The sequence below is a fragment of the Winogradskyella sediminis genome (genome assembly GCF_003387355.1).
Lineage (GTDB): Bacteria > Bacteroidota > Bacteroidia > Flavobacteriales > Flavobacteriaceae > Winogradskyella > Winogradskyella sediminis.
In genome coordinates this window covers 1296111-1353781 of record NZ_QUNH01000001.1, presented here as the reverse complement: position 1 = coordinate 1353781, position 57671 = coordinate 1296111, and the positions used below count along the sequence as shown (strand labels likewise).

The window sequence follows — 57671 nt, the reverse complement described above, 5'->3', positions numbered from 1 at the left end:
AACTTCACCAAGATCATATTTAGATGCAAAGTGCTCTCTACTTTGATCGTACAAAAGCATTAAATCTTTAATGTGGGCTACTTTTTCTTCACCAGCAGTAGTTTCAATTTTATGATTTAAAATCTTCTCACCATGCACATAAATTGCTCTATTAAATTTAGGACACTTTTCTCTTACTATTTTCCATGGCTCATAAGCGTCGTCATATTTTTTACTCTTAACGTAACTATCAAAAATTGATAGGTTGTTCATACACTCTTCATCTTGCTGTGCGAACCCTATATTAACACTCGCAAATAGTGCTAAAAATAGTATGGTAATTTTCGTCTTCATCGTTATTTAATTTTGTTAGTTATACTTTTTTTGTTCAAACCATCTCGAGTTCAAAGATAAACTTACATTGAAATTTATAAAATTCTCTTGAATTAAGTTTTGATTCGTTGTTCCACGTTTTCCAAATTCTAATCCAACATTGGCATTAGAGAAAAGGTTTCGGCGCCCAACTGGTAAACCTAAACCAAAAGATATGCCAAACTCTTTTATAGATTCATCTTTTATAACTAAACCTGTATTTGCAAAGTTAAATCCTGCTCTATATACCATACGTTTATGATATCCTGAAAATGCATTATAATCTGGGATATAAAAACCACCAACGGCTATTTGCGATGAATTTTCGAACGTTGAAATTTCATTTGAAAATACCGGATTAGAAAAATCACTAGCATTCTGGTAAGTATATTCAGCACCAACAAACCATGACTTTGGCTGACCAATTCCTAGCCCTAAAGCCAAGGTTCCTGGTAGGGTTAATTTTGTTTTTTTAAGATTCTGAGCTTCAAGGTTAGCATCAATAGTACTCGATGTCGCTGTTGTCTCTAAAGTTGTCCCATCCACGGTAACTGTAGAGAAGGTTCTTTCATTTTTGGAATTTAGTTTACTTCCTGGCGCATACGTTGTTGTTGCAGACAATTCTAATTTATCTGTAACCATGGTTTTGTAGTTTAGTCCAAAATTAAGATTTAATCCGCTTAGATCCGATCTGTTATACTCATCCGTTTGGTATTGCACAACATCACCTTCTGGTGTATATTCAACTTCAAGTGCATTATTCTGGATATTTCCAAAGTTATAGTTAAAGTCAACACCAACACTTAGTTTTTCTGTAATTTGATAACCTACACCAGCAAACACTCTGTTTAAACCACCTTCTCCACTAAAACGATTTACGATAACGCCATCGTCATTAATGTCATCTAACTTATAGCCTACAGATGTAAATGGTAAAAGCCCAAATCCAAATCCTAATTTACCTACAGGCACAGATATGGCTAAATAATCGAATATTGCAGTATTGGCATCACCTTCTGCTGTGTTGCTTTTTAATGTGGTATTAGACATTGTTCCTGCCACAGTGAACTTTACAGGCCTGCTTTCTCCATTAAAATAAGTGCCATTAAGAGGATTCCCTGCATAAGAAGCCGGATTTTTTAAATTAACGTGTATACTATCTAAGTAAACACCAATTCCTCCCATACTTCGGTTTTCTACAGTACCTTTAAACTTAAGGCTTCCAATACCATAAAAAGAATATGGAGAACCTGTACCTTGTTGTGCAAAAGCTGCAGAACCTATAATTGTAATACATATTACAATGAATCGTTTTATCATTATTTTGAATTATATTCTAGAATGAAATTCAAACCGTCCAAAAGAAAATTTGATTTCGCAAATATGGTATTTTTTAATTGGTTTGACAAAAATTTGCTATCTCCACCTGTTAAAATAACTGTTAAATCTGAGTAATCTCTTTGATATTGATCGATTACTCCATCAATTTCTTTAATTACGCCATAAACCACACCAGAATGAATTGATGATTCCGTAGAATCACCAATCAACTTCTGAGGCTGTTTAGTTTCTAATAACGGAAGATTTGCTGTTAAATTATTTAAGCTTAAGTATCGTAACCTCAGTCCAGGTGAAATAGCACCTCCGAGATAATGGTTCTCCACGGTTACAAAATCGTAAGTAATACAGGTACCAGCATCTATTATTAAAACATTTTTATTAGAAAATTGATTAACCGACGCACAGACCAATGCAATTCTATCTACTCCCAACGTTTCTGGTGTTTGATACGTATTCTTAAAAGGAAATTTTAAAGCTGACGTTAGTTCTATAACATTTAAATCTGCTTTTATTAATTCTATTTGCTCAATCGTTAAGTGACCCACAGAAGAAATAATTGCTTTTTTAAGCTTTGGAAAGTCTTTTTTAAGAGATTTATACTGATTTTTAAACGCATTAAGCTTAAAACTCAATTTGTATATTAAATCTGCGTCATTAAAAACTGCAAATTTCACATACGTATTCCCCACATCTACAATAAGATTCATAATGAAATATTAGATTGCAAATTTATAAAATCAAATTTTATCAAATTCTTTTTGCTAATAATAAAAATGCTTCTATATTTGCATCCGCTTAATCAAGCAACTGGTGCCTTAGCTCAGTTGGTAGAGCAAAGGACTGAAAATCCTTGTGTCCCTGGTTCGATTCCTGGAGGCACCACCATCAAAAACCCTTAACACACTTAAAAACAAGTGATTAAGGGTTTTTTTATTTCCATATTCCCGATATAATTATCGAAAACTGTAAATTTTTAACTATTAATTCTAAGATTATGGAAACTCAAAACAAAGAAAAAAACAATTCAACTACATTAAGCGTCGAACCAATTGGTAAAACGGTTAATAAAAACCTTTTTAACACTATCCATGGTGATACAAATGATAGACATATTAAAATACCCGTTGATGATTACGAAGATTTAGGGATAATAAAAGCTGATTTAATTGAGGCCTTAAATATTATTAATCATTCAAAAAACTGGATGCCATCAGATACAAGTATAACAGGAGCGTCTGATTCTATTATTAGGCTACTTAAATCTATGAGTATAATTGAAGAATTGAGTGGTTTAGATAAGTTTCTTAAGATTACTTAAAAATAAATTAATGTAAAAACCGTAAATAAAACCGTAACACACATTTGCGGTTTTTTATTTACGGTTTTTCGGTTTTTACATGGATAAACGTCACTACAATTCAGAGCACAATACAATTACAGATATTACAACCTTTAAAACTGGTAAGGATTTAGACAAGTATTCAAACTTAACATATGAAACGACCAATTAACAAAAAAGAGAGAATTATACTTGCGGTTTTACTAAGTATTATAATTATAAATTTTCTTTTTATCGCAATTAATCGGAGTTGATTTTTTTAATCTCAGCTTGTGGTAAATTGTATATAGATACCAAATAAATTAATGCAAAAACCGTAAATAAAACCGTGACACACATTTACGGTTTTTTATTTACGATTTTTCTGTTTTTACTTGAATAACCGACTTAAAAAGACACCAATACTAATACCTAAAAGAGCTTTAGTTCCATTTTTCATTCCTTTTTCTTGTGATTGTGGTTTTACATCTGGAGATTCATTTATAACAGGAGGGGTATAAGTGATTTCCTCTTCATCAGTAATAGAAATATTTGTACCAGTTTCTACTACGGAATTACCAATTAATTCTTTTTTTTGAATAAAAACATATTCTTCTACAACAAAATCTAACGTTTGATATTTATTTGTGTAAAGATTAAAAGGGGTTTCCTTAACGTTAAAATTAAGATTAGAAGACTCAATATACCCTTTAATATCAGCTTCTAATAATTCCATTTGGATAGATAAAAATCTATTTCTCGCAGTAATTACATTGTTGCTTAAAAATAAATGAGAATTGTGAGAAACAACATTATTAATTGACCAATTAATATATCCTATAAATTCATAAACATTGTTGTAAAATATTTTGAACTCATTAAGCTTAGGAGGTGTTATACTAAATTGTTTCATTTGTGTAAAATAAGAAAGAAAAAGCGGTTTAAATCTTGATTCTACCCAGAGATCAAGCAATGCTTCTTCCGCTTCTTTAAGCTCTACCTCTTGACTATTTAGATCACTTAATTGTTCGCTCCCACTATTTCTCCGAACCAATCCTGTATTAAATTGACCCGGATTTGAATTTCCAATATTAAACCCACCACCGTCAAACGCATCTCTTATTACTGTAAAAGCGAAAAAAGGATTGTGTGAGACTTCAGATACTGCATTAAGAACATTGTTTACCGTCCGTTTTAACCATCCAAAAAAACCGTTTAATCCGGGTTCTTTAAAATGATTTGATGTTACTAAATTTTTCATAATTTTTATACTTTAATGATGATACATGAAAGCTCTTAAAAAATTATGGTTGGTTTGATAGGAAAGAATACACAAATATAATAAAAATCCCCTTGTTTATTCCTTAAAAATGATTGCTTTAAATTTAAAAACCACCATTACCACATGGTGGATCTTACAAGGTGGACTAGCAATCATATAATTATTATCTTTGTCGTATGAAAAAACGCCAATGCTATGAACATTGACGTTTTCCGACTTCAAGTTAAAAGCCCTATCCTAATGAGAGATGGCACACTTTTAACCGTTAGTCTAATGCTTCCTAATGATGGAAGTCTTGAAGTTTATAAGCTCTCTTAACGAGGGCTTTTTCTATTATAAAACAAATCTAAGGAATTAATATTTACAGTTAAAAAACAGTCTGTATTTTTAAATTAAAAACTATTTACAAATATATAACACTCATTTTCTCGGTTTTACTTTCGGACATTCAGACATTGTTGATAATCAGCATATTAAATGTAGATATGTGTGTTATTATGACAGAAAGTGTCCGAAACTCAAAATACCCTCTGTCACTTTCTGTCACTTTCTGTCACGCTTTCTGTCTATATATTTACATATAAAACACTATATATCAATATGTTAACAATGTGTCCGAAATGACAGAAAGTATTTTGAATCATTTTAAAATTTATTTTAATAAAATTTAAGATTGGATTGCCACTAAATTTAACCCCATAATTCGTTATTACCCTTATTTAAAGGACTTTTAGAGGTGTATGGTTCAATATCATTTTCAAATTCTTGACGGTTCACTTCACTTTTAATTCTAACTCTTACATCATTAGGCATTTTGGATATATCTACAATCATAGCCGATGACCTAATTCTGTTTAAACCTCCAGTATTATATTGTATGCTATCCTTATAATTTGAATATGAAGGATCTTTTTCTAAAGCTTCTTTCATGGTGTTTTTTACAGGTGCATTATCTGAATATTGTCGTGACCATTGTCTATAAATTTTAGTGTAACAATTACTATATTGAAAATAAAGCATACTGCCGTCAAGTTTTATATCTCTCCCAACTTTTATAATATCATGATCTACCCCTCGCATAGATGCCACAAAACAATCCCACCATCTAGTAACAATACTGCTACTTGAAAGTTTACGCATTTGAGCCTTCGTAATTACTGTAAAATGTTCTAATATTTGAGATTGTGTAAAAGGAAAATCTATGTTTTCTTTTAGTACATTGTAAAAAGCCGTAAGCGTACTTATGTTTTTAAGCATACGTTTATTACAGTCGGGCAATCTACGCTGATAAACATCCATTAATAAACGGTATTGCTCGTTAAAGTTGTCCTCTACTAATTTACGTTGGTTAAGTATCTTAATTGTGATATGGGTTAAACCTTCCTCAATAATATCATTAAGCTCATTAAAATTTTTCTCATCATTTTCGGTAAATTCGGTTTTATTCATGTCATTCCAAATAATACGTGTAATAATTGCTGGATTATCTGGATATGCGTTTCCTGTCAACGCTACTCCGCTTAAAATTGGAACATTATCTGTAGCAATTCTACTTTCAAACTTACCTATTTTTTTACCTCTTAAATCCCAAACCGATTTTAGCGTACCATCTAATTCATTATCTCCTCTTGCATATTCTGACCACTCAATAAGACCATTGGTAAACTGTGCTAGTTCTCTAATAGTAGCTGTTTTTGTAGAGTTTTTAGCCTCTAAGTTGGTTGCTACTTGTGGAATACCCCAAAGCGATTTTACTGCGTGATTCAATTGATCTTTACCAGTGCCAGGTGGTCCATAGTTAAAGTTTATTGGAAAACCTTTCAGGTTCTTTGCCACAATATCATGAAACATACAGGCTATTGCATGAAAAATAGTAGATATAGCATGGTTGCCATGCACTTGATGTACTTTGTCAAAATAGTCGAGTGAAGAAATAGTACCTGAAATATGTCTAAAATTTTTCTGTGGTATATATTTATAGTGATTATTTGCGTAAATTTCATTTGCTGAAGGTACATAGTAACTAATATCTTTATATTTAAAGCATCCGTTTTTGTCAAGATCTATATTATCTTCATTGGGTACAACAACTAAATTATTGAATAGAAAAAAGCCTTCGGGTTGCCAACCTAAAACATCTAAACTTCTACCATTACCCATTTTATCAAACAATAAAGCTTGCAGTCTAACTAAATCTTCACTTCGTCCGTGCCAACGGAAGTTACCGAAGTTGGTCATTGCTTTTTGAAAAGCAGCTGAAACATTAAAGGTTTCACTAGGTACATCAAAAACAAAAGATTCATTAAAAGTGTTTTCTGCGGAAACTAATTTTTTCGGAAAATCTTCATCTCTCATGTGTTGAATAATATTTACCGAAAAATTACTACATACACGAAACTTAATAGGATATTCAGAACCAATCTGCGAATAAATTTTATTGTTACTCTGAAACATTTGGTAACGTTTTATGTCATCCGATAAATCTTCATTCATTACCACATCTTTAGGTAATTCATATTCATTATTTGCAATAAAACGTTCTTTCTCTTTAATTATTCGTTCATTTTGATACTCTTTAATCCATTTTCTAATATTTAGAATATTAACACCACTAGCCTTTTTAAGCCATGTACTATATAGCGAAACAATACTATCATCTTTTATTTTACTAATTATTTCACATAGAGCTTTAGCTATAATACCTTTCTTTAATTCATCCTTATTATTTAACTCCTCGAGTAATAATCTAAAACCCTCAACTTTCTCGGTTTCTTTATTTAGAGTTTCAATTAATGATTTGGTTTTTAGCGTATTTGAATTAACTCTAACAAATTCGTCTGGATCACATTCTTTAAACTTAATAACATAACATATAAAGCCAGCTTCGATAAATCGAGGTATGTTTTTTAATGTAGATTTTTTACCTGCATCATCATCATCCATACAGAAATAAACAGTATCTGCATATTTTTTTATAACTTTAATCTGGTTATCGTGTATAGATGTACCACAAGGAGCAACCGCATTTAGTAAACCATTGGTTTGCCATGCAATAACATCATTATACCCCTCCATTATGTAAACTTCTTTATTTTGTCGGATTTCTTGCTTTGCAAAGTTTAAACCATACCATATTAATTGCTTATTGTAAAGATCAGTAGTTCTACTGTTTAGCCATTTAATCTTAGGTTCGGTTTTTAGCTCTCTACCCGCAATACCAATTACCTCTCCGTTTTTATCAAAAATGGGATAGGTAACTCTATCATTATAAAAATCGAGATAACCGTCTTGCTTCTTGTTTAGCAAGCTTGTTTTTACACCACCATCTACATTACCACTTTCTTTTAAATTTTTATATATGAACCTTTTACCTGGTGCATAGCCAATTTGATAAGTATCAATAATCTCTTGCTTGTATTTACGTTTATCAAAAACTTCTATTTTTGCAGGATGCTCTTTTGGTAAATTGAAAAATTCATTTTGATAAATAGCAATAGCCTTATTTAATATAGGTCTAAGATCATTAATTTTCTTTAATCTTTCTTGGTAAGCTTTAGCTTCTTTACTGTTATCATATTGTACAGTTAAACCTTGCTTTTTTGCTATATAATGAATAGCATCCAAATAAGTATAATCCATTGCCATTAGAAAACTAACGGCATTATTACCGCCTTTACCAGACGAAAAATCTTTCCAGATCTGTTTTGATGGACTTACAATAAAGCTTGGCGTGTTTTCGCTTCCAAACGGAGTAAGTCCTTTTAGATTAGCACCTTCTTTTTTTAGTGTTACAAAATCTTGAATAATATCTTCGACATTTGTGTTATCTAATAAATTATCGATAAATTGTTTAGATATAAACTTAGAATTATTGGTGTTATTTATCATTTCATCATTTTTTTAAGTAAAATGATGTATATTTGAGCGTGCCTATTAAGAGTGGGTTATTTTAACGAGAAACACATCAAACACACAACATTGACTTAGGTTGTGTGTTTTTTTATTGAAATTGATTCATTTTTTCTAAAGCAGTAAGAATCTGAGATTTTTTATACCTTACCTTAGAACCAATACGAAAAGCTGGTATAACGTCGGTTTTCGTCCATTTCCAGAGCGTAACCAGAGAAATTGAGAGTATTTCTGCTGTCTCCTCTCTTGTCAGAAGTCTCTCTTCTTTATCATCCTGATTTTTGAAGTTAGATAGGATATCTCTTACACCTTCTAAAATTTCATTCTTGAAATCTTCATTATTGGTGTTATCAATTTGTAGAATTTGTTTTGTCATAACCTTATAATTGTTTTATAAGGCAAACTTATCTTGATTAACTTTTTTTAATTGGGTTGGCCATACCCAACACTTACCCAATAGCATTAATAAACTCAAGTATATCAACTGTTTCGGACGGATAGTTTTTAAAATCGACCTTTTGCATTGGAGTAAACTTTTCGTTCTTTTTCGGTTTTGTTATATATGCAGATTCCTTCCTTAATCTATCAAAATCACCTCCAGTAATATCACTAATTTTTCTCGCTAAATCAGATGCGTTAAAAGAATTATAGATAAAATCCTTTAAGAATATAATTTCCTTAAACAAATTTAGTCGTTCTTCATAATTACTAATATTACCACCTACTAAGTATAAAAAATAATTTGGTATTTTTTCTTCAGTAAATTGCTTTTCATATCTAATTTTCCTTAAACAATCTATAATTAACACTTGTTTATGTAAATTGGTTGAAGCGGATTTTTTTATACTAGTATATGCTTGTTTATCCAGTTTTATAATCCTATCTATCTCACTTATTTCATCTAAAATAAAATCATGTAACTTATTAAAACGATAATATTTTGTGAATTGAATATTGAACGGATGTTTTTTACAAAAAAGTGTCTGATCTCTAACGTAGTTAGAGTCTTGACTATAATAGTTAATTGTTTTTGTGGCTTTAGATTGCAAATAATATTTAATTGTTCCAACATTTAAATCATCATAAATTTCTAGTCTAAAAAGCGACTTCCATCTATCTCCTTTCCTAAATTTCTTATAGTCTTCGTAATCTAAATCGCTCGAGTAATCTTCAAATAACTTTTTGAGGGCTTCATTCAAAAAATCTTTTTTAGACTGACTGTCGAATAAACTCATTAATTTAAAAGAAATCTCTGACTTTTTCTTTCTAATAATTTCATAAGAAAACCGCTTAATATTTTTTTCAATTATAAAGTAAATATCATCTAAGATTACTTCATTGACAGTATACTCTTTATAATCAAATATTAAAAAACACTTAAAATTTAAACTATTAACACCGAGTTCCTCTTCGTAAGCATCTTCATCTGGCTCATAATTTTCGGTACTATCAATAATTACATTATTTTCAGATAAGTACTCAATGGTTTCTTTATTGATGTTCTCTAAATAATTCCATTCTAAAAACCCTCTATATTTAGTGATATTATTCATTCTCTATTTTTTTAGAATCTTGATTACCCCAATATTCATTCAATTTTTTTATATGCTCTTTAGGTGTAGTTTTTAAATATTTAAAAAACTCTTTTTCTGATTTATGCCCAGTTACAGCCATAATTGTAGTATTATCAATTTTACCATAAAGGTTAGAGACGAACGACCTCCTGCAAGTATGTGAAGTAATTAACTCATGTTTAGGGAAAAAACCGTGAGATTTTCGTTTAGTAGTATTATCAAACTTTTCGCCTTCTACTATTTCATCAATTCCTGCTTCCTCACAAACCTCTTTTACATATTTATTAAATTTTTGATCTGAAATAGACCTTGGTAAATTACCGTCATTCCGTTTAATTATTTCTTTGATGTATTTATGTAATGGTATTAAAACTGTTTTCTCCGTTTTCTTTGTGCTAATTTCAATGGTATTATTAGCTATATCAGTAATTCTTAATCGCATAAAATCTGACACTCTCAATGCCGTATAACAACCAATTATTAATAAGTCTCTAACATTAGCTAATCTAGGATTTTCAGAAAAATCGTGTTTGTAGATTTTATCGAGTTCCCGAGTGGTTAAGTAAACATCCATGGTTTCATTAGTCATTGATTTAAAATCACTAAAATCCACGTTGCAGAAACCTCTTTTATTAGCTTCACCTAACCATAGTTTGACGGTTTTTATATGTGCTCCAGTAGTGTTTCTTGTATATTTTTTTTCTTCGAGACAATAATTTGTAAAGCTTTTATAAAATTCATAAGTAATACCGTTTAACAATAATTTCTTTTTAATGTGAACTTCAAATGCAATCAAGCAATTTAAACTAGTGTTATATTTTTTCAATGTACCTTTAGCTAAAGGCATACCAGTATCCTTATTGATTGCTTCATGCTTGTTGTAATGTTTTGCCCAATCCACGAAATATTTTTTAAAATTTTCAGATGATGGTATATAATTAAAAAAAGCATGAACCCTAATTTTAAGCCAGTCTTTAGAAAAATGATTATCCACCATGACCGTTTCGTTATAGCAATTTCTTAAATGAGTTTTAAGTGCGTCTAGCTTATTATTAATCAAAAGACGGTTTTTAGTTTTTGCCTTATCTTTCATTTTTTGCTTAGGTAATGAAAATTCATTTTTTGAGACGACAATTCCTGTTTTAACTGTTAAATCAAAATCCTTTCCTTGATAAATTCTTACGTAAATCGTATCTAGTTTATTATTGTTATTATACCGGGTAAAAAAACGTATTTGCATTATTTAGTTTTATTGTTCAAAACTAATAAAATCCCGATATAATTTCGAAAATTTTTAATTTAAGTTAATTTTTATTAATTTAGCTGAATGAAAACTAATTGACAAAAACCCTTAAAAGCATTAACTTTAAAGGGTCTAATTAGGTTTTTAGGGAGTATTGAAATTTAATAAATTAATAGGGTTCTAAAACTGGAGGCACCACCATCAAAAACCCGATTCATCTGAATCGGGTTTTTTGGTTTTTAAATTAGCTTTAATTGTTAAGGCTTATTTATTACTCTTTAAAGGGATGTTTTCATTACAATTTAATAAGCGGTTTAACTACTTTTCCCTTACTAGTCTCTACACTCATAAAGTACTGACCTTTTGCCAAATGACTAATATTTATACTATTTGAATTGCTTAACAATACCGACTGCCCATTTACATTGTAGACCTCAACCTGCCTTAAACTAATACTGCTTGGTAAGTTAATTTGAACTGTTTCAACCACAGGATTTGGATACACCTTTATAGCGACCTCCATATCAAAATCATTTATATTTAATACCTGAACGATAAAATCTTCCCAGACAGTTGTGCTAGAATAGGTAGAGACATTTTCACTAGGCACAAATAAATTAATTGATGATAATGCTAAACCTTCAAAAGTATTTACATTTACTGTAGATGGTGTTGCCGCTGAAATTGATACACTTGTTAGAGGATTACAGTAAGCAAAACTCTGACTTCCTATAGAAGTTAAACCACTTCCGAATGAGATAGTTAATAAGCTGGTATTAGCAAAAAATGCAACATTATCTATATTAGTTACAGAATCTGGAATTGTGATACTTGTTAAACCTGCTTTGTAAAAAGCACCAGTACCAATATTAGTTACCCCTTCCCCTAAATCTGCAGTGGTTAATAAGGTGTTATTAGCAAAAGCATCATTTGCAATACTAGTAACAGTGTCTGGCAAGCTAATACTAGAGATTGAAGAGGTTGCGCCTTCGCCCTGTGAAAATGCCCATCCTTTTACAGCTACAACCGTATAGGTGTTGGTACCATCTGTTACGGTTTCAGGAATTACGATATCTCCTGTAAGCTCGTTATTACTGCCCACTTGAGCAGTTAAAGTGATATTACTCACTACTTCATAATTAATACCTCCATCGTCAAATTGAGCCGATGCCGTATAACATGCTAATACTAAAAATGCATAGAAAAAATAGATTTGTTTCATGATAAATTAGGTTTTAAATTAATAGATTATTGAATTACTGTTATTTAATTTTTAGCATAGATCTCCTTACTGCTTTAGAACAAAAACTCTAAAACACTTATTTTTTAATAAGTTAAAAACCTATATGTTCTATTTATAATTTGGTCTTCGTTTGAAGAATAAAATTTTGAATCGATATATTAATTACTTCAGATATGGTATCTCGATTTATTTGAATAGCATCGTGAATTTCTTTTACCTTTTCAAATTGAGATTGATTTTCTGGAATTGCAGATCCCTTTAATTCGTTTACATTTTTGATCGTCTGCACTAAATACTTATACCCATGTTCTACACTAGGTTCTATCTCTGTACCTTCATTCCAATCATTCCAAGTTTCTAGCACCACATATTTCATTGGCAACCCTCCGTTGTAATGATGTATAAAATTCCAAGTATTATCGTATACTTTTCCATTATGCCTACTGATAAGTCTATTACCTCCCCAAGATGTATTTTTTCGATCATCAAATCCTGGCCAAACACCTCCAATTACAAAGTCGTATGGTGTTTCAAAATCATTAACATGTTTATAGAAATACTCTAAGTAACCTTCACCCCAATTCATTCCTTGAGCATCCCATTCTCCTCCTGGTTGCACCCAAGGATAAAATGCATCTACGAAGGTTTCAACGTCTTCACCTTCTCCGAAAGTGTTCCAGATAAGATAAGGTTTATCAGTTTGAAAAACAGTATCAATTACCGTTCTAAAACTCTTAGGTGTTAAGAATTTTTTAGGATAATCAAATGAAAAAAACAATGGATGATTATTATGATACAGATAATTTTCTCTACCCATGAGGTGGTCTTTAAAATCGTTCATTTTAACCAAGGTGGTATCTAAAGGGGCCTCTAAATCAAACCCTTGATCATCATAACTCATCAGGTACTTAAGATCAAAACTTCCTTGAGATATACTGTCTAATTCATCTATAACATCGAATAAAGCCGTTGCCGTATCATGATCATACTGATCCTTAACATTTACAGCTATAGCGTCAATTCCCGCAGACCAAGCCAATAATGCATGGTAAACTAATGTCGCTGTACTTTGAGAATTATATTGCCCAATAATGGGAGTATTAGCATAGCCATGCTCCCAATGTCTCAGTTTTTTTCCTTGCGCCTCTTCATCAGAGTACCAGCCCATATAATGGACAATAACCTCTGTATTTTGTGCTTTTGTGGCTGCCTCTTCTGCAATATCTTTTGTGGCATCTCGTTGTTTAACCTTTGGATTATTAGAACAACTTAACATCGCCAAGACTACTCCTATAAAAATTATCGTTTTTTGTATCATAATGTTGGTATTACACACCTGCTATTATGTCTTCCGCCAACTCATAAGCCGCTTGTCCATTCGTCTTTAGATAGTGTTCAATCGCTGTCTCTAAAACGGGATAATAGGTATCATAATCTCTGTCTCCATCTTCTATTAATTTCGCAGCCTCATAAATTCTTATTGGTGCACCATACATCCATTTTTCGCTATCAATTAAGGTCGGAACACCTTTATATGTCGCAATATGCTCTGTCGTTAAGTCCATATACTGATAATTACCAGAACCAGATGTTGGTTCTAACTCCGAACCTTCGTTAAAATCATTCCATGTTTCTAGAATCACCCAGTGCACTTCGCCAGGATGTGTATCGTTAATAAGTGCCCATGTATCATTGTAGGTTTCACCGTTTCTACGATCTATCCAACGACCTTGTCCCCAAGAGGCGCTTCTATCATCAAATCCAGGCCATACTGCTCCAGTTACAAATTCAACTTTATTATTGAGTTTAAAATCTATTTGTGTATTGTAGAACCAACTCATATAACCTTCTCCCCAATTAGAGCCATCATCCGCCCAACCTTGTACCCAAGGGTAAATGGAATTCATTACAAAATCTCCAGGAACAGCACCTAAATCCAATTCGTTTTTTAGTAAAATTGGTGAGTTGTCCGTAAAAATTAAATTAGCCACATCTCTATAATCTTGTGAGGTTAGAAACCCATCATAATTCCAAATAAAAATAACAGGTTCGCCATCTTTATATAAATAATGCGTAGTATTAGGAATAATATTATCTCTTAAATCTGTAAACTCGGCAATAGCTGAAGCCGGAGTGGCATCTTGGTCATCGTAGCTAACCGCAATATCATACTTAAAATCTGGGTAAATATCATCGATACGCTTTATGGATTCTATAAAACTTTCAAATGAATCTTGATCGTAAGCTGTTCTTACATTAATAATTGCTCCATCAATACCTACAGCCGAAGACAATAAGATATGATATAAATGCGTTGCCCAAGATTGCGAACTATAGTAACCTATTAACGGCTCGTTTTTAGTTCCATCAGACCAATGGTTACCATCTTCACCTTCACTAAACCAAGGTAAATAATGGATATACACTTTTTCTTCAATACTCGATGGTTTACCAACCTCAAAGGTTTCGTTTAATGGTGCTGTTGAACTGCTTCCGGGAACATCATTAGCGCCTGGATCGTATCTTCTACCGTCATCATCACTGTCGCACGCTGTAAAAAACAACGCTGTAAAAGCAATGACGAACATGACTATTTGTTTAGAATTATTGAAACTCATAAGATTATTTATTTAGACTTGTTTATTATATGTTTTGCAAGTGGAATTGATAATAACTGAACAATTCCGATGATGATTAGAGAATATCGAAGCGCAACCGTATCTGAGATATAAACGGCTAACAATAGAAATAGTCCTATGCCGATTACACGTCCAAAATACAATCCGAATTCGTGATTAAGAATGTATGAAAATTCACTTTTACCTTCCTTAACTGTTAAGATATCTATAACTCTTAATTGTATAGGGAAGTACGAAATATCATGTAGAGGCTGATATAGTACTTTGCTTAAAATAAAAATGATTACGCCTAATGCTGAAAATAAATAAGCATGTGTAAAAGCCCCTATAAAGAAGATAATATAAGCAATGGCAAAAATGTAAATTCTGTGATTAGGTTTAGTGAATCTTCCTAGTAAATACAATGTGATTGCAGCGATAACTCCACTAATACTTACTACAGTAGAAAGGATTTCTTCATCTCCTACCAATTTTAAAATTAATATTGCAGGAACCGTAACTAAATACCCTTGTGCTAAACCTTTTAGAGCTGATAGCACTAATAGTTTATTCCATAATTGATCGAATTTGAAATAAATAAACTTTTTTAGTTTAGGTTTTTCAAACTTTCCACGATGAATAATAACGGTTGATGTAATAGTTAGCGCAAATACTAAAACGGTTAATAACCTATAGCTTACAATTTGACCACCACCAAACCAATTAAATTCATCTGTATAGAAAAATAACAGACCAACAAAAGCAGGAATGATAATCGCTGATATGGTATAGAAAAAGGTTTCTAAGCCATAATAATAATTTCTATTGTCATCGTTTGTGGTTGCCAAAGCAAGGAAATCTCGATTTGCCCAGAAAAAACCATAAGATAATCCCATTAAAAACCCAGAAACCACAATAGCTGTTAAATTCAGATTTTCTAAAAACATCATAATAAACATAGAAACACCACTGAGCAACATTCCCACACTATATAAATGGGCTACTTTAATATGATTGAGTAAATAACCATTGACAACAAACGTAATAGGAATCCCTGTAAATACTGCTAATTGGTACTTTAGCACTAAACTTGGGTTGCTTTCGCTACGCATAATATATGCACTTACAAATACTTCTATAATAGGCAATACCATAGAATATATCATGTTAGTGATTAATAAAACACGCATACCATGTGGCATGGATTTAAAATACTGAAACTCTCCTTTTATTTTGCTTACCATTAGCTTACACTATTTTAATTATGAATTTGGATCTAAAATATGATCTACCAATTGGTTTGTTTCAACTGTAGCCAAACATATACTGGTATCACAGACACCATAGTAGATATATAACAGACCATCCTTCTCTACCAAACTCGTTGGAAATACTACATTAGGAATAACCAAACCGACTTTTTCGTAATACTCTTCTGGCTCCATAATATAGTTTTTGGTGCGCGCTATCATTTTTGTTGGATCTTCTAAATCCAATAAAAACGCACCTACTTTATATACAGAACCTGTATCGACTCCATGGTACATTACCAACCAACCTTTATCTGTTTTAACAGGGTTTGCTGCTGCACCAATTTTTTTGCCTTCCCATTTTTCTTCTGAGCGCGCTATTAAAACAGGTTCTGACCATTCTGTTAAATCATCTGAGAATGACAACCATATACCAGGTCTATCTGTACCATATTCTTCACCTACAAATTCAATAGGTCTACGCAATAGTGCGTATTTACCATCTATTTTTTCTGGAAACAAGATATGATCTCTATCGTCAATTTCCTTAGGAGAGGTATAACAGAGTTGTTCAAACGTAATGCCATCATCTGAAACAGCAATTCCAGAACGCGTAATCATTGGGTACGCTTCTTCTTTCCATTTCGGATAACCTGAAACATCGTAGAAAGGCACACCTAATCCTGTGGGATGGCAATCAAAACCATAAGGTTGAAAGGCATAATTCATATAGAATTTATCTTCTATTTTAACCACTCTTGGATCTTGAACGCTACCTTCTTCAAAACCTAATTGTTCTGAAGTAAATACAGGCTCGTCTTGTACAGGTTTAAAATCTACGCCATTTTCACTTTCTAATATTCCAATAGATGTTCTAAATGGGCTTAAGGTTTCTGCTGCTCTATCGTATAAGTAAAACTTACCATTATTATAGATGGCTCCTGGGTTAAACGTTACTACTTTTCTAATGTTTTGTTCTCCAGGAATTATAATAGGGTTCTTGGGATGTCTTTTAATTTCTAACACGTGCTATATTTTATAAGTTTATTAATTACCTAAATTGGGGTTTAACAATATTTCTGAATCAGGAATAGGCGCATAATAATTATCTGATTCTGTGCTTCCTATTATCCCAACTTGTTCTTCTGAACTTCTGTTAGCTGCAACTTCCGCTACTTTTTCTGTTCTAATTAAATCGTACCAACGTTGTCCTTCGCCTGCCAACTCCCATCCTTTTTCATCAATCACTGCATCTATAAATTCGTCTGCACTTAAACCAGCCAATGAAGATAACCCGGCTCTTACTCTAACTTGGTTTAAGGCATCGTAAGCTGCAACATTAGGGGAACCATCTGCTCTGGTTTGTGCTTCGGCATAAATAAGCAATACCTCAGCATATCTAAATAACATATAAGATGCACTGTTAAAGAATGTTGCTGTAGATGGATTAGATTCATCCACCGCTCCATCTCTAAATTTTGCGTAATAAGGGTGTTTTGTTGCGCTGTTGGTATAATGAACCGTTGTACCATCAGAGGTTAAAAAATTGGTTCTAAATGTGGCGTCTTTACGCGGACCTTCTGGAAATTCATTAAAGAAATTTAGTTCCACAAAGAAATCGTCCCAGCCGTTCTCTTCCGCTTCTGGCATAGATGCCTTTCCGCTGATATGAAAAGCGGTAGCTCCATCTGCATTATCATACTGCAATGAAAATATAGACTCTGAGCTGTTATCATATTCTCTTAACCAAAGGTTATCAAAACTCGATAATAAATCATAACCATAAATACCTTTATTGTCAATTACCTCTTTAGCTTTCTGTGCCGCTAAAGCATAACTACTTTCAATATGCAATGGCCAACCTGCTTGGGTTAAATACACTTCTGACAATAAAGCTTTTGCAGCTCCTTCTGAAGGCAACCCAACAAGGTTTTGTGTTGTTGGCAGTAAGTTTTCAGCTAATAACAAGTCGGAAATCATTACATCATAAACCTCATCAACTTCAGATAAACCGATCTCCGTAGCTACTGTAGATGCAGACGTATATAATGGAATACGTCCCCAACTTCTAACCAAATAGAAATAACTAAAAGCTCTAACAAAATGTGCCTGTCCGACTAAATTATCAATTTCCGCTTCGTCACCTATGGTTAAATAAGAGTATTCTATAACTTCGTTAGCATTAAGAATTGCGTTATAACATCCACGCCATAGATTCATCATAGCACCATTATTTGCAGATGTATTAAAAGAATCGAATTCACGAAAGTTTCCTTTATTCCCACCAATTTGAGTGGTTAGATCATCTGCCCCAAACATGGTTGTCATATAAGATGATGTTGCAAAACCTCTAGACCAATTGGCATCTCCACGTATACCAGCATACATCGCCATTACTGTGGCCTCTAAATTTGCATACTGTTTGTATATTGTTTCTGGGTCATTTACTTTTCCTCTAGGTTGCTCTTCTAAATCATTAGCACAATTAACGAGCATACATAGCGCCAATATTAAACCTGTATATTTTAGATTAATCTTCATAATACTATCTTATTTCTAATTAAAATTTAACTTTAAGTCCAAGGGTAAACGTTCTCGGAATAGGGTATGCACCTGTATCAATATTTTGATCTACATCAGTTCCAGACCCACCACCTGTAGAACGGCCTGCACTAGATATATCTGGATTATAACCTGAGTAGTTTGTCCAAGTATGCACATTTTCTGCGTTGATATACACTTGAAATTCAGAAAGACCTAAATCTGTAATAAATTCTTTTTTCAAATTATATGCTAATGTGATGTTCTGAATTCTTAAAAAACTCGCATCCTCTAACCATCGGCTGCTATTTGGATAACTTTGCGAAGTAGAACTAAAAGCAGGCACATCTGTATCTTCATGTCCAGGTCTCCATCTGTTGTACCATTCTGGACTTGTAAAGGCTCTACTTTGTCCATACAATCCTACTGATTTTTGATAAATGCCATTAAATGTTTCACCACCTTTTTGACCTGTTAAAACGAAGCTAACATCGAGATTACCAAACTTCATGGTATTACTAAATCCGAAAATAAAATCTGGTTGAGCATTTCCTATAACACTTAAATCTTCCGAATCTATTTCTCCGTCATTATTAATATCCTCATATCTGGCATCTCCTGGTACGTTTCCAAAGGTAGCTGCTTCTGCTGCTTCTGTAGACTTCCATACTCCTTGAAAATTATATCCGTAAAATGAACCTAAGGGCTGACCTAATTGTATCGCTGTAATTGGCGTAGCTGAATCTCCATAAAGCGCAGAAGATAACACCAACTCATCACCACCTAAATCTACTACTTCATTTCTGTTTACCGATATATTTGCGGAAACATCCCACGTAAAGAAATCATTGCGAATAGGGTTAGCGTTTACCGTAAACTCAAAACCTTTATTATTAATAGACCCTACGTTTTTTAAAACCGTTTCCCCTCCTAAATATTCTGGAAGTAGCGTATTTACCAACAAATCATTGGTGTCTTTATTGTAATAGTCAGCCTCTAAACTTAAACGGTTATTAAAGAAACCCATCTCAATACCTACATCGTATTGTGTTGTGGTTTCCCATTTTAAACTCTCATTACCAGGTGCTCCAACACCTAAACCAACGTAAGTTCCAGTGCCTGGACCATTTGGATGATAGTTACTTTCACCATTCTGAATAAAATAAGGGAGTGTAGCATAAGAACCAATAGCATGACTACCAGAATCTCCCCAACTGGCACGAAATTTTAAACTACTAAAAACGTCTAAATCTTGAACAAATGCTTCTTTACCTGCATTCCAAGCAAATGCTAATGAAGGAAAAGTACTAAACCTATTATCTCCATGAAATTTAGAAACTCCATCTCTACGAACAGTTGCCGTAAACAAATAACGATCTAAATACCCATAATTAACTCTTAATGCTAATGAATTGTAATACTCATCATAATAGTAAGAAGACGATGTTTGCGATTCACTTAAGGATAAATTGTTCCAACCTAAGCTGACATCATTAAGACCATTGGCACCATTAAAATTTCCTTTTTCAATGTAATTACCAGACTCATAGATTGCTGTTGCCTGAATATTATGATCACCAAATTCCTTAGTATAATCTACTATAAAATTTACTTGGCCTCTTTCTCTATCAATATTATTTATAGAAGCTCTAGAAATTACCTCTGGGCCAGCATCTAAAATATGATTGTTTTCTAAATTGTAAACCGTAGTTTTAGTGCCTTCGTAAGAACCAAATAATTTTGCTGATAACCCTTCTAATATTTTATATGATAAGTTAAAACTTGGTTGAAATATAGACGTCTCATTTTGACTAATATAAGCATATTGCAACCCAACCGGGTTACCAGATACCGCTCCATACTGAGGTGTATTATTATAGAGCACACCGTAATCTTCCCACACGGGCTCAATAGCAACCCACTGCGGCAAACGTCCTATAGCCCCTAATTGATGACCAACATCTTCATTATTTTTTCCTTTTAATTTACTCCATCCCATATTTAAGGTAAGGTCTAATTTATCCGTTAGCGCTACCTCTACCTTTGATCTTAAATTATATCTCTGAAAACTAGAATTTACAACAATACCTTCTTGATCTAAATACTCGCCAGAAATATAATAGTTAACCTTTTCTCCTCCGCCACCAACTGATAATTGGTAACTTTTAGAAATGGCCTCTCTAAATAATTCATCTTGCCAGTCAGTGCCACCTTCATTCTCATACCGTTCTATATCTTCATCTGAAAATGGAGGAACATAAACACCTGGAACAAAATTTAAATCTCTATCGTATGAATTATACAATTCCGCAAATTCTGCAGCATTGAGGTAGTCAATTTTTTTAGGAAGCGTAGAAATACTCTGAAAGGTATTAAAACTGATAACTGGCTTTTTATTTCTTCCAGATTTCGTAGAAACAATAACAACACCATTTGCACCTCGAGAGCCATAAATAGCTGTAGAAGAAGCGTCTTTTAACACCTGTATCGATTCAATATCATTAGGGTTTACCAGCTGAAAATTAGCTCCGATGACACCATCAATAACAATTAAAGGTTGGTTATTTCCGGTAATAGAATTGGCACCACGAATACGAATAGATAAATTTCCGCCTGGTGCACCAGAATTTGTTTTAACTTGAACACCAGCAGAACGACCACTCAACGCCTGCTCTACTCTTGTTACCGGCTGATCTTCAAAATCCTTACTACTTAAAACACCTACAGAACCTGTTAAATCTTCTTTTTTCCTAGCTCCACCATAACCTATTAAAACCACTTCAGATAATTGGCTAACATCTTCAGGCAATACAATATTAAATTGTGTTTTACCATCTAATAACACATCTATAGTTTTAAAACCTACCATAGAAACTTGTACCATTTCTGTGCCCTCTGGAACGTTTAATTGAAAGAGCCCATCAAAATCCGTAATGGTTCCTATATTACTGTCTTTTACTACAATGTTAGCACCAGGAAGTGGCATTCCAGATTCATCTACAACTTTTCCTGATATGTCCTTACCAGATCCTTGCGCATTTAATGCAAACATGGTACTTAACAAGAAAAACAACAATACACTATACCGAGAATTTACTCGTTTTTTCTGTTTTTTCATTATTTAGATTATTGAATTAGTTTAATTAAATTGGTTTCGTTAAAGTCCTAAGTTTTCAACATATTAAAGCAAAAAACGCCAAAATTTATAGAGAAACGTTATTAATACTTAACCTTACTTTAACGATGTAGTAAAATTAGTTTTTGTATGTGATTCAAAATTGCACTTTACAATTGAAACATGATACTTTTATGAATTTTCTATTTTTATATTAAATAATCATTAAATTGCCAATATTAATCCTTTCCTGTTGAGAAATAAGTAAAATGAAAATTTATTCAGAGATTACGCCCTTACGAGATGAGAATATTTTTGTAATTCAGAATCATAAGAATGCGGTTTTTGATTACCCGATACATTTACATCCTGAGTTTGAACTAAACTTGGTAATGAATTGTACTGGAAGGCGGATTATTGGAGATTCTGTAAATGAGTTTCAACAAACAGATTTAGTTTTATTAGGTCCTAATTTGTATCACAAATGGGAAAGAACCGATAACAACAAATCTAAAGCCAGTGTTATTACCATTCAATTTGATAAAAATCTACTAGACAATAGCATCCTTACCACAAACTCATTACGACCTATAAAAAAATTATTAGAAAATTCATTTAGAGGCTTATCTTTTGAAGGAGACACTAAAAGAGATTTAATAATTAAACTACATGATTTAATAAATCTAAGTGGTTTTGATGCCACTATAAAATTCTTATCTATACTTAATGACTTAGCTATAAGCAGAGATTATAGTTTTATTGCAGGCGCTAGTTTTAGTTCTAATTTTGAATTTACAAAAAATCAAAAAATACATAAAACCTATGATTATATTATAGCTAACTACCAAAGTGATAGTTTGAGTTTATCTAAAATTGCGCAAATTAATAATATGAGCGACTCAGCTTTTAGCCATTTCTTTAAAAAACGAACTAACAAAAACTTCACACAATTTGTTATTGAGTTTAGAATCACCCAAACAATAAGATTACTTCAAGAAACGAATAAAACGATTAGAGAAATTTGCTACGAATGTGGCTTTAATAATATTTCTAATTTCAACAGAATCTTTAAGAAAAAGATGAATGTCACTCCTAAGGAGTATAGAAAAAACATCGAACATATGTCTAACATCAATACTATAGGATATAATGAAGATGGCAATATCAACACCTATACGCTTTAAACCGATTTGCTTTTTAGATCTTAGGCCTAACTAAAATCACATTTATAGAATAATAGATTTATTTTTCTGCCTACATATCATAAACAAACCAAAAAAAGAGAGTATCACCATACTTAAAGTCATTCATTTTAACTTTATAAGGATACACTATACTTACTTGAGATGATAATAACACTGATTTTTATCATAGTTCAAAATTTATTTTATCTCTAATTTTATATTACAATTTCAACATAACGCAATGCTATTCAAATATTTACATGATTACCACACAAATATAGTGCTGTAGACTGGGATAAAAGCATTTCGTTTTTAGCGTTTAAAACACCATTTGAAATTAAAAATTTAAAGACAAAGAAACTAACTATTTTATCATATACGACTCATGCCAAAACACATCCTTTTACCCACCGATTTTTCAGAGAACGCCTTTAGTGCGGCCTTATATGCTATTAAATTATACGAAAAAGAGCAGTGTACTTTTCACTTATTACATTCGTCTAGAATGAAAGTCTCTTTAATGTCTAGCATGTCTAATAAACTAATACGTGTTTTAGCAGATAAAGCAAGAAAAGATTTAGCAGACTTAAAGGCTAAAATAGAAAAGCACTCCACTAATAGCAATCATTCATTTGAAGTAATCTTAAGCACTAATGATCTAAATAGTTCTATAGAAGCCATTATAGACAAAGTAAAAATAGATCTTTTAATAATGGGTACTAAAGGTGAAACTAAAGCGACGGAATTACTTTTTGGAAGCAATACTGTAAACGTTATTAAACAGGTTACACAATGTCCGATTCTAGTTATCCCTAACGCATATAACTTTGAAATACCAGAGCAAATTGCTTTTCCTACCGACTATAATCGTGCTTACGATAACGAATTAGAAGCTTTAAAGCAACTAGCAGAGCTCAATCATTCCATTATTAGAGTGCTTCATATTAATGATGAAGACACTATCTCAGAGGTACAAAAGAAGAATTTAACATTGCTAAAAATGGAATTAGAAAATTACAACCCAACTTTCCATTGGATATCTAAGGATGATAAAAAAGCAAAAGCCATTCAAAATTTTACAGAAGACCTCGATATTAATATTCTTGTAATGATTAATTACAAGCATAGTTTTATTGAAAATATCATTAAAGAACCAGTCATAAAAAGTATCGGGTTTCAACCCAAAATTCCTTTTATGGTGATACCTCAAAGATGATATAAATCATTTTAATTAAAATTGACGTAAACTAATTTTGTTATATAAGTTGATACTGACATTATGAGACATCACATTTTACTTCCAACAGATTTTTCAGATAATTCATGGACTGCCATAAATTATACCTTAAAGTTGTATGCTAACGAAGCTTGTACATTTTATTTATTACACGCTTGGTCTTTTAAAAACCAAAAGTCTAGGACTTATATCACATCAACATATATTGACAACAATAAAGAAGAGGCAAAACGTGAGCTCACTAATATTAAAGATAAGGTTGAAGCTGATGCTATAAACCCTAAACACAAATTTGAAACTGTATTTAGCTCCGATCCACTTGTTAACACTATTGAGGAAACGATTAAAGCCTATAAAATAAATTTGGTTGTAATGGGCACCAAAGGCGCTACAGGTGCAAAAGAATTTATTTTTGGAAGTAATACCGTTAATATCATCAATAAGGTTAGACTTTGCCCCAATTTAGTTATCCCAAGCGGTTATAATTTTGTACCACTAAAACAAATAGCATTTCCTACTGATTTTAATAGATTTTATGGCGATGAATTAGAACCATTATTGCAAATCACCAAGTTGCATAATTCTAAAATCAGAGTCTTACATATTAATGAAAAAGACAATCTTTCAGAAAAACAAAATTATAATCTAGCCATGCTAAAAGCTTATCTTGAAGATTATCCGAGTTGTGTAAACTGGAAACCAAATTTTGGAACCAAAGAGCAAATCATTAAAGACTTTATAAAGGAATTTGATATTAATATTCTTGCCATGATAAACTACAAACACAGCTTTATTGAGAATTTCTTAAATGAGCCCGTTATACAGAAAATTGGATTTCACACTATCATTCCATTTTTAGTGATTCCGGAACTGAAATAAAAACATTTATTTTTTTTGGGTTACACGCTAATACTAAAAAAGCCGATTCCTAGGAATCGGCTTTTTAAATGTATGTTTATTAACTATTATTTCCAAAATTCTTCAATCTCTTCAAGAGACTTACCTTTGGTTTCTGGTATAAATTTATATGTCACATAAACAATCACCAAGATAAAAACGATGAAGATGTAATATGGTAAAGAGCCATTCCATGGCGCACTATTATTGGTTTCACTTCCCATTACTACAGGGAACGATTGCGACACGATATAATTTGCAGCCCATTGTGCAGCCACAGCTACCGACATGGCAACACTTCGTATTTTATTAGGAAACATTTCTGATAGTAAAACCCAAACTACTGGTCCCATAGATAAGGCAAATGAAGCAATAAAAAGCAAGACTCCTATTAAGGATAGTACACCCACATTTTCTTGCTGAAGTGTAATACCTAAAAGTAAAAAACCAACAATCATGCCTGCAGATCCAATATATAGCAGTGGTTTTCTTCCAAATTTATCTACGGTAAACATCGCCACAAATGTGAATACTAAATTAACAAAAGCCAATAGAATTTGCTGAGCAAGCACATCTTCTTTTCCAAAACCAAGAGCTTTTTCAAAAATATCGGCTCCATAATATAATACAGCATTAATTCCTGTAAACTGTTGTAACATAGAAAGTACAGTTCCTATGGCTATGATTACAAAAACAGCCTTAGAAAAATAGCTCACTTTAACTCCATCATTGGTTTCATTTAAAGACTCCTTAATTTGATGCATCTCTTTTTCCGCAACTTCATTTCCATTTATTTTCTGTAATACAGCCAAAGCATCTGCGTCTTTACCTTTTAAAGCCAACCACCTAGGACTTTTAGGTACAATAAATAATAAAATTAAAAACAGAAGGCTCGGTATTAACTCTGACCAAAACATCCGTCTCCAACCAAATTCAATATTTTCTTCAACACTTAACTCATTACCTATAAAGTAAGTGGCTAAGAACACTACAAAAAAGCCAATTACAATAGCTAATTGGTAATAAGTTACCATACGTCCTCTAATGTTTGAAGGCGCAATTTCTGCTATATACATAGGTGCATTCATAGAGGCTACACCAATACCTAAACCTCCAATAATTCTAAATACAACCAACATACTAACGGTTTGCGGAAATAATTCTGGTAAACCCGATCCGTAGGCTGAAATGGTAAAGAAAATTGCAGAAATAATTAAGGACCATTTTCGACCAATTAAAATACTCAATGGTGCAGCTGCAATAGCACCGACAAGGCAACCCAAAAGTGCACTACCTACAACCCATCCTTTTAAGGCATCGCTTAAACCAAAATGTTCTGTAAGATAAAATTGTGCTCCATTAATGACACCTGTATCATACCCAAATAGCAAACCTCCTAAAGCGGAAACTGCTGCGATTAATAATAGAAAAACACCTTTTTTCATTTTTAAATTTATTTTATAGTTTAGTTAGAGACTTCGTTTTATTTTGGTTTTACAAGCGCAATGTAATTAAAATTGGTAAATGGTCAGAGGGATAATGTAAATTCCAATTATCACTTAATACTGCATATTTAATGACATCTATATTTTTACTCACAAAAGCATAATCTATTCGTCTGGTTACTGGTTTATTAAATTGAAAGCCGTTAAAAGTACCTTCTGGACCAAACGTAAGTTTTGCAATATCTTTAGCATCCTTTAATGTCGTTTTAATGTATTCTATACTAGGATGTTCTGGCTCCATATTAAAATCACCCGTTAATACAACAGGATAATTCTCGCTATTTAAGCTTTTTATTTTTTGAACAATGAGCTCAGCACTATTTTTTCTAGCTACTTTACTCACATGATCAAAATGGGTATTAAACACCCAAAACATCTTACCCGAAATGGTATCTTTTAGCAAAGCATAGGTGCAAATTCTATTACAGACTGCATCCCAACCCATAGAAACGTTTTCTGGTGTTTCAGATAACCAAAACGTTCCAGATTTTACAATAGTAAATTTATCCGTTTTGTAAAATATGGCCGAATATTCGCCTGAATCTTTTCCATCATCACGTCCAACACCTACATAGCTATAATCTACCAAAAGACTATCCATATCTTTCATTTGATTTGGCATAGCTTCTTGAACTCCCATAACGTCAGGTTCATAAAACTTAAGTTGTTTTATAAAAAATGGTTTTCTGTTCGTCCAGCTATGTTCTCCTTCTTTGGGATAATCGAGCTTAATATTATAGCTCATAATTTTTAGCTCTTGTGCTTTTGTGACTAAGCACCATAAGGCTATGATAAAAATGAGAAGGTGCTTCATAATTACTTTACAAAAATGATTTCACTTGGTTCCGAAATGCCATTCTCACTAAACGCTTCTATAGTAAAATAATAGGGAGTATCGCGATCTAAACAACGCATCAAATGCTCAGTTGTATCGTACACTTGCCAAGATTGGTAGAGCTTGTCTTCTGCAATGCCCCAACGTATATTATAACCTTGAGCTCCTTCTACTTTTTCCCAAGTAAATGATGCATCTCTACGATCTTCAGCTCTGTTTACTTTGAATCCCTCTACATTTGATGGTTTTTCACCAAGTCCTAGTCCAAACACTCTAAACTCAGACATCGCAAAGTTGGCTCCTGGTACTTTTACATTGTTATAGCGTACATACTTTGCTTTTACCGCTTCATCTAATACAATATAAGCGTTTGGTGTATCCTTTTCACTTGCACTTCTGTCAACTACCGTTTGCCAATTATTACCATCGTCTGATACTTCGATTGTAAATTGATGCTTTAAGCCTTCGGTACGTGTATAGATTCCAGATTCATGATCGTGAAAATTTAACTGAAATGCATGGATATTTCCAGCATTTTGCATTTTGATAGTTAACCATTGCTTATCATCATTAGCTTCAGCAACCCAAAAGGTTTTAGGGTTTTCGTCGGTTAATACTTTAGACACTATATTTCCTTCTTTATCTGTCTCAGTTGGCAATTCTGTAACTTCTACAGCGTCGTCATTAGACGTAAATTTCATAATTTGCTTTAATGAAGAAGAAACCTTAACCTCTCCTTTATACGACAGCAACATCCATCCATTATGATGACCTGCTTTTGTAGGATGATTAGAACCAAAACGCGGATAATCTCCATAAGCCGTATTGGTGTACATTAAACCATCATCGTCAAAATAAGTTGGAAACATACACAAACGACGTTCCCATTGTGCATTAGACGCCAATGCCATTGTAGCCACATGCCAATATTGACCATTGGTTTGTTTTACAGTTATCCCATGGCCAGCTCCATTGGTAAATCCACCAGGTTTAAAACTCATCGGATTATTTTTCATATATTCAAAAGGACCAAGTGGTGTATCACCAATATAAACACCATCTGCGTAGACATTAAACTGCGTGCCAGGTGCGGCATATTGTAAATAGTATTTTCCGTTGTGTTTAGTCATGGAGGCACCTTCCATATAGCCTTCTTTTAACGTTGGGTGAAAATTATTTTCTCCGAAGCGTTCCCATCCATGCTCTTCTTCTACCAAATTAATAAGTTCTTTTTTAACTCCTGTTTCTAAAAACCGATCATCTTTATTCAATTGTTTTACACGAAGTGGGTGTAAGTTAGAAGAACCCCAATATAGATATGTTTCTCCGTCATCATCTATAAATAATTCCGAATCCTGAATATTAGTAGAAATCGATGCCGTTGGTGTCCATTTCCCCTCCTTAGGGTTGTCGGTATATAATATACTTCCATATCCAGCCGGATCACCTGCAAAATATACTAGAGAATCTTTATAATTAAAAGCTGTTGGCGCATTACTACCTTCAAAAAACCATTGTTGCGACTTTATAAAATTCCAGTTCATTAAATCTGTAGAATGCCAATACCCAAAAGAACGGGTGACAAACATATAATACTCTCCTTTAAATTCTATAACAGCCGGATCTGCACCAGATCGGTAAGATTTATTCTGACTAGAATTATAAACCATATAAGTATAATCTATATCTAAAGGGTTTATATATGTATCATAGCCTTTTGTTATTTCAGCTTTACGCTTGTCTGACGAGGTTTGATTCTCTGATATCGTCGTTTCATTTTTACAAGAAAAAAGTGATGCTATAAGGGCTAAAAAAAGTATGTTTTTCATAGGTTATAAATTAGTATCTTTATCTGTTTCTGGATTGTAAGATGTACCGGTTTTACCACGTAATCTTTCAAATTGTTTATAGGCGCGTTCTACCTGTGCTTCAGGTGCTTGTTTAAATTCTTCGGCTTTAACATTGTATTCTTCCTGAAGTGCTTTTAGTCGTCTTCTCAATTGCGCTTCAATAACATCGTAATCCTCATTATCAATTTGATTTTTAACCTCTTTAGGATCTGCTTCTAAATCGTATAATTCCCATGTATCAATATCATCATAAAAATGAATTAACTTATAGCGTTTGGTCCGAATACCATAGTGTTTTTTCACCATATGAAATGCAGGATAATCATAATAATGGTAATACACAGCGTCTCTAAAGTCTTCGCCATCAAAGGTCTGTTCTAATAATGGACGTAACGATTTTCCTTGCATATCTTCTGGGATTTCTGCATTGGCATAATCTAAAAATGTTTCGGCAAAATCGAGATTCTGTGTTAAGTCTTCTATCACAGTTCCGGGCCGAATGGTACCTGGATACTTCATTAGTAATGGCATGGCTAGTGATTCTTCGTACATATAGCGTTTATCAAACCAACCTTTTTCACCTAAATAAAATCCTTGATCTGTAGTATAGACCACAATTGTATTTTCGGCTAAACCATTGTCTTCAAGATAATCTAACACCTCACCAATACCTTCGTCCATAGATGCAATTGTAGCAAGGTAATCTTTTAAATAACGTTGCCCCTTATACTTTGCCAAATCTTTTCCTGAGAGTTGTGCATCATGAAAAGCATCATTTTTATCTCGATAAGCACTGTCCCAAGCTCTGCGTTGTTCTGCTGTCATACGTTCAAAATCTGATTTCCAAGGGTTCCAAGCTAATTCGGGATTTCCTTTAGATTTCGTCAGTTTTAAATCGTGACCTTCATACATGTCTTGATAAATCGTTTGAAGCTGTTTTTGAGATGCCAAAGACCCGTCATGCGCCGTAAAATAAGTGTCTGGTAATGGGAATTCGACATCATCAAATTTATTGGCGTGTCGTAATGCTGGCATCCAGTTTCTGTGTGGTGCTTTATGTTGTAACATTAACATAAAAGGTTTATCACTATCCTTAACTGAATTAAGATATGCAATACCATCTTGTGTTATAATATCTGTGGCATATCCCTCTACTCTTGTGGTATCAACAGCCTTAGTTGCCGCGTTAATTGCAATAAAATCTGGATTGTAATAATTCCCTTGATCTGTAAGAATCTTCCAGTAATCAAAGCCTTTTGGCAAGCCATCTAAATGCCATTTTCCGATAACTGCCGTACTATAACCGGCTTGTTGTAATAATTTTGGAAAAGTTTGTTGACTACCATCAAACTTGTTTCCATTCATTCTAAAACCGTTAACATGGCTAAATTTACCCGTTAAAACCACAGCTCGACTTGGTCCACAAATAGAATTGGTACAAAAGTTATTTGTAAACAAAGCTCCTTCCTTTGCAATACGGTCTATATTAGGCGTTGGCGCTAATTGACTAATCGGGTGACCATATGCACTGATTGCTTGTTCTGCATGGTCATCTGCCATGATATAAACAATATTAGGACGCTTCGTTGGCTTAGACTCACTAGGCTTTTGCGAATCATTTTTACACGATTGAAGCACTAATAAACTAAGAACACATACAGCTAAATATCTCATTATGCTTTCGTTTTTATTATTTTGGTTTGAATGACTTTATTGTTAATCATAGTACTTTCAAAAAATTGAAAGATTTGATCTAATTCTTCAAATGGAATTCGCGCAATTTCATGACCAGCACCTTTTACAATATTAAAATAGTAAGCAGTTTCAAAGTCACGCAGTTTTTCTACAATACGTGCTGAACCATCTAACACCATGTAACCATCTTTCTTTGGATTACAATAGTGATGAGAAGCATTCCCAAATGGCACTAACCGATCTTCTGTTCCATGATATAAAACGGCCGGAATTGCATTTTCTTTAGTTATATATCTCGCATCAACCACAGCACCAGCACACGAAAATAAGCCCGCAAAGGACACATTATTATAAGCCTTTTTATCTAAAACAAAGTAATCTTTCATAAAGACGGCATTAAGTATGCCTTCTGCGCCCGCACTACTGCCTCCTGCTATAATTTTAGAGGTATCAATTTGTAACGATTTGGCGTTTTCCACTAAAAACTTTGCTGCATCTAAATAATCTATAGCGGCTTGCTTAAATGTTTCAACTTTGTCATCTTTAGTGCAATCACATCCAAAACCTGTAACTGTATTTTTTCTTAGTAAACGGTAATCGATAGACACACCAATATAGCCTTGCTTTTCAGCTGCATATTTTACCAATTTATTGTCATCTGGATATGCGCGATGACTACCTGAAAATCCACCACCATGCATCCATAACAATACCGGTAGTGAGTCGGATTTTTTAATATTTTTTGGAGTAAAGACATCTAACCTTAAAGTATCATTTCCTTTAATGGCATAGATATAAGTATCCATATTCTGAGCAGAAATCCCACATGTTACAAGTATAGCAAATGCTATTATTATTCTATTCATTTAATCTATTTTTTCTATTAAAATACCACTAATAACAGTATCCCCTTTTATGGCATTGAGCCCAATTGTTAGTCCGACGTTATTATTAATATCAACCTCAAAAGTTTGAGTAATCCCATATTTAGCGCTGTAGGCTTTTGCCATATTAAACTGACTTACTACAGTTTTATCATTTAAACTAATATCAAAAACTCTATGAGAAATATTCGTATTAGACGTTTCATCTGAATTGGATAAGTTGAATACAATATTCGCTTTGTTTTTTAAGTCTGGCTCCACAAAATATAAGGTTATCTTATAGCTTCCATTAGGTATATCCACTTTATAAGTTTCACAATCCACAAGCATAGTTTGAAAAATGGCCTCCTGATTGCTGTTACTAATATTAAAAGGCACTAATTTCTTTTCACATTTCCCAGAACTTGGTACATATCCATATAAACCTTTTGTATAAACTCTATCTTGAAGAAAAGTTACTCCATTAACATCATCGCTATAATTAATATGTGTACCTATATTAATCGCTAGTTTCTGATTAGGATTTTCTTTAAGGGTCTTTATCACGTTCGCTTTTATTTGAAGCACATCAGAATGCATTTCTGTTTCGGCCTTAAGCGTATTAATACCATTAACAAAAGGAACAGTAACTATAGCCATACCATCTTTAAAAGTTACATTTTGAAGATAAATATCGTTAACATACAGTTTCGCTTTTTTTTGATTAGAAAATAGAGTTACATCATACTGGTTGCTATTGAGCAAAGTAATTGTGTCTTCATAATTAGCAATATGGATGTGAGGTTCTTTTTCTTTTAAAACAGACTGATACCAATAATAGACCTCTTTGGGTTCTCGATTGTATTGTACTAATCCTTTTTGGTTAACATGCGGAATTGTTTCTCCTCTAAATTCTGAACCAAAATCAGCGAAATTCCAAGCCGTCATTCCGGTTACATAATCGCGCGCTTCCACTTGATTGTAATACCCAGAATGCAATAACAACTGATACTGTTGGGAATAATCGTATCGAGATGGTTGCGTGGCTGAAACACGTACATCTGCGCCTGGACCGTATTCAGAAATCATAATAGCACGATCTGGATAGCGTTGATGCTGATTGTCTAAAAACACACCTAAATCTTCAATGGTATCATGATACCAACCAAAATAGAGGTTCCAACCCACAAGCATCGATAAATCTGCTATTTTGGTTTCATTATATAACTCATTAAAGTGAAGTGCCATTACTGTAATATGGTTTGGCGCTTCTTTTCGAGTTAAATCCTCTAACTGTTTAGCAAGTTGATAGGTATACTTTTTTCGTTCTTCTTTTTCGGCGTCAGACTCTTTCTTATCGAATGCCAGACGTAAAAAAATTTCATTCATGTAACCAAACATTACCACAGATGGATAATTATAATATTGCTTAAGATGCTCCTTTTGCATCTTTATTGATGTTTCAAAAAAGGCTTCAGAATTTGTAACTTTATTCACAACAGGAATTTCTGTCCAGACTAAAATACCAAGTTCATCGCACATTTTGTACAATTCTCTCGCGTGAGGATAATGAGCAAAACGGATAACATTTGAACCCATATCTTTAATCAGTTCAATATCCTTTTTCTGAAGTGCCATAGGTACAGCATTACCATAACCCTCATAATCTTGATGACGATTGACTCCTATTAATTTTATCGGCTCTCCATTTAAATAAAAGCCTTTTTTAGCATCAACAGAGACCCATCTAAATCCGATATTGGTCGTTTTAGTATCTACAATTGCTCCTGTTTTATTTTTGAGAATAAGTTGTAATTTATACAAATAAGGATCATCTGGCGACCATAATTTTGGATGCTTAATTTCAGGTAGTAGCAACTTAAATTCATCAATTGATTGTGGCTTAAGTTGTAAAGTTTCTATGTGGGTTTTCACCACGTTACCATCCGCATCGGTAAGAACAAGCTCTAATGCTGTTTTTACCTTATTTAATGCTGTGTTTTTAAGAAGTGTTGTAATTTCTATGCTTGCTTTTTCTTTAGAAACGTGTGGATAATTAACATAAAAACCTTCAGAAGCAAAATCTTCTAAACTAAAATGTTGCTTTGGTAAACTTATTAATTCCACATCACGATATATACCTCCGTAAAAGGTGAAATCGGCATCTAAAGGTGGTATATCTTCATTGTGTGAATTATCTACGGTAACTTCTATAACATTGTAAGTATCATAGTTTATATATTCAGAAATATTAAAATTGAATGCTGTATAACCTCCTTTGTGGTTACCAATTTCTTTGCCATTTACATAGACGGTTGCGTCTTGGTTTACAGCATTAAACTTTAAATAATGATTATTTGCACTGGTTTCTGAGCTGAAAAAAATGTGTTTTTGATAATAGCCTAAACCTCTTCTGTAACCTGAGTCATCATCAAACGCATCATCCTGATTCCAAGTATGCGGAATATTTACCGTTTGCCAGTTCGTTTTATCTTCTGAGAATTGCCATCCAGAATTTATGATTTTAGTTTGTGAGAAACCTAAATACGAATAAGCCACACATAACATTAAGAAAAGGGGGTGAATCTTACAAATCATATGTGGCATAACTACTTGCTATTAATCGTTTAGGTTAAAAGTGTGCTTAAATTTAAAGTCAGAACTTGGCGCAATGGCAATTTCAAATTCGCCAATTTCCACACCATAAATCATGTCACTATTATAAAATTTTAAGTCTTCTGCTGAAATGGTAAAAGTGACCGTTTTAGATTCTCCTTTTTTAAGGAATATCTTTTGAAAGCCTTTTAATTCTTTAACTGGCCTTGTTACACTTCCTACCTTATCATGAATATAAAGTTGTACAATTTCAAACCCATCTATATTACCTGTGTTTGTAATCTTAACACTAGCTTCAATGGTGCTTGAAAAGGTTAAGTTTTCTGAAGACAATTTTAAATCCGAATATCTAAATTTCGTATAACTTAAGCCATGTCCAAAAACGAATAACGGAGTGTTTGGTACATCAATATAATTGCTTTTATAATCTTGTTTTGGATTGTTCTCAGGAATTGGGCGTCCTGTATTTTTCATATTGTAATAGATAGGCACCTGACCCACATTTCTAGGAAAAGTAACCGTTAATTTCCCAGAAGGATTAACCGTTCCAAAAAGTAAATCTGCAGTAGCGGCACCTCCCATAGTTCCAGGAAACCAAACTTCTAAAATGGCATCTACTAAATTAACCTCATCAGAAAGGTTAAGAGGTCGACCATTCATTAATACCAATGTAATATTCTTATTAGGATTAGCTTCTCGTATTTTTTTGATCAATTCTGGTTGGATACCAGGAATTTTTAAATCTGTTCTCGATGCTGCCTCTCCACTCATATGGTGATTTTCACCCATAACTAAAACAATTTGATCTGCTTTTTGAGATATAGAAATTGCCTCTTCAAAACCAGATCTATCATCATTTAAAATGTCACAGCCTTTAGCATATAATATTTGATTGGCCTTTAGATATTCCGAAACACCTTCAAAGACGCTAACCGCTTTCCCTCCACGTTCACCTTTAGCCGCCCAATTGCCAAGAATATCGGCTTCGTCCTTTACCAATGGTCCAATAAAGGCAATGCTTTTTGTCTTTTTTGAAAGTGGTAAAACCTTATTATTGTTTTGTAATAAAACCGACGAAGCAGCTGCAATTTCTCTAGCTTTAGCTAAAAACTCTGGTTTATAAGCTGTATTAGCTTCTCTCAACTCGTCAATATAGCGATAAGGGTCATCAAACAATCCCAACTTAAATTTAGCTAGTAAAATGCGTTTACAAGCGTCATTTATATACGCTTCGGAAACTTTGCCCTCTTCAACTAATGTTTTAAGATGTAATCGGTACACATGCCCAACCATATCCATATCGACTCCGGCATTCATCCCAATTCTGGCCGCATCAATACTATCTTTAGCAAAGCCATGTTGAATCATTTCATTGATTGAGGTATAATCTGAAACGACAAAACCATCAAACTTCCACTCGTCTCTAAGAATATCTCTTAGCGTAAATTTATTACCAGATGTTGGCACACCATTTAGTTCGTTGAAAGCAGACATAAATGTTTCCACACCAGCATCAACGGCTGCTTTAAAAGGTGGTAAATACACATTACGCAATTCACCTTCTCCCATATTTGTAGTGTGATAATCGCGTCCAGCTTGAGCAGCACCATAGGCTACATAATGTTTTGCGCAAGCTAAGACGGTATTGGGTTGCGATAAATCGTCTCCCTGAAATCCACGAACGTAGGCTTTTCCTATTTCGTTATTGAGAAAGACATCTTCACCAGCACCTTCAGAAATGCGTCCCCAACGCGGCTCTCTAGACACATCTATCATAGGTGCAAACGTCCAGTGAATACCTTCTGCCGACGCTTCTTCTGCTGCAATACGAGAACTCTCTTCAACCATTTTTAAGTCCCAACTCGCAGACAACCCAAGGTTAATAGGAAAAATAGTGCGATGACCATGAATTACATCGTAACCAAATAACAATGGAATACCTAGGCGGCTTTCTTCGACTGCAATTTTTTGTAAATCGCGCGTGCCCTTTACAGACATCGCATTAAGCATGGCGCCCATATTGCCCTCCCGAATATATTTACCATTATCAGCACCAACAAACGGTCCGGTTTGATCCCAGTGACCACTATACATTACCGTTTGGCCTATCTTTTCTTGAAGTGTCATAAGATTAATTAAAGAATCGACTTTAGCTTCATAGTTTTGAGAAAAACCAGTACTAAGCGTACCACATAGAATTATGTATAGAAATCTTAACTTCATAATATTATTATTTTGTCAATTCAAATTCTGCCATCATCTTGGTTGTAGAATCTGTACCTACAAACACGTGAAATTTCCCTGGCTCTGCTACAAAATCTAAATCTGAATTATAGAATTTTAAATCTTCTACCGTGAGGTTAAAAGTGACCGTTTTTGTTTCACCTTTTTTAATCTCTACTTTTTGAAAGCCTTTTAGTTCTTTTAAAGGTCGAGTAACGGAACCTACCACATCTCTAATGTACAGTTGCACAACTTCTTTCCCATCATAATCACCAGAATTAGTAACCTCAACAGAAACCTCAACGGAACCATCCATTCCGATTGTATTAGTATTTAAGTTTAAATTTGAATAATCGAATGTTGTATAGCTTAAGCCATAACCAAAAGGGTACAATGGCTCGTTGCGTTCATCGATATAATTACTACGGAATTTTTCAAACTTCCCTTCCTCATTCATTAAAGGTCTTCCTGTATTTTTATGATTGTAAAAAATTGGAATTTGCCCTACACTTCTTGGAAACGTTGCCGTTAATTTACCAGAAGGATTGACATCTCCAAATAAAACATCTGAGATGGCTAAACCAGCTTCACTGCCTGGAAACCACACATTAAGAATTGCAGGTACATTTTTATGCTCTTCAACCAACTCTAAAGGTCTACCAGTAAACAATACGAGTACTACTGGCTTCCCTGTTTTAAGCAAAGCATTTAATAAATCTTTCTGAACTTGAGGAATTCCTATGTCTGTTCTACTACTACTTTCACCACTAAATTCTGCAGATTCACCAATAGCGGCAACAATGACGTCTGCCTTATTAGCAATATTTAATGCTTCGTCTAAAAGTTCTTTATCTGATCTACCATCTCTAGGAATAGACTTACCAAACATGGTTGCTCTCTGTTCGAGTTCTAAATCGTAATCGAGGTTACTTCCTTTAGCATATAGTACCTTGGCTTGGTCACCAACCACGGTTTTTAATCCAGCTAAAAATGGATTAGATTTTTCTTGCCTGGTTGCGACACTCCAAGTACCAGCCATATTTACGGCATTATTACCTAAGGGACCTATTAATGCAATAGTACCTTCTTTCTTTAATGGTAGTAGGTTGTCTTCATTTTTAAGTAATACCGTTGACTCGGCACCTACTTTTCTTGCAAAGGCTCTATTTTCATCAGTAAATACTTCATTTTTTGCTCTGTCACTATCTAGATATCTATAAGGATCATCGAACAATCCAAGCTCATATTTAGCTGTTAACATCCGTTTTACTGCTGTGTCTATATCTTCAATTTTAACCATGCCTTTATTCAAAGCATCTTTTAGTGATTTTACAAAAGCCGCTGTTGCTACTGGTGAATCACCTGCCATATCCATATCGATACCTGCATTTAAGGCCTGAGCTACAACCTCTTCTTCATTACCGACACCATGGGCCATCATTTCGTAGATTCCGGTATAATCAGTAACTACAAAGCCATTAAAACCCCAATCCTCTCGTAACAAATCTGTCAATAACCATTTGTTTCCTGTTGCTGGTACTCCATCAATTTCATTAAATGATGCCATAACAGATCCAACTCCAGCATCAATTGCTGCTTTGTATGGCTCTAAATATTCATTATACATTCTAATTTTACTCATATCGACCGTATTGTAATCACGACCAGCTTCTGAGGCACCATACAGTGCAAAATGTTTTACACAAGCCATTAAGGTATTGTTTTCACTTAAGTCATCTTGCTGATACCCTCTCACCATCGCTTCCGCAATACGGCTACCTAAATAAGGGTCTTCACCATTACCTTCAGATACGCGTCCCCAACGTGGATCTCTCGAAATATCTACCATTGGAGAAAAGGTCCAGTTAATACCATCGGCACTGGCTTCCGTTGCTGCCATACGTGCTGTTTTTTCTATAAGTTCCATATCCCAAGTAGCGGATAAACCTAATGGAATGGGAAATGTGGTTTCGTAGCCGTGTATTACATCCATTCCAAATAGCAATGGAATTTTTAAGCGACTTTCTTCAACTGCAATTTTTTGAACTGCTCTAATCTTTTCAACCGATTTGATATTGAACATTCCACCCACTAATCCCTTTTGGATTTTTTTGCCCACGTCAGAGCTTTTTCCTTGTCCTGTGGTAATATCTCCAGACACAGGAAGGTTAAGCTGCCCAATTTTTTCATCTAAAGTCATAAGACCTAAAATGGAATCTACTTGAGCTTCATAAGGATTGTTATATTCAGAAGCTGTTTTAGTCGTAGTCGCTGTTGAATTTGAATCGCAACTTGTTAACGTAAACGCTAGGATAGAAAATGTTATTAGTTTAAGGGAAAATTGTTTTGCCATTGTGTTATTTTATTTTTGAAAAAAGCCATGTTAGTAATTCTGGTTCTGCAAAAGCTGGATCCCAGCTGTTATGATTTGCAAAATCGTATAAAGTTAATTTTGGGTAACCACCTGCACTTATAATCGCAGTGGCCATATTTAAAGATAATTTAGGATCTACCACATCATCTTTTGCTCCATGTAAAATCCACAAAGGGGTAGTTTTTGCATAAGCTACAACAGATTCTGGATCTCCACCTCCACATATTGGAATAGCCGCAGCAAACATTTTGGGCTTACGATAGATAATCTCAAACGTTCCCATGCCTCCCATAGACAATCCCATAACATACACCTGATCTGATTTAACATAAGGTTGAGCGACCATATCTTCCATTACATCCATAACTAAAGCCATAGCTGTGGTTGGAGCATCCTTGTATTTATAGTTAAACGTAATTGGTTTGGTGGAGCGATCTGCTTCGAGTTTAGACCAATAATCATTTTTAGGACATTGTGGAAAAATAACGATTGCTGGAAACCGTTCTCTTATGGTATCATTTAAAAATAATCGGCTACCATGAACGAGTTGTTTTTTATTATCGTTTCCGCGTTCACCAGCACCATGAAGCATCAGTACAACAGGATAACTTTTAGATTCATCAAAATTCTTAGGCAGCAACATTCTATATTTAAGTGTATCACCATTTACAATATGATGCTCATAAGAAAATAATTCTTTAGAAGCTTCTGATTGCTGTTGTGCGTTAATGACACATGAACTTAAGATTGTTACATTAAAAACTAAAATTAATAATAGATTTTTCATTTGCTTCAATATTTAATACGTAAACCCTAGAGTATCTAAACCATTCTGAACGTCTTCATTTTGCATAAATAGATTCCACAATAAGCCAGATCTATAATTTTCAATCATAATAATTTCTGGTCCTTGATCTATAGCTAAATAACGTTCTGTTACCCAATCATTATACTGCGGACTAAAGGCATCATAAAAACCTGCAGGACCTAATAAAATATCTTTTTTACTATAGAAATAATGCATGGCCTCTAATGACTTCTCTGGCGTATACGGAATAGAACTAATTGCTGCTGTGGGTGAAATAACACCTAAATCATTATCTGGACTGTGTGCTGAATATCCAGTTGTTCCATCAGAATTTCGACTGTAACTCGCCGTTAAGCCCCAACAATCTTCTCCATAGTCTCTATAATTATTGGGATTATCAACACAATATTCATAATTGATATTGGTATGATTGACGTTTAAATTCCAATAGTTTGCATATTGATCTGAAAGATTTGTAGGGTTTAAACCTAAGAAAGAGTAATGTGCCCAAAATAAAGGACCACTACCAGAACCTGCATGATCTAATATTAACGGAATACCATATTGACTTTCAGTTGAAACGATATTACCATTATTAGCCCAACCTTGATGGTACACTTCTGCCGGAATAGGGAATTCCGGCGAAGCTGCACCCAAGATAAACGCTATTAACGTTTCATTATACCCTTTAAGTTCTAAGTTTATTGAAAAACCATTATTAGGACTCCAATGCCAATACAAGGCATTTTGATTCTGCGTATACCAGTTCCACTCAATGCCTTTCCATAATTCATCTGCCTGGGTTGCTAATGCCGCTTCATCCTCAGAACCAGTTTTAAAATATTCTTTCACACAAATTAAACCTTGAGCTAAAAATGCGGTTTCAACTAAATCACCTCCATTATCTTGGTCACTAAATGGAATAACACTACCGTTAGTGCCGTTTAACCAATGTGGCCAAACTCCGTGAAAGCGATCTGCATTCTCAAAGAAATCTACAATTTGACTCAATCTGTTAAATCCCTCTTCTCTTGTAACATAGCCACGTTCGATACCAACTAATATTGCCATAAGACCAAATCCACTTCCGCCAGTAGTCACTACATTCTCACTATCTGAAGGGTTATCAGTGTGATATCGTTCTCTCGCTGCTCCGGAATTGGCATCGGCATAATCCCAGAAATATTTAAAGGTTGTTTCTTGAGTTAAATCCATTAACTCCGTATCCGTTAATGGTATTACCGGATCGTCGTCATTTGGATTATAGGGTTCTTGATAGCCTGGTCCATCATCAGAACCACAACTAAAACACAATAACAACGTAAACATTAAGCTTAAAAATTTCATATACTTTATTCTAATTATATTTGAAACCAAGTTGTTCTAAACCTGATTGAACATCTTTATTTTTCATAAATAAATCCCACAATAATCCCGTTCTATAATTTTCTATCATTACAGGTATTGGGCCTTGATCGATAGCTAAATATCGTGGCATGTACCAATTATGTTCAAAACTAACCGCATCGTAAGGACCATATTTACCAACTAAACTATCGTGATTTTTATAAATATTTTCTAAAACTTTCATACTCTCTTTTGGCGTGTATGGAAATGATGATAATGCTGCCGTTGGAGAGACAACACCAATGTCGTTTTCGGGACTATGACCGTAATAGCCTTTAACCGAGTAACTCGAGGTAAATCCCCAAAGACTATCTCCATAACCCTTAAAATTCTTTGGGTTAGCTACAGCGTACTTGTAATGAATTTTGGCCTGATTTTGCGTCAGCTTCCAATAATCTGCATATTGATCTTTCAAACCTTTTGGATTCAAACCTAAATAAGAATAATGTGCCCAAAATAGCGGTCCTGTTAAATAATCATTGTGCTCATAGTAATTGAGTACAACTGGTAGATCATAAAAGTTTTTATCTGAAACAATCGCACCATCTTTTGCCCAACCTTTTTCGTAAACGGACTTAGTTATAGGATACGTTGGTGACGCTGCAGCCAAGACATACATGATAAGACACTCGTTATAACCACCAACAGGAAAATTCATTTCCCACCCATAGCTAGGTGACCAATGCCAGTATAAAACGTCTTCACCTTTTGTATACCAATCCCATTCTACATCTCTCCAAAGTTTATCTATTTTAGAAACTAATTGCTTTTCTTTTTCAGTATGACCATCAAAATACTCTGCAACGGTTAGTAGGCCTTGAATTAAAAACGCTGTTTCTACTAAATCGCCACCATTATCTTTCTTTCCGAAGGGTATGACTTTTCCTGTTTCTCCATTTAACCAATGTGGCCATGCTCCATGAAAACGATCTGCATGTTCAAGGAAATCTACAATTCTTAGGTATCTATCTAAGGCATCCTTCTTTGAAATAAAGCCTCTTTCTATACCCACTAAAATTGCCATGACTCCAAAGCCACTTCCACCAGTAGTAACGGTATATTTTGGAGATGTAGGATATACATCATCCATATGCAAACGCTCTCTAGCTAGACCAGAATTTGGCTCTGCACCTTCCCAAAAATAGTTGATGGTTTGCTTTTGAACAGTGTCTAGTAAGCTTGAATTAATTGATTCTGGAATAGAATCAACAGCTGTGAGTTTAGCATTTACATCTTTTTTATCATTGGTTTTACATCCAAAAACAAGGCTTAACAAGCAACCAAAAAATAACGATTTAAACAAATTCATCATTCAAAAATTAAAGTAAAATTTAGCGGCATTTTAGGAATTAAAAATGCCGCTAAAATCAATAAGTGATAATTAAAAAATTATTAGACTAACTCAATTGAATTATCAGTTTTACTGCATAGCTTCTATTTCTGCTTGTGAGAGTGCTTTGTTATATAATCTTAGCTCATCGATTTCACTTAAATCAGATAAATGACCCCAATAATTAAATGTTTCACCACCTGAACCAATAGTTATTTTTGAACAATCTGTCCAGTCTATACTAGAAGATAAGGTCGCAGACAATTGTTCAACTCCATTAAAATAAATTTTACTTTCAGTAGCAGACACTGTTAATGCAATATGAACCCACTTTCCTGCTGTGACATCGATGACTCCTCCGTCATTCCAGCTGTCGGCAGATCCAATACCTATATTTGCTTTTATAGTTTGTTGCGTTTCACTGCCTTCTCTAAATAATCTAAACCCTTGATTTCTATTTTCAGGAGTATCATTTCCTACTACTAATATTCCAGCTCTATCAGGTGTACTATTCACCTTATACCAAAATGTTGCACTAAAGCTATCTTCACCAAATAAACCATCAATTGGGAATGTTAAATATGAATCTGTAGCCCCTTTATAAGTATTTCCAGAATAACCACCCGAAACGATATCTGGTGTTCCAACAACTATAGGTTCTGATTCACTAATCAATTCAGTATATAATCCTTCAAAAAATGGAATATAAAACGTTTCCCCCTCCACACTCGGTAAGTAAGTATTATCTAGAGTAAATGTTAAGTCATCTGATGCTGTTTTTCCACTTGTATCCGTTACGTTTACAATAAGATTGTGACTTCCTAATTGTAAGTTTTCATATTGAAATGTTTCCATAAATATTCGGTAATCTAAAAAACTTTCAAAAGTTCTTATTGTATTACCGTCTAAAATGACAGTTACATTATCAATTTCTATATCGTCTTCTACTAAAACCTCAATATCTAAATCGACTTCTGTATCCGTAAATGGAATTAATACATTTCCATTTGGACTTATAAGTTCTGCTGTAGGATCTTCTAAATCTGGCCCTGGATCTACTTCTGTAATTGGATCTATACCATCATAACAAGATGCCAACATCAGCATTGCTGTAATTGCTATTATATATTTATTAATATTTTTCATTTTCTAATGTTTTTAGTGGTTATTCAAGAGGTAATAAATCCAATTGTGCTTGTGGGTACGGTAAATACTCGTCTTCAGCAGTAAATGTGCGTCCTTCGTAGCTTAACTCGTCATATTTGTTCAGTCTTATCATATCGAAATAACGAACTCCCCATTCCATAGCAAGCTCTGCAAATTTCTCATCCATAACATCATCTAGAGTTACATTTGAAAGCGCAGACATTCCTACTCTTGCTCGTACTTCATTCACTGCCTGATCCGCTGTACCAGCTGTACCATTTGCCCCTTGTGTTAAAGCTTCGGCATACATTAATAAAATTTCGGCATATCTAATAACAATAAAGTTTTTACCAGAACCATAATCTGTTCTTCCTGGTGTTAATTGCGTAGATGGCAAATAATGTTTACCACTACTAAATATTGCTCTAGAATAATCATTAAAAACATCACCATCTTCAGAGACATTGGTCACGAAACTAGGTAAGGTTGCATATTCAGGATCTGAAGTAATTTCATCAATACCTCTAGGCGTGAAGTTTACACTTGTGGATAAACGCGTGGTTTCACCTCTATCTAACATAAACTTAATAAACTTTAAGCTAGGCTCGTAAAAGCCCCAACCTGCAGATGCACCTTCCACAGCTGGCGTCCAGCTAGATGGTCCAAATGGCGCATATAAGTGATTATTAGCCGCACCAGATTCTGTACCATAATCTGAAAACTGTAACTCAAATAAGTTTTCATTGCTACGTTCGCCAGGCTTTTTAAATAATTGATAGTAATCTGGATAAAGATTAAACTTCCCTGAATTAATTATTTCGCCAGTAACATTTGCAACTTCTTGATAATTCTCTAATTCTAAATTAGCTAAAGCCTTTATCGCTAAAGCCGTGTATTTTGTAACACCTCCAGAAACATCTTGTCTTTCATTTGGTCTAGCATCTGGCAAGAATGGAATAGCTTCATCCATTAGATCTGAGATATACTGCATGACTTCTGCCTTCGTTTTTACACCGTTTTCTAACTCAGCAGAAATATTTGAAGATTCAATTATAAATATATCTCCCCATAATCTAGACATCTGAAAGTGTGTAAAACCACTCAATACTTTACACTCTGCCATGTACTGATCGGCTCTAGCTAAATCTTCCTCTTCTACTGCAAAATCTTTATACGATTGAATAGTTTCGCGAGAACTTATAATCCTCACAATATCTCCGTAGAAATTTTCCCAAATTTGGTTATACATCCAAAACCCATTGTCGTAAATAAAAAGATCTGTATCGGCGAACTGTGGCTGATCTCCCAAACCACCTGCATTAACATCATCTCCTCTTACTCCGATAAGTAAAGGGTCTTCCCATCCTCTAGAATATACTGCAGAATACCCACCAATTAGTGGTAATACCATATCTTCAGAGTTTGTAAAATCGAGATCGTCTGCTGCTAACTGACCATCATTCTCTTCTAATTTATCTGTACAGGAAAACACAACCATACAGAGGGCTAACATTAAAGCTAGCTGTTTTATTACTTGATTTATATTTTTCATAATTAGCATTTTTTTTTAAATTTTAATATTTACACCAAAGGTATATACCGCAGGCACTGGATATGTCTGACGGTCGACTCCATCACTAACTTCAGGATCAAATCCATTGTAGCTAAATACCGTTATTGGACGCTCTGCTGTACATGTAAATCTAACTTCAGGCATATTTTCACCAAGTGCTTTCGCTGGTATGGTATATGCCAATTGAATGTTTTGAACTCTAAAGTATGAGCCATCTTCTACAAAAAAGCTACTCATTTTTTGATTCCATGCTTTACGTCTTCCTTCCGATGATGGATATGAATTTGTAGTCCCTTCACCATGCCATCTATTTATCGCAAAATCCGCATCGATATTAGTATCATTTGTAAAAATAACCTCGCCTCTTTTACGGTTTAAAATCTTATTTCCGGTTTGCCCAGAAACTGCAACAGATAAATCAAAGTTCTTATATGATACATTGATATTTCCGCCATAAGTAAATGTTGGTAAATACGATCCTAAAACCACTCTATCTTGGTCATCAATTTTACCATCATTATTTTGATCCTTATATATAAAATCTCCAGGAATTAGGGTATTATTATTTTCATTAGCTTCATATTGCGCTGTAGGATCTGCTGCCACTTGGTCTGGGTTCTGATAAACACCTTCTATTTCCCAGCCATAGAACGCATTTACAGGTTCGCCTACAATAAGTCTTTGACGAAATTCTGCGCTACCAGTATCAAAATAACCTTGTTCACTATCGATTCTTGTCACTTCGTTTTTAAGTGTCGCTATATTTCCCCCAACAGAGAAACTCCAATTATCATTGATGCGTTGGTTCCAGTTTGCTGCAATTTCTAAACCTTGATTTCTCATTTCACCAATATTGGCGTCAACCACTTCAGCAGTAATAGGCGTATCTTTAGGTAATACTAAATCTTTTGTATCGCGTATATAGTAATCTACTTCTAGGCTTAATTTATCGTTAAATAAACGAGAACTGATACCAAAATTTGTTTCTTCTAAAATCTCTCGCTTTAAATTACGAAACGTATTAGTTGTTAAGATCCCATTGGTAGGCACATCTCCAATATCTGTAGTAACTTGAGATACCGTTCTTGTACCTGCACTTCCACCAAGAAATCCATTTGCTAATTGTCCCCAACCTGCACGTATTTTTAAGAAACTAAGTACATCGTTGCTTGACATAAAGTCTTCTTCAGAAATGACCCAACCTAAACCTACAGCTGGTGTGGTTACCCAAAGTTCTCGAGGGAATCTACCATCACCTTCATGTCTTATAGTAGCATTTACTAAATACTTATTTTTAAAACTATATTCTAATCTACCAAAATACGCTATTGAATATTGACGATCACCAATTTCATTTACCTGATCACTAAAAGACGTTGGGTCCGCAAAATTTAAATACCATGAGCTTTCCAACCCAATACCCTGAATATCATTACCTGTAGCACTAAAAGCATTATCTTGATAATCTCTATAAGAAGAACCTGCCATTACAGTTAGATTATGGTCACCAAAAGAGTCAGAATAGGTTAATGTGTTATCCCAAATTTGTTTTGAGTATTTTAACTCTGCACGTCTAATATTAGACACCTCTCTTTGCGATTGCCCTGAGATGTAATATGGAGATCTTACGTTACGCTCTGAAATTGTAGAATAATCATGACTGTAAGATGTTTTAAACTTTAATTTATCGGGAACGACATCATACTCTAAAAACATACTTGTTAATACCTTTCTGATTTTAAGCTGATTATTATTATAAGTCATCGTTGGAAATGGATTCTGAGATCCTCTATACCCCAATAATGTAGCATCTGAAAAGGGAGTAGACGTTGCCTGTGTATTTGAATAATCATAAACAGGTAAGATTGGTACAGCAAAATATGCTTGAAACCATGCACCATTCTCTGGATTGTACTGGGTGGCATTACTAAAAATAGCATTCGTTCCTATTTTTAATCTATCCGATAGATCAATTGCTATGTTAGATTGAATATTAAAACGCTCATACTCATTTTTCATATCTAAAATACCTTCTTGCGAAAAATAGTTTGCATTAACACTATAAGTGGTTCTTTCTGTACCACCTGTAACTCCTATACCATGACTTGTAATTGGTGCTACACGTAAAATCTCTTTATACCAATCCGTATTAACATCAGGTACATTAGGATTAACTCTACTACGTCCAAAACGTTGCATCGCGTTATTAACAAAATCAATATCTGGCTGAGAATTAGACTCATAAGCCATGGTAACAAATTGCTCTGCATTTGCCATTTTTACAACATTTTGTGCATTTTGATAACCAGAATAGCCATTATAAGTGAATACTGGCTTTTGTTCTGTTCTACCATTTTTTGTTTCAATGATAATAACACCATTAACACCTGCTTGACCAAAAATAGAAATTGAAGACGCATCCTTTAAAACAGAAATGGTTTCAATTTGATTACTATCTAAGAATTCAATGGTATCATAAAACATACCATCAACAACATATAAAGGAGTTGCTCCTCCTTTATAAGAATTGACACCTCTAATTCTTACAGTAGGTGAGCCACCTGGAGAACCACTGCTTACAACCTGTACACCTGCGACCTTACCCTGTATAGATTGCATAACGTTTGCACTTGGTGTTTTAGCAATATCTTCAGACTTTACTGTAGAGATAGCACCTGTTAAATCTGCTTTTTTTTGTGTACCATAACCCACAACTACCACTTCACTTAGTGAAGCGATGTCATCTTTAAGCGTAACGCTTATTTCTGTCTTGCCAGATACAATTATTACCTGAGGGACAAAACCGACATAGCTGAATTCAATTTCTTCTCCAACTTCTGCCGAAATCATAAACTTACCATCAAAATCTGTTGTGGTTCCTCTGCTCGTTCCTTTTACTATGACACTTGCTCCTGGTAAGGGCATTCCGTCACTTTCGCTTGTTACAATTCCATTGATTTCAATCTGCTGAGCAAAAGAACAGATCGAAACAAACAACATCAACAATAGACTAATTTTTGTTTTCATATAGATTGATTAATATTTAATAAATAGAGTTAGTTTATTTAGAAGACTAAATTAAAATCAAATATCAAACTCCATTAACATCTATTTACATTTTAAATACACCATAAGTACCATAAAAGGTTAATAAGTGTTAATAAAACCCGATTTGACGTACTCTAAAGCTATAAAAAAAACGTTGTAGTAGAAAGAGAATTAACAAAGTGACGTAGTAATGACGTAGTCAAAAGTAGGAATAGAATAAGAATACACTCTTAATTTTTAATATTTAACAAATAATCAACCAAAGAAATATCATTTTCTAAATTTAATTTCTTTTTTAGACGGTATCGGTGCGTTTCAACGCCTCTTACTGAAATATTCATAAGTGGTGCAATCTCTTTTGAAGATAAATTCATTTTGATGTAAGCACAAATCTTTAAATCTTTTGGAGTAAGCTTACTATGTTTTTGTTTTAAAGCTTCGAAAAACTCATCGTGAACCTGGCTAAAATTATTCTCAAAAACCTCCCATTCATCTTTTAACACAATGGAATTATCTAACTTTTTAACCAACTTTTTATAAGAGTAATAATTATTAAAGCCATCTTTATTCATCATTAAATCTTTCTTTATATCTTGAAGCGTTTCATTCTTTTTTACCAAAGCCATGGCATTATTAGCTAGCTGCTTACTCTTTAGTTTAATCTCATTTTGTAAAGATTCATTTTTAAGTTGAACAATTCGTTTTTCATTTTCTAGCGTTTTTTCACGCAATAACTTTTGCTGTTCTCGTTGATATTTTATTTTAATGATACGTTGCTCCTTAGCAATTTTCTTATTGTGAAGTGTATAAAACACAACAATAATAAGGACAGCTATGAGAAAATATAGTACATATCCAAAGGTATCTCTATACCATGGTGGGTAGACATCTACACTCAGCGATTGCATTGTAGAAACATTCCCAGCATTATCACTTGTTCTAAAAGACATCGTATAATCTCCATCTAATAGATTTGTGAACTCTACTTTGTTACCCTCCATTTCATACCATATAGCATGTTCATCTTTATATCCACCTTCTGTTATTGTATATTCAAAGAAATGATTTAAAGATTGAGGTGAAGACAACTCTACCGTCACACTTTCCTTATATTTAAATCCGACCGTATCATCCTTAAGAGGCTTAACACTAATAGAATCACCACTCACTGAAACATGCTCTATAGAAGGCTGGTATAATTTCGTTTTTGAGATTGACGCATTATTAATCATCATAAACCCATTATCGAGATTTAAAGCATAGATAGAATCATTAATTTTCGAAATATTTTCGTAACCAACTATATATCTATTTTTTAGAAATATATCATTGAGATAAAAATCATTACGAGTAGTATCAAAAGATTTAAACTCAATAAATCCAGCTTTGTTTTTTAGGGCAAACATTGCTGTATCATCTTCAGATATAATGTAACTATTTTTACCCAATAGATCGTTGAGTAACTTATAAGGCACAATAGAATCTAAAATTGGTTCATATTTATGCCAACCTTCGTTAGATTTAAAACTGATATCGTTCTTAATATTATAAACACGAATATTAAAATCAGACCCAATACCTTTATTATGATAGTTTTTAACACTTGTTATGGTATCGTAATTATTATCGAAAACGACTTTATAAACTCCTTTAGTAGCATGAGCTACCCAAGCTGTCCTAGGGCTTTCAAATACCAAAAAGCGAGAAGGAACAGTGGTTTTACCTAGATGTTTCACTTGCCACTCATCAGCTATTTTTTCAAATTTTACTAAACCCGAATAAGTACCCTGAATATACGTATGCTCTCTTTCAGGCACCTTTTTTATAGTATAACCACCTGTAAAGGTTGAAATATTGGTAAATCTATCTTTATCAACAATAAAGGTCCCTTCATTATGACCACAAAACAACTGATTTTCAATAATTTCCAAATCCCAAACTTGACCTTGAGACCCTTCTATAAATTGCAGTTTTTCATTATCATCTAACCAAAATAAACCTGTATTGGTCCCAATATAAATGACACCATTATAGTTAACAACATCATAAACGGAACCCAATTTACCGGAAACATCATTAAAGAAGTAATTACTGCTATTCAGTTCTATATTGGCAATACCATTATCTAATCCTAACCACAAATTACCAGTCTTATCTATAGACTGACTTAGAACTGTATTATTAAATAATCCATTTTCTTTACTGATATGAAACTTTGAATTGCCATCACTATCCGTTAAAAACACACCATCTTTAATAGTCCCAAAAACCATATCACCATTTTCTAAAACAGAAAACTCGTTTAATTGATGACGCTGTATTTGCTCATTGATTTCAAAATCAGTTGGCATTAAAGTCCCTTTATCTAGCAAATAGCTCCCCTTTAATGAGGTCATTAGTAAAAGTTTACCGTTGTATTTAGTAATAGAAACAATTTTAGTATCTAAGAGACGCTCACTAAAATAATAAGGTTCCAAGCTTTTTTCTTTTAATAAAAATACACCTTGATTTAAAGTGCTTACAAATAAATCATCGTCAACAACACTGCAAGAAATTATAACAGAGCTCGGTCTTAACTGAATAACATCCTCAAAATCATAGATATAGATATTCAAAAATGATCTAAAAATAATTTTACCGTTAAAACTTACAATTTCCCATATTTCCTCATTGGGTGAAATTAAGTTAGGAATCTTTTCGCTTAAAGAATGGTATTGTAAAACTCCAAACCCATCACGTTTCCAATATCCAAACTCCTCATAAGACCCAGTATAAACCACGTCGTCTACAGCTAATACGGACCTCACTATCGTTTTATTCGGTAGCTGATAAAACTTCCAAACCAATGCGTCATACTCTAATAAACCACTGTTATTAGCAACATAAACTTTACCATTATCTGCTCTAGAGACGTCCCAATTTTGGTTACCTGCTTTGTATTCTGCCAAAGTATAGTTATGAATACTAGGTGCAAATTGACTGTAACAATTTGAAGAAAAAACAAATAGAAAAAGTAAAAAAATTAAGGATTTTTTCATGCAGTAAAGAATATACAAATTTTTAGGAAAATGCTTTAAAATTAAGAATTTCATTCAAAGTGACTCTACTTATTATAAAAAATTCATACCTAAAGAAAGCTGGGATCTATAGAAATTCAGATTAAAAAGTTTAGAACATTAATTATATAAAAAATTAAGACACTTGAACATCATAATTATTCAAACCTAAGTAATTAACACACAATACATTAACCAATACTCACAAGTATTGACTTTAGATGTTCTAAAAGAACGAGAACACTAAAACATCGCATATCCAGTAATTTAGTTTCTGCAAACCGATGTTGCACACCAATATATTATGAGCGAATTAAATAAATACAGTAAAACAGTTACGCAAGACCCAACACAACCAGCAGCTCAAGCGATGCTCCATGCTATTGGGTTAACAAAAGAAGATTTTTTTAAACCTATCGTTGGTATTGCAAGTACGGGTTACGAAGGTAACCCATGTAATATGCACCTTAACGACTTAGCTAAATTGGTTAAAGAAGGGACAAAAAACGAGGACATTGTTGGGCTAATTTTTAACACCATTGGTGTGAGTGATGGCATTTCTATGGGAACACCAGGCATGCGCTACTCACTTCCCTCTCGCGATATTATTGCAGATTCCATGGAAACCGTTGTACAAGCCATGAGTTACGATGGTTTAGTAACTGTCGTTGGCTGTGATAAGAATATGCCAGGAGCTCTAATGGCTATGATACGATTGAATAGACCAAGTATCCTAGTGTATGGAGGCACAATAGATTCTGGATGCCACGAAGGAAAAAAATTAGATGTCGTTTCTGCCTTTGAAGCCTGGGGAAGTAAAGTAGCAGGCACCATGGACGAAACAGAATATCAAAATATTGTTGAAAAAGCCTGCCCTGGAGCTGGCGCTTGTGGTGGCATGTATACAGCAAACACAATGGCGTCGGCAATTGAAGCCTTAGGCATGACATTACCTTACAATTCATCAAACCCAGCATTAAGTGATGCTAAGAAAAATGAATCCGTTAGAGCTGGTGAAGCCCTAAGAGTTTTATTAGAAAAGGATATAAAACCATCAGATATCATCACAAGAAAATCTCTTGAAAATGCGATACGACTGGTCACAATTTTAGGAGGTTCTACAAACGCAGTACTACACTTTTTAGCTATTGCAAGAGCCGCACAAGTAGATTTTACACTTAAGGATTTTCAAGATATTAGTGATAATACTCCATTTTTAGCAGATTTAAAACCAAGTGGAAAATATTTAATGGAAGATGTACATGCTGTAGGAGGTATTCCTGCTGTATTAAAATACCTTCTCAAAAAAGGCCTTATCCATGGAGATTGTTTAACGGTTACTGGAAAAACCATAGCCGAAAATTTATTGGATGTTCCAGATCTTAAGGATAACCAAGATGTGATAAAGCCAATAGAAAAACCAATTAAGGTGTCCGGACATCTAAGAATGCTCTACGGAAATTTAGCAACTGAAGGTAGTGTCGCTAAAATCACCGGTAAAGAAGGCTTATGCTTTAGAGGAAAAGCTAAAGTTTTTGAAGGTGAATATGCGGCCAACGACGGTATTAGAGATGGTAAAGTTGAAAAAGGAGATGTCGTCGTCATTAGATATGAAGGTCCTAAAGGCGGACCTGGAATGCCTGAAATGTTAAAACCAACAGCCGCTATTATGGGAGCTGGTTTAGGTAAAGATGTAGCTTTAATTACGGACGGTCGATTCTCTGGAGGTACTCATGGTTTTGTAGTCGGTCATATTACTCCTGAAGCACAAGAAGGCGGCACCATTGCTGTCGTTAAAGATGGCGATATTATTACTATCGATGCCGAAACTAATTCTATTTCTTTAGAAGTCCCTGAAGTAGAATTACAGAAAAGACGTCAAAAATGGAAAGCACCAGAATTAAAATTTGAACGTGGAGTGCTGTATAAATATGCAAAAACTGTCTCATCAGCATCTAAGGGTTGTGTAACCGATGAGTTTTAACAAATATAACCGTACTACAAATAGCAAAACAAGTGAATAACCCATCTTTATAGTTTAATCTATTATAAAGATTTTAAAATGAGATTCCCAATTCTACGGGAAGTAAAAACATGAAAGAAACTCAAACCATACAAAACAAAGCAGAATCGACAGCAACCACTGAACGTATTTCAGGAAGTGAGGCGGTTATTAAATGCTTATTAGCCGAAGGTGTAGAAACATTGTACGGTTATCCTGGCGGAGCCATTATGCCAGTTTACGATGAATTATATAAATATCAAGATCAGATTCATCACGTCTTAACACGACATGAGCAAGGTGCAACACATTCTGCTCAAGGTTATGCCAGAATTTCTGGTAAAGTTGGTGTTTGTATGGCTACATCTGGTCCAGGAGCAACCAATTTAATTACTGGCATCGCGGATGCACAAATCGATTCTACACCAATGGTATGTATCACTGGTCAGGTAGGTTCGCACTTATTAGGCAGTGATGCCTTTCAGGAGACTGATATTGTAGGAATATCGACTCCTGTAACCAAATGGAATTGCCAAGTAACTAAGGCCTCCCAAATCCCAGAGGCTTTTGCCAAAGCTTTTTTTATCGCCAGAAGCGGACGACCAGGACCTGTGTTAATAGATATTACAAAAGATGCTCAATTTGAAGAATTCGATTTTACCTACCAGAAATGTAAAGGTATCAGAAGTTACAAACCAGTTCCTGACACCGATGAAAACGCATTAAAAGCCGCTGCAGAACTTATTAACGCAGCAAAAAAACCATTAGTTGTTTGGGGGCAAGGAGTCATTTTAGGAAAAGCTGAAGAAGAATTTAAAGCCGTAATTGAAAAAGCCGGAATTCCTTCAGCTTGGACCATTTTAGGAGCCTCAGCCATTCCAACCGCTCACCCTCTTAATGTTGGTATGGTAGGTATGCACGGTAACTACGCACCAAATGTTTTAACTAACGAATGCGATGTATTAATTGCCATTGGAATGCGTTTTGACGATCGTGTAACAGGAAATTTAGATACGTATGCGAAGCAAGCTAAGATTATTCATTTTGAAATTGATCCTGCTGAAATTGATAAAAATGTAAAAACAGATATCGCTGTTTTAGGTAATGCTAAAACAAGTCTAAAACGCTTATTACCGTTGGTGAATAAAAATTCGCATAACGATTGGCATCAAGAGTTTAAAAACTTATATGAAATTGAGTTCGAGAAAGTCATAAAACACGATTTACACCCAACAAAAGAGGGTTTAACCATGGCTGAAGTATTAAAAGAAATCAATATACAAACCAAGGGAGACGCAGCAATAGTAAGCGATGTGGGACAGCACCAAATGATTGCCTGTCGTTATGCAGAATTCAATAAAACCAAAAGTAATATTACATCTGGTGGCTTAGGCACTATGGGCTTTGCGTTACCTGCAGCCATTGGAGCAAAAATGGCTGCACCAGACAGAGAAGTCGTAATGATTGCTGGTGATGGTGGTTATCAAATGACCATTCAAGAATTAGGAACAATTTTCCAGCAAAAAGTACCTGTAAAAATAGTCGTCTTAAACAATGAATTCCTAGGCATGGTACGCCAATGGCAACAATTATTTTTTGATAAACGCTATGCCTCTACAGAAATGACAAATCCAGATTTTATAGCCATTGCAAAAGGCTATTCTATTGAAGCTAAAAAAGTAACCGAAAGAAAGGATTTAAAAACTGCTATAAAAGATATGATTGATTGTGAAGGACCGTATTTTTTAGAAGTTAGAGTTGAAAAGGAAGACAATGTTTTCCCCATGATACCAACTGGAGCGAGTGTTTCAGATATAAGATTAGAGTAACATCAATTCAGGTGAATTTCAAAAGAAGTGCAAGGAATTTGAAATATGTATCGAGAACAATTTAAGTAACTTCTCGAGACAATTTTATCTCATACTTTGAAAAAACCAGTGAAAGTCACGAATAAATATAAGAATGAAAGCTAACAGAAAAGCTTAAAAATAATGAGTACAGAAAACAAACAATTCACCATTTCTATTTATACCGAAAACAATATTGGATTACTGAATAGAATTTCTGCAATATTCCAAAGAAGGCATATTAATATTGAAAGTTTAAACACGTCTCCTTCAGAAATCGACGGTGTTTCAAGATTCACAATTGTCGTCAACATCACGGAATCTCAAATGAAAAAGATTCAAGGTCAAATTGAAAAACAAGTCGAAGTGATAAAAGCATTTTATCATACCGAAGAAGAAATCATCTATCAAGAGTCTTGTATTTTTAAAATGAGATCTAACTTATTGTTTGATGAACGTCAAATTCAAAATATAATTAAAGAAAGTAACGCTAGAATTGTTACCGTAAACCGCGATTTCTTCGTGATAGAAAAATCAGGAAGAAAAGAAGAAATAGATTTATTACATAGAGAACTAACCGTCTTTGGTATTATGCAATTTACACGTTCTGGCCGTATTGCCGTAACTAAAGACGAAATGAAAATATCATCAATGCTTAAAGCATTGCAACATTAAAAAATGAGAATAGAAAAACAGAATAGAGAAAAAAGAAAATTATCGACAAGCAAAGTGTCCATTCTCTTTTTCTCAATCCTTTTTTCAAACAAAAACAACTAGAAACAATGTCAAATTACTTTAACACATTACCATTAAGAGAACAATTAGACCAATTAGGAAAATGTCGTTTTATGGACGCTTCAGAATTTGAAGATGGAGTAAACGTATTAAAAGGAAAGAAAATCGTAATCGTTGGTTGTGGTGCCCAAGGCCTAAATCAAGGACTAAACATGAGAGATTCCGGATTAGATATCTCTTATACTTTACGTCAACAAGCTATTGATGAAAAACGCGATTCTTTTAAAAATGCGACTTCTAACGGATTTACAGTTGGTACTTATGAAGAATTAATTCCAACTGCAGATTTAGTATTAAACTTAACACCAGATAAGCAACACACTAATGTTGTAAAAGCTGTAATGCCATTAATGAAAAAAGGAGCTACATTAAGTTACTCTCATGGTTTTAACATTGTTGAAGAAGGCACAAAAATCCGAGAAGATTTAACAGTTATTATGGTCGCACCAAAATGTCCTGGAACCGAAGTAAGAGAAGAATACAAAAGAGGATTTGGAGTACCAACACTAATTGCAGTACACCCTGAGAATGATCCCGAAGGAAAAGGCTGGGCACAAGCCAAAGCGTATGCTGCAGCAACAGGCGGACATCGTGCAGGTGTTTTAGAATCATCCTTTATTGCCGAAGTAAAAAGTGATTTAATGGGAGAACAAACCATTCTTTGTGGTTTATTACAAACCGGAGCAATTCTTTCATTCGATAAAATGGTTGAAGAAGGTATTGAACCTGGATATGCTGCTAAATTAATTCAGTTTGGGTGGGAAACCATTACCGAAGCTCTAAAGCATGGTGGAATTACCAACATGATGGATCGTTTATCTAATCCTGCAAAAATTAAAGCTTACGAATTATCCGAAGAATTAAAAGACATTATGCGTCCATTATTTGAAAAGCATATGGATGATATTATTTCTGGTCATTTCTCAAAAACCATGATGGAAGATTGGGCCAATGATGATGTGAATCTTTTAAAGTGGAGAGCTGAAACAGGAGAAACTGCGTTTGAAAAAACACCTTTAACGTCTGATCATATCACTGAACAAGAATATTTTGATCACGGAGTGCTATTAGTTGCCTTTGTAAAATCTGGTGTTGAATTAGCCTTTGAAACCATGGTAAGCGCAGGAATCATTGAAGATTCGGCTTATTACGAATCGTTACACGAGCTACCATTAATTGCAAATACCATTGCGAGAAAGAAATTGTTTGAAATGAACCGTGTAATTTCCGATACTGCAGAATATGGTTGCTATTTATTTGACCATGCTTGCAAACCTTTACTTACAGATTTCATGAAAACGGTAGACACTTCTATTATTGGAAAATCATTTTCAAAAACAACAGGAGTTGATAATGTAGAATTAATAGCCGTGAATGATGCGATTAGAAATCATCCAATTGAAGCTGTTGGACAACGATTACGTGCCGCTATGACAGCGATGAAGGTGATTAAAACTGAAGATGTAAAAGAATCTGTTTTAGCGTAACATACAACTTGTCTCCTCGAGCGCAGTCGAGAGGTTAATAAATAATTAGACTGTGCTAAACTAGACATAATTATAGATTAAAAAGATTCCCACTTTGTGGGAACTAAA

The 57671-nt window shown here is 33.9% G+C and carries 39 protein-coding genes and 1 tRNA gene (1 of these 40 only partly in view); 10 read left to right on the top strand and 30 right to left on the bottom strand.

The window, feature by feature from the left end:
* The 3 genes in view from C8N41_RS05695 to C8N41_RS05685 are tightly spaced (at most 15 nt apart) and all read right to left on the bottom strand, a layout consistent with a single transcriptional unit that may run on beyond the window.
* Positions 1-333, bottom strand: partial view of a hypothetical protein gene (locus C8N41_RS05695; protein ID WP_092444905.1) — the 5' end (the start) only. Its footprint begins 1029 nt before the window's first position; 333 of the gene's 1362 nt are visible here — the first part of the coding sequence; its start codon is at positions 331-333; the stop codon falls past the left edge of the window.
* A gap of 15 nt (positions 334-348) precedes the next feature.
* Entirely contained in the window at positions 349-1671 is a 1323-nt protein-coding gene (locus tag C8N41_RS05690; protein WP_115838519.1) for a hypothetical protein, read from the bottom strand.
* Positions 1671-2399 carry a type III pantothenate kinase gene (locus C8N41_RS05685; RefSeq protein WP_092444909.1) on the bottom strand — a complete coding sequence of 243 codons (729 nt, stop codon included), beginning with the start codon at positions 2397-2399 and terminating at the stop codon, positions 1671-1673. The genes C8N41_RS05690 and C8N41_RS05685 overlap by 1 nt, the downstream gene beginning before the upstream one ends.
* A gap of 102 nt (positions 2400-2501) precedes the next feature.
* On the opposite strand from C8N41_RS05685, the gene C8N41_RS05680 reads away from it, so the two are divergent.
* A tRNA-Phe gene (locus C8N41_RS05680) sits at positions 2502-2577 on the top strand.
* Positions 2578-2686: 109 nt separating this feature from the next.
* Positions 2687-3010, top strand: coding sequence for a hypothetical protein (locus C8N41_RS05675; RefSeq protein ID WP_115838518.1), 324 nt, complete (start codon positions 2687-2689; stop codon positions 3008-3010).
* A gap of 391 nt (positions 3011-3401) precedes the next feature.
* Here the strand turns inward: C8N41_RS05675 and C8N41_RS05670 are convergent, their stop codons facing one another.
* Positions 3402-4271 carry a hypothetical protein gene (locus tag C8N41_RS05670; RefSeq protein ID WP_115838517.1) on the bottom strand — a complete coding sequence of 290 codons (870 nt, stop codon included), beginning with the start codon at positions 4269-4271 and terminating at the stop codon, positions 3402-3404.
* A gap of 216 nt (positions 4272-4487) precedes the next feature.
* On the opposite strand from C8N41_RS05670, the gene C8N41_RS17180 reads away from it, so the two are divergent.
* Positions 4488-4610: a hypothetical protein gene (locus C8N41_RS17180; protein WP_262510566.1), complete on the top strand. Its 123-nt coding sequence runs from the start codon at positions 4488-4490 to the stop codon at positions 4608-4610.
* A gap of 372 nt (positions 4611-4982) precedes the next feature.
* On the opposite strand, the gene dnaG is transcribed toward C8N41_RS17180, so the two are convergent.
* From dnaG to C8N41_RS05615, 11 genes are all read right to left on the bottom strand, one after another.
* Positions 4983-8180 carry a DNA primase gene (gene dnaG / locus C8N41_RS05665; RefSeq protein WP_115838516.1) on the bottom strand — a complete coding sequence of 1066 codons (3198 nt, stop codon included), beginning with the start codon at positions 8178-8180 and terminating at the stop codon, positions 4983-4985.
* 112 nt (positions 8181-8292) lie between these two features.
* Positions 8293-8577 (bottom strand): helix-turn-helix domain-containing protein, encoded by a 285-nt coding sequence (locus C8N41_RS05660; RefSeq protein WP_115838515.1) that lies wholly within the window; start codon positions 8575-8577, stop codon positions 8293-8295.
* A gap of 73 nt (positions 8578-8650) precedes the next feature.
* Positions 8651-9754: a hypothetical protein gene (locus tag C8N41_RS05655; protein ID WP_115838514.1), complete on the bottom strand. Its 1104-nt coding sequence runs from the start codon at positions 9752-9754 to the stop codon at positions 8651-8653.
* Positions 9747-11015: a site-specific integrase gene (locus C8N41_RS05650; RefSeq protein ID WP_115838513.1), complete on the bottom strand. Its 1269-nt coding sequence runs from the start codon at positions 11013-11015 to the stop codon at positions 9747-9749. Before C8N41_RS05650 ends, C8N41_RS05655 begins: the two co-directional genes overlap by 8 nt.
* Before the next feature lie 298 nt (positions 11016-11313).
* Positions 11314-12240, bottom strand: a complete 927-nt coding sequence (locus tag C8N41_RS05645) for a leucine-rich repeat domain-containing protein (RefSeq protein ID WP_115838512.1) — start codon at positions 12238-12240, stop codon at positions 11314-11316.
* Between the two features lie 133 nt (positions 12241-12373).
* Entirely contained in the window at positions 12374-13579 is a 1206-nt protein-coding gene (locus C8N41_RS05640; protein WP_115838511.1) for a glycoside hydrolase family 99-like domain-containing protein, read from the bottom strand.
* 10 nt (positions 13580-13589) lie between these two features.
* Positions 13590-14879, bottom strand: coding sequence for a glycoside hydrolase family 71/99 protein (locus tag C8N41_RS05635; protein ID WP_147298932.1), 1290 nt, complete (start codon positions 14877-14879; stop codon positions 13590-13592).
* 8 nt (positions 14880-14887) lie between these two features.
* Complete coding sequence (locus C8N41_RS05630; RefSeq protein ID WP_092444917.1) at positions 14888-16123, bottom strand: MFS transporter; 1236 nt, start codon at positions 16121-16123, stop codon at positions 14888-14890.
* A gap of 18 nt (positions 16124-16141) precedes the next feature.
* Entirely contained in the window at positions 16142-17155 is a 1014-nt protein-coding gene (locus C8N41_RS05625; protein ID WP_092444919.1) for a glycoside hydrolase family 130 protein, read from the bottom strand.
* Between the two features lie 21 nt (positions 17156-17176).
* Positions 17177-18670 (bottom strand): RagB/SusD family nutrient uptake outer membrane protein, encoded by a 1494-nt coding sequence (locus C8N41_RS05620; RefSeq protein WP_115838509.1) that lies wholly within the window; start codon positions 18668-18670, stop codon positions 17177-17179.
* Between the two features lie 19 nt (positions 18671-18689).
* A complete protein-coding gene (locus C8N41_RS05615; protein WP_092444923.1) occupies positions 18690-21788 on the bottom strand; it encodes a SusC/RagA family TonB-linked outer membrane protein in 3099 nt (1032 codons plus the stop codon).
* Between the two features lie 266 nt (positions 21789-22054).
* Here C8N41_RS05615 and C8N41_RS05610 point away from each other — a divergent pair, with 266 nt between their 5' ends.
* The 3 genes from C8N41_RS05610 (at position 22055) to C8N41_RS05600 (ending at position 25085) form a co-directional block, all read left to right on the top strand.
* Positions 22055-22969, top strand: coding sequence for an AraC family transcriptional regulator (locus C8N41_RS05610; protein ID WP_092444925.1), 915 nt, complete (start codon positions 22055-22057; stop codon positions 22967-22969).
* A 385-nt stretch (positions 22970-23354) separates the two neighbouring features.
* On the top strand, positions 23355-24185 hold the full coding sequence (locus C8N41_RS05605) for a universal stress protein (protein ID WP_115838508.1): 831 nt from the start codon (positions 23355-23357) through the stop codon (positions 24183-24185).
* Positions 24186-24248: 63 nt separating this feature from the next.
* Entirely contained in the window at positions 24249-25085 is an 837-nt protein-coding gene (locus C8N41_RS05600) for a universal stress protein (protein ID WP_092444929.1), read from the top strand.
* An 86-nt stretch (positions 25086-25171) separates the two neighbouring features.
* Here the strand turns inward: C8N41_RS05600 and C8N41_RS05595 are convergent, their stop codons facing one another.
* The 15 genes from C8N41_RS05595 to C8N41_RS05525 all read right to left on the bottom strand — a co-directional run bounded on the left by C8N41_RS05595 (position 25172) and on the right by C8N41_RS05525 (position 51414).
* Positions 25172-26548, bottom strand: coding sequence for a sugar porter family MFS transporter (locus C8N41_RS05595; protein WP_115838507.1), 1377 nt, complete (start codon positions 26546-26548; stop codon positions 25172-25174).
* Between the two features lie 49 nt (positions 26549-26597).
* On the bottom strand, positions 26598-27422 hold the full coding sequence (locus tag C8N41_RS05590; protein ID WP_115838506.1) for an endonuclease/exonuclease/phosphatase family protein: 825 nt from the start codon (positions 27420-27422) through the stop codon (positions 26598-26600).
* Between the two features lie 2 nt (positions 27423-27424).
* Complete coding sequence (locus C8N41_RS05585; RefSeq protein ID WP_115838505.1) at positions 27425-29272, bottom strand: family 43 glycosylhydrolase; 1848 nt, start codon at positions 29270-29272, stop codon at positions 27425-27427.
* 3 nt (positions 29273-29275) lie between these two features.
* Positions 29276-30967: a sulfatase family protein gene (locus tag C8N41_RS05580; protein ID WP_115838504.1), complete on the bottom strand. Its 1692-nt coding sequence runs from the start codon at positions 30965-30967 to the stop codon at positions 29276-29278.
* Positions 30967-31854, bottom strand: a complete 888-nt coding sequence (locus C8N41_RS05575) for an alpha/beta hydrolase (RefSeq protein ID WP_092444939.1) — start codon at positions 31852-31854, stop codon at positions 30967-30969. The genes C8N41_RS05580 and C8N41_RS05575 overlap by 1 nt, the downstream gene beginning before the upstream one ends.
* The gene (locus C8N41_RS05570; RefSeq protein ID WP_211318182.1) at positions 31855-34449 is read right to left on the bottom strand and encodes a glycoside hydrolase family 2 TIM barrel-domain containing protein; all 2595 of its coding nucleotides are present in this window, start codon (positions 34447-34449) and stop codon (positions 31855-31857) included.
* Between the two features lie 21 nt (positions 34450-34470).
* On the bottom strand, positions 34471-36690 hold the full coding sequence (bglX, locus tag C8N41_RS05565) for a beta-glucosidase BglX (protein WP_115838502.1): 2220 nt from the start codon (positions 36688-36690) through the stop codon (positions 34471-34473).
* 7 nt (positions 36691-36697) lie between these two features.
* A complete protein-coding gene (bglX, locus tag C8N41_RS05560; RefSeq protein WP_115838501.1) occupies positions 36698-39043 on the bottom strand; it encodes a beta-glucosidase BglX in 2346 nt (781 codons plus the stop codon).
* 4 nt (positions 39044-39047) lie between these two features.
* On the bottom strand, positions 39048-39851 hold the full coding sequence (locus C8N41_RS05555) for a carboxylesterase family protein (RefSeq protein WP_115838500.1): 804 nt from the start codon (positions 39849-39851) through the stop codon (positions 39048-39050).
* A gap of 12 nt (positions 39852-39863) precedes the next feature.
* Positions 39864-41219, bottom strand: a complete 1356-nt coding sequence (locus C8N41_RS05550) for a glucoamylase family protein (protein WP_092444949.1) — start codon at positions 41217-41219, stop codon at positions 39864-39866.
* 10 nt (positions 41220-41229) lie between these two features.
* Entirely contained in the window at positions 41230-42588 is a 1359-nt protein-coding gene (locus C8N41_RS05545) for a glucoamylase family protein (protein WP_394364689.1), read from the bottom strand.
* Positions 42589-42699: 111 nt separating this feature from the next.
* Positions 42700-43755, bottom strand: a complete 1056-nt coding sequence (locus C8N41_RS05540; RefSeq protein ID WP_115838498.1) for a LamG domain-containing protein — start codon at positions 43753-43755, stop codon at positions 42700-42702.
* 19 nt (positions 43756-43774) lie between these two features.
* Entirely contained in the window at positions 43775-45307 is a 1533-nt protein-coding gene (locus tag C8N41_RS05535) for a RagB/SusD family nutrient uptake outer membrane protein (protein WP_115838497.1), read from the bottom strand.
* Between the two features lie 15 nt (positions 45308-45322).
* Positions 45323-48355 carry a SusC/RagA family TonB-linked outer membrane protein gene (locus C8N41_RS05530; RefSeq protein ID WP_115838496.1) on the bottom strand — a complete coding sequence of 1011 codons (3033 nt, stop codon included), beginning with the start codon at positions 48353-48355 and terminating at the stop codon, positions 45323-45325.
* Positions 48356-48606: 251 nt separating this feature from the next.
* A complete protein-coding gene (locus C8N41_RS05525; RefSeq protein ID WP_115838495.1) occupies positions 48607-51414 on the bottom strand; it encodes a LuxR C-terminal-related transcriptional regulator in 2808 nt (935 codons plus the stop codon).
* 322 nt (positions 51415-51736) lie between these two features.
* Between C8N41_RS05525 and ilvD the strand changes: the two genes are divergently transcribed.
* From ilvD to ilvC, 4 genes are all read left to right on the top strand, one after another.
* The gene (gene ilvD / locus C8N41_RS05520) at positions 51737-53416 is read left to right on the top strand and encodes a dihydroxy-acid dehydratase (protein ID WP_092444957.1); all 1680 of its coding nucleotides are present in this window, start codon (positions 51737-51739) and stop codon (positions 53414-53416) included.
* A 110-nt stretch (positions 53417-53526) separates the two neighbouring features.
* A complete protein-coding gene (gene ilvB, locus C8N41_RS05515) occupies positions 53527-55263 on the top strand; it encodes a biosynthetic-type acetolactate synthase large subunit (RefSeq protein WP_115838494.1) in 1737 nt (578 codons plus the stop codon).
* A 162-nt stretch (positions 55264-55425) separates the two neighbouring features.
* The gene (gene ilvN, locus C8N41_RS05510; protein ID WP_092444962.1) at positions 55426-55956 is read left to right on the top strand and encodes an acetolactate synthase small subunit; all 531 of its coding nucleotides are present in this window, start codon (positions 55426-55428) and stop codon (positions 55954-55956) included.
* A gap of 107 nt (positions 55957-56063) precedes the next feature.
* Positions 56064-57563, top strand: a complete 1500-nt coding sequence (ilvC, locus tag C8N41_RS05505) for a ketol-acid reductoisomerase (RefSeq protein ID WP_115838493.1) — start codon at positions 56064-56066, stop codon at positions 57561-57563.
* The last annotated feature ends 108 nt before the right edge of the window (positions 57564-57671 follow it).

What these genes read in the sequence shown, in the direction of transcription:
- C8N41_RS05535 (WP_115838497.1), bottom strand. Translation starts at nt 45,307, where the DNA reads ATGAAAAATATAAATCAAGTAATAAAACAGCTAGCTTTAATGTTAGCC.
- ilvN (WP_092444962.1), top strand. Translation starts at nt 55,426, where the DNA reads ATGAGTACAGAAAACAAACAATTCACCATTTCTATTTATACCGAAAAC.
- C8N41_RS05610 (WP_092444925.1), top strand. Translation starts at nt 22,055, where the DNA reads ATGAAAATTTATTCAGAGATTACGCCCTTACGAGATGAGAATATTTTT.
- C8N41_RS05690 (WP_115838519.1), bottom strand. Translation starts at nt 1,671, where the DNA reads ATGATAAAACGATTCATTGTAATATGTATTACAATTATAGGTTCTGCA.
- C8N41_RS05640 (WP_115838511.1), bottom strand. Translation starts at nt 13,579, where the DNA reads ATGATACAAAAAACGATAATTTTTATAGGAGTAGTCTTGGCGATGTTA.
- C8N41_RS05555 (WP_115838500.1), bottom strand. Translation starts at nt 39,851, where the DNA reads ATGAAAAATCTATTATTAATTTTAGTTTTTAATGTAACAATCTTAAGT.
- C8N41_RS05655 (WP_115838514.1), bottom strand. Translation starts at nt 9,754, where the DNA reads ATGAATAATATCACTAAATATAGAGGGTTTTTAGAATGGAATTATTTA.
- dnaG (WP_115838516.1), bottom strand. Translation starts at nt 8,180, where the DNA reads ATGATAAATAACACCAATAATTCTAAGTTTATATCTAAACAATTTATC.
- C8N41_RS05660 (WP_115838515.1), bottom strand. Translation starts at nt 8,577, where the DNA reads ATGACAAAACAAATTCTACAAATTGATAACACCAATAATGAAGATTTC.
- C8N41_RS05670 (WP_115838517.1), bottom strand. Translation starts at nt 4,271, where the DNA reads ATGAAAAATTTAGTAACATCAAATCATTTTAAAGAACCCGGATTAAAC.
- C8N41_RS05615 (WP_092444923.1), bottom strand. Translation starts at nt 21,788, where the DNA reads ATGAAAAAACAGAAAAAACGAGTAAATTCTCGGTATAGTGTATTGTTG.
- C8N41_RS05600 (WP_092444929.1), top strand. Translation starts at nt 24,249, where the DNA reads ATGAGACATCACATTTTACTTCCAACAGATTTTTCAGATAATTCATGG.
- C8N41_RS05540 (WP_115838498.1), bottom strand. Translation starts at nt 43,755, where the DNA reads ATGAAAAATATTAATAAATATATAATAGCAATTACAGCAATGCTGATG.
- C8N41_RS05575 (WP_092444939.1), bottom strand. Translation starts at nt 31,854, where the DNA reads ATGAATAGAATAATAATAGCATTTGCTATACTTGTAACATGTGGGATT.
- C8N41_RS05630 (WP_092444917.1), bottom strand. Translation starts at nt 16,123, where the DNA reads ATGGTAAGCAAAATAAAAGGAGAGTTTCAGTATTTTAAATCCATGCCA.
- ilvB (WP_115838494.1), top strand. Translation starts at nt 53,527, where the DNA reads ATGAAAGAAACTCAAACCATACAAAACAAAGCAGAATCGACAGCAACC.
- C8N41_RS05585 (WP_115838505.1), bottom strand. Translation starts at nt 29,272, where the DNA reads ATGAAAAACATACTTTTTTTAGCCCTTATAGCATCACTTTTTTCTTGT.
- bglX (WP_115838501.1), bottom strand. Translation starts at nt 39,043, where the DNA reads ATGGCAAAACAATTTTCCCTTAAACTAATAACATTTTCTATCCTAGCG.
- bglX (WP_115838502.1), bottom strand. Translation starts at nt 36,690, where the DNA reads ATGAAGTTAAGATTTCTATACATAATTCTATGTGGTACGCTTAGTACT.
- C8N41_RS05570 (WP_211318182.1), bottom strand. Translation starts at nt 34,449, where the DNA reads ATGATTTGTAAGATTCACCCCCTTTTCTTAATGTTATGTGTGGCTTAT.
- ilvD (WP_092444957.1), top strand. Translation starts at nt 51,737, where the DNA reads ATGAGCGAATTAAATAAATACAGTAAAACAGTTACGCAAGACCCAACA.
- C8N41_RS05620 (WP_115838509.1), bottom strand. Translation starts at nt 18,670, where the DNA reads ATGAAGATTAATCTAAAATATACAGGTTTAATATTGGCGCTATGTATG.
- ilvC (WP_115838493.1), top strand. Translation starts at nt 56,064, where the DNA reads ATGTCAAATTACTTTAACACATTACCATTAAGAGAACAATTAGACCAA.
- C8N41_RS05650 (WP_115838513.1), bottom strand. Translation starts at nt 11,015, where the DNA reads ATGCAAATACGTTTTTTTACCCGGTATAATAACAATAATAAACTAGAT.
- C8N41_RS05580 (WP_115838504.1), bottom strand. Translation starts at nt 30,967, where the DNA reads ATGAGATATTTAGCTGTATGTGTTCTTAGTTTATTAGTGCTTCAATCG.
- C8N41_RS05605 (WP_115838508.1), top strand. Translation starts at nt 23,355, where the DNA reads ATGCCAAAACACATCCTTTTACCCACCGATTTTTCAGAGAACGCCTTT.
- C8N41_RS05595 (WP_115838507.1), bottom strand. Translation starts at nt 26,548, where the DNA reads ATGAAAAAAGGTGTTTTTCTATTATTAATCGCAGCAGTTTCCGCTTTA.
- C8N41_RS17180 (WP_262510566.1), top strand. Translation starts at nt 4,488, where the DNA reads ATGAACATTGACGTTTTCCGACTTCAAGTTAAAAGCCCTATCCTAATG.
- C8N41_RS05545 (WP_394364689.1), bottom strand. Translation starts at nt 42,588, where the DNA reads ATGAATTTGTTTAAATCGTTATTTTTTGGTTGCTTGTTAAGCCTTGTT.
- C8N41_RS05530 (WP_115838496.1), bottom strand. Translation starts at nt 48,355, where the DNA reads ATGAAAACAAAAATTAGTCTATTGTTGATGTTGTTTGTTTCGATCTGT.
- C8N41_RS05635 (WP_147298932.1), bottom strand. Translation starts at nt 14,879, where the DNA reads ATGAGTTTCAATAATTCTAAACAAATAGTCATGTTCGTCATTGCTTTT.
- C8N41_RS05525 (WP_115838495.1), bottom strand. Translation starts at nt 51,414, where the DNA reads ATGAAAAAATCCTTAATTTTTTTACTTTTTCTATTTGTTTTTTCTTCA.
- C8N41_RS05550 (WP_092444949.1), bottom strand. Translation starts at nt 41,219, where the DNA reads ATGAAATTTTTAAGCTTAATGTTTACGTTGTTATTGTGTTTTAGTTGT.
- C8N41_RS05645 (WP_115838512.1), bottom strand. Translation starts at nt 12,240, where the DNA reads ATGAAACAAATCTATTTTTTCTATGCATTTTTAGTATTAGCATGTTAT.
- C8N41_RS05675 (WP_115838518.1), top strand. Translation starts at nt 2,687, where the DNA reads ATGGAAACTCAAAACAAAGAAAAAAACAATTCAACTACATTAAGCGTC.
- C8N41_RS05590 (WP_115838506.1), bottom strand. Translation starts at nt 27,422, where the DNA reads ATGAAGCACCTTCTCATTTTTATCATAGCCTTATGGTGCTTAGTCACA.
- C8N41_RS05685 (WP_092444909.1), bottom strand. Translation starts at nt 2,399, where the DNA reads ATGAATCTTATTGTAGATGTGGGGAATACGTATGTGAAATTTGCAGTT.